Source organism: Aeromonas mytilicola subsp. aquatica (assembly GCF_044336385.1).
In the GTDB taxonomy this organism is placed as follows: domain Bacteria; phylum Pseudomonadota; class Gammaproteobacteria; order Enterobacterales; family Aeromonadaceae; genus Aeromonas; species Aeromonas rivipollensis.
Genome location: NZ_CP172298.1, coordinates 2050247 through 2107917 on the forward strand (window position 1 = coordinate 2050247; position 57671 = coordinate 2107917).

Consider the following 57671-nt stretch of genomic DNA (forward strand, 5'->3'; position numbering starts at 1 on the left):
TTCGGAACAGTACCATGGCTTCACTGCACTACAAATTTGCCACCATGAACTCGGGCAAATCGACCCAGCTCATCCAGGCGCATTTCAATTATCTGGAGCGCGGTATGAATCCGCTGGCCATGACGCCGGTCATCGACGACCGCTTCGGGGTCGGGGTGATCCGCGCCAGAGTGGGTCTGGAGCTGAAAGTGGAAGTGTTCAGTGACAGCTGCGATCTGTTCGAGATGGTCAAGGCGCGCCACGGCGAGAAGAAGATCGATGTGTTCATCGTCGACGAGGCGCAGTTCCTGACCCGTGAGCAGGTGTATCAGCTGGCCCGCATCGTCGATGAGCTCAAGATCCCGGTCATGGCCTACGGCCTCAAGACAGATTTTCGCGGCGAGCTGTTCCCCGGCTCCTACCACCTGCTCTGTCTGGCCGACAAGTTCGAGGAGCTCAAGAGCATCTGCTGGTGTGGCAACAAGGCACACATGAACTCCCGGGTGAACGAAGCCGGGTTGGTAATGCGTGACGGCGAGCAGGTGGAGATAGGGGGCAACGACCGTTATGTGTCGCTCTGCCGCAAGCACTATCTGGAAGGGCGGGCTTACAAGTAAGCCACAGCATCAAGAAGGGCGCCTCACGGGCGCCCTTTTTTGTCGAGGAAGGGCTCAGTCTATCTCTATGTCCACCGGCGCTATGATGGGGTCGGCCACCGGCAGGCGGTGGAACAGCTGGCGAAAATGCTGCTGTACCCGGCCGATGTCGATGAGCGACATGCCGGAGGCGAAGCCGAACCAGACGTAGAGGCCGGTGAGATCGCGGAACATGGGGGGCAGGTAGCGGGGCGCATCAATGAGCCCCTCCAGATAGTGCTGATAGAGCACAGGGATGTCGTCCAGGGTCACCTTGCCGACGAACAGCATGGGCAGGATCTCCGGCACCCCCTCCAGCACGGCGCTGCGGATGAAGTTGACCGTCTCCACATAGCCTCTCACGTAGGAGAGATCCTTGGTGAAGCAGGCGCCTCCCTCGACCATGCCGCCCCTAAACACCCGCTGGGTGATCTTGTAGGCATCGTGCTCGCTGGCGCCCTTCTCGACGAAGTGGCGGAACACCTCGATGAAGTCGGCGCCGCGCTCCGCCATGTCGATGGCCATCACCCGATCCGAGATGCGCTTGGCCCTGTCCGGAAAGGAGCTGAAGGTGAGGGTCTCAATGAGCACTGCCAACCCCTCCTGGCAGGCGGTGATGCGCGGCGAGCCAGCCCCCAGCCAGGTGGCATAGGATTGCTGGCGGCCGTTGAGGGTAGTGCCGACGTGCACCCAGCCCTCGTGCACCTCCAATACCTGCAAGTCCAGCTCGGAGAAGCGGGCGTGGGAGCTGAGCTTGATGTAATCCCCCCCGGCGGCGGCATCGGAGACGATGCCATCGCTCAGCTTGACCTGCACTGTGCCGTCGCTGAAGTAGTTCGACAGCTTGCCCTGCAACCTGGCCACCGCCGCTTCCCCCTCGAACTCCTTGGGGTAGGGGCGCACCAGATGGCGGGCGCCAGGCAGGGAGAAGATGTCGCACAGCCGGGCCCCCAGCTCTTTCAGGGTCTTGCGATCCCCGCGCAGGTGATCGCTCGCCGAGCCGTAGAGCAACTGGCTGTAGCGCTGAAAGTCCGGCTGCCCGCGCTGGCGCAGCATCTCGATCACCACCATGTACTGATCCACCGTCTCTTGCAGGATCCGGCCCAGATCATCCTGGGGCCCCAGTTTTCTGCGGATCCTGTCCCTCAGCTCCTTGAGCTCCAGGTATTTGTTGCGGGGATCGAAATCGAGGGGGAGGGCCTGATAGAAGTCGGCATCGATGGCGGGCAGCGCTCGTCCGCCCTTGGCGAGAAACTCGGTCTGCAGGTGGCGAGGCCATTTGATGGCATCCAGGATGCGAATGGGTTTTTGCAGGGCGAGCAGTTCATCCGAGAGGGATTTCAGGTGCAGGCGATACTTTTCTTGGATGGTCATCGGGCCTTCTGTGGAGGCGAGTGCGGTACGAGAATGGCTGAGTATATGCATAGCGCTTGCCAAAAAGAAGCGAGACCAGGAGTGATCCCGCCTGTGCGCTTTTGGTTGTCGGAAAATTGGTTTAGACTGCGCCCCTTGATCCTTATTGTGTTCGTGAAAATGATGAATATCCCCAGCTCTGAAATGATAATGCGTTGGCTGCAGCAGGCCCGGATCGAGCACTATGTGTGCGATCAGTGCCACGGCATCCACATGGTCTCCCTGCAGTCCGTCGAGGGCATCCAGGAGAGCCGGATCTTCGTGGAAGAGGAAGGGTTGCTGTTTTCATCCGAGCTGGAGGTACGCCCCTCATCGCTGCTGCCCCTGGTGGCCGAGCTGGGTCGTCTCAACATGCAATACCCGTCCCTCAAGGTGTTCCTCGACATCATAGATGACAACCTGCCGCGCCTCGTCGTGGGCCACACCGTCTTCACCAAGGCGGGTCTCTCCGTCGAGCAGTTCCTGCTGTTCGTCGAGAGCACCACGGCGGCGACCCATGAAGTGGTTTCCGAATGTGAACGCCTTGGCTTCCTCAATCTGCCGGAGATCCAGGTCGCACCGGAATCTGTGCACTGAGTTGCGCGATTAATGTGCGAACGGTTCGCGGCAGCCAAAAAGCCGTTGACGCCGGCGGGGCTTTCCCCTAAATTACGCCCCGTTCCGGCGCAATAGCTCCGCGAATGTCGTGTTGGCTGAACACGTTAAACCACAGACCAAAATTTGGTGATGTGCCCAAGTGGCTGCCAGCCGATGAAATCGGCAAGAAAGTACGCAGCGCGTGCTACGCAAGCCACAGGCAGATGACTGAAACAAATTGGTGAGGTGTCCGAGTGGCTGAAGGAGCACGCCTGGAAAGTGTGTATACGGCAACGTATCGAGGGTTCGAATCCCTCCCTCACCGCCAAATAAAGTAAAAGGGCCTGTCGCAAGACAGGCCCTTTTACTTTATCCGGTGATGGGCGGCTCGGTTCTAACCCTGGTTCGACAAGGGGGCAGGACAGCCCCCTTGGACAGCCCCCTTGGACAGCCGCAGGCTGCCCGCAGGGCGAGCGCCAGGGATGGCGCGAGTCAATCCCGACCCACCGCCAAATTGAAAAACCGACCTCAGGGTCGGTTTTTTGCATCTGGTGGCACAGCAAAATCAGATGCCCATGGAGGGAGGGTGAGAACCCTCGCCGGGTTCGAGCAGAGCAGCTTGCTGCGATGAACGGCCAACGGCCGCCCCGAAGGGGTGAGCCACGCAGTGGCGAATCATCCCTCCCTCACCGCCAAATAAAGTAAAAGGGCCTGTCGCAAGACAGGCCCTTTTACTTTATCCGGTGATGGGCGGTTCGGTTCTAACCCTGGTTCGACAAGGGGGCATGATGGTCCGGTTAAATCCAGACCCGCCGCCAACATAAAAACCCGACCTTATGGTCGGGTTTTTATGTTGTGGTGCCCGGTCATCTCTCACGCATTTCCCTTGAAGCAGGCCTGGCGGCATGCAGGGAGTGAGCGTCAGGCGAGATCGAAGCGATCCAGGTTCATCACCTTGGTCCAGGCCGCCACGAAGTCCTTCACGAACTTCTCTTTCCCGTCCGCACTGGCATACACCTCGGCCAGCGCCCGCAACTGGGAGTTAGAGCCGAACAGCAGATCGACGCGGGTGCCGGTCCACTTGACCTTGCCCGTCTTGCGATCACTCCCCTCGTAGATGCCCTTGGCTCCTGCCGCCGGTTTCCACTCAGTGCCCATGTCGAGCAGGTTGATGAAGAAGTCGTTGGAGAGGGTCCCAGGCGTTGCGGTAAACACCCCGTGGCAGTTGTCGGTGTTGGTGCCGAGCACGCGCATGCCACCGATCAGCACCGTCATCTCGGGGGCGCTGAGAGTCAGCAACTGGGCCTTGTCCACCAGCATGGCTTCCGAGAGCTCTGCGTAGTCACCGCCCAGATAGTTGCGAAAACCGTCGGCGAGGGGTTCGAGCACGGCAAAGGAGTCGACATCCGTCTGTGCCTGGGAGGCATCCATGCGGCCCGGTGCGAAGGGCACAGTCACAGTGACGCCCGCCAGTTTGGCCGCCTGCTCGACACCAATGCCGCCGGCCAGCACGATCAGATCGGCGAGGGAGACCTGCTTGCCGCCGGTGGCCGAGGCGTTGAACCCCTGCTGGATGCCTTCTAGGGTCTTGAGCACCTTGGCCAACTGTGCCGGTTGGTTGGCTGCCCACTCTTTTTGCGGGGCGAGCCGGATGCGCGCCCCGTTGGCGCCGCCCCGCTTGTCAGAGCCGCGGAAGGTGGCGGCAGAGGCCCAGGCGGTCGATGCCAGCTCGGCGACGGTCAGGGCGGAGGCGAGGATCTTCTCTTTGAGGGCGGCCAGGTCCTTGTCATCGACCAGGGGATGATTGACGGCGGGGATGGGGTCTTGCCAGATCAGCTCCTCGCTGGGCACTTCCGGCCCCAGGTAGCGTGCGATGGGGCCCATGTCCCTGTGGGTCAGCTTGTACCAGGCGCGGGCAAAGGCATCGGCGAAGGCTTGTGGATCCTCGTAGAAGTGGCGGGAGATCTTGCCGAATTCTGGATCAAAGCGCAGGGTCAGGTCGGTGGTCAGCATGGTCGGCTTGTGGAACTTGCCCGGGATATGCGCATCGGGAATGATCTCCGGTGCATCCTTGGCCACCCACTGCTTGGCGCCCGCCGGTGACTTGGTCAGCTCCCATTCGTACTTGAACAGGTTCTCGAAGAAGTTGTTGCTCCACAAGGCAGGGGTCTTGGTCCAGGTCACCTCGAGACCGCTGGAGACGGTATCCTTGCCGTGGCCGCTGCCGTAGTCGCTCATCCAGCCGAGGCCCTGGGCCTCCAGAGGCGCGGCTTCCGGCTCTGGCCCCTTGTGGGATTCGGGCGCGGCGCCGTGGGCCTTGCCGAAGGTGTGGCCGCCTGCGATGAGGGCTACCGTCTCTTCATCGTTCATGGCCATGCGACCGAAGGTGGAACGGATGTCCTTGGCCGCCTCCATGTAGTCACCGCTGGCGTTGGGCCCTTCCGGGTTGACGTAGATGAGACCCATGTGGGTGGCTCCGAAGGGGGCCGTGAGCTCGCGATCGCCCTTGACCCGATCGGGATCGACCCCGAGCCAGGCAATTTCATCCCCCCAGTTGACGTCCTGATCCGGCTCCCACACATCCGGGCGGCCACCACCAAATCCGAAGGTTCTAAAGCCCATGGACTCCAGCGCGACGTTGCCGGCGAGGATCAGCAGATCGGCCCAGGAGATCTTGTTGCCGTACTTCTGCTTGATGGGCCAGAGCAGGCGGCGGGACTTGTCGATGTTGACGTTGTCGGGCCAGCTGTTGAGGGGGGCGAAGCGTTGTTGGCCACGACCGCCACCGCCACGGCCATCCGTGATGCGATAGGTGCCTGCGGCGTGCCAGGTCATGCGGATGAACTGGGGACCGTAGTGACCGAAGTCCGCCGGCCACCACTCCTGAGAGTCTGTCATCAGCTTGACCAGGTCTTTCTTGAGTGCCTTGTAGTCGAGGCTGTTGAATGCCTCGGCATAGTTGAAATCTTTGTCCATGGGATCGGAGCTGGGGGAATGCTGGTGCAGCAGATCCAGCCGCAACTGATTCGGCCACCAATCACGATTGGTTCTGCCGACGCCGGCGGTGTGGTTGAAGGGGCATTTGCTTTCTTCACTCATCTCAGTCTCTCCTTGGAGGGCATGTACATTGCTGACAACCTAGTATGGGAAGATTTCCACTGCGCTGTGTGGGGTCATGGCAGGGGAGCCGTCTGCTGTTGATCAGGTCCTTATCAATAACTCCTTTATTTTCAATTTATTGCGTTATTGTGCAGTGAACGGATTACGAAAAGATGAATCACGACCATCTAGTTTAACAATCTATTTACGTTCTGCCCGTCTTCCCCTGGTGTCAGGCGCGGCGGCCACGCGTGATAGTGCTGCCTGAACGCAAGGGGTTGCTCGCCCTTGATGAGGGAAGCAGGCAAGGCATTTGTCTGGTTTTTATCCTTATCACGGCCATCGACATTTAAGCTTGCGCTGCATCATGGGGAGCAGGGATATAGCTGGGGGCCGTGATGGCTCCGATCATTTCTGTGATCCGGCCGGGCGATGTGGCAACGCGGCGGGCTGGCGTGACGCTGACCGACCAGCAAAGAGACAAGCGTGAGGGAGCAGGGGGAACAAAGAGAAGAAAAGAGGAAGCAGAGCGCTCGGGGCAGGCGGTGAGTCTGGGGCGCAGGCACAAAAAAACCGGCGCAGGGCCGGTTTTGATGAGGGCATCAGATGCCCGGTGTATGGCAAGTCAGGCTTGCCCCTGTCGGCTTGATCCAGCACGAACAGGCAATAATGGGGTGGCTGATGGGGCTCGAACCCACGACAACCGGAATCACAATCCGGGACTCTACCAACTGAGCTACAGCCACCACTGAAATCTGCCTTCAATGCTCCTCTTCGAGGGAAGAGTCACATTAATGGCGCGCCCTGCAGGATTCGAACCTGCGACCCACGGCTTAGAAGGCCGTTGCTCTATCCGACTGAGCTAAGGGCGCTCTGTATCGAGCCGTCACAAGACGTCTCGATGAACCTGGTCGGTGATAAAGGATTCGAACCTTTGACCCTCTGGTCCCAAACCAGATGCGCTACCGGGCTGCGCTAATCACCGAAATCTCATCGTCCAGCATACCGGGGGCGGTACGACTGGGCAACGGGCGGGCATCATACCCAAGCGTCAAAGTCAGCGTCAATGACTTTTTCCGCCAGTAAATTCAAATGCCTACTTATTGCCCGCCAGGCGAGAGCCGCTAACACCCGCGCCAAAAAAATGCGACAATGCGCGGCAGTTGAACACATGGTGAGTGAAGAACGATGTCTGCCAAAATCATTGATGGAAAACAGGTTGCGCAAACGATTCGCAATCAGGTCGCCGAACAAGTCCAACAGCGGTTGGCACTGGGCAAGCGGGCACCGGGTCTGGCGGTGATCCTGGTGGGGCTGGATCCGGCGTCCCAGGTCTATGTGGGCAGCAAGCGTCGTGCCTGTGAAGAGGTGGGGTTTGTCTCCCGCTCCTATGATCTCAGCGCCAATGCGACCCAGGAAGAGTTGCTGGCCCTGATCGACCGGCTCAATGAGGATGCGGAGGTGGACGGCATCCTGGTGCAACTGCCCCTGCCGGCTCATTGCGACACCACTCAGGTGCTGGAGCGCATTCGTCCCGACAAGGACGTGGATGGTTTCCACCCCTACAACGTGGGTCGTCTGGCCCAGCGCATCCCGGCGCTGCGTCCCTGCACCCCCAAGGGGATCATGACCCTGATCGAGGCGACCGGCGTCAAGACCCACGGTCTGCATGCTGTGGTGGTCGGTGCCTCCAACATAGTCGGGCGCCCGATGACGCTGGAGCTGCTGCTGGCGGGTTGTACGACCACGACCTGCCATCGCTTCACCCAGGATTTGGAGGCCCAGGTGCGCCGCGCCGATCTGCTGGTGGTGGCGGTGGGCAAGCCTAACTTCATCCCGGGGGAGTGGGTCAAGCCCGGCGCCCTGGTGATCGATGTGGGGATCAACCGCCTGGCCGACGGCTCCCTGGTGGGGGACGTGGAGTTTGAAACGGCGCGCAATCATGCCGCCTTCATCACCCCTGTGCCTGGTGGCGTGGGGCCCATGACGGTGGCCAGCCTGATGGAGAACACCCTGAGCGCCTGCCAGGATTATCACGACGCCTGAGCAGGGCCCCTTCCCGCACTAGGGAATGGATAAGAGAAAGGGAAGGCCTGGCCTTCCCTTTTTTATTGCTGGTCGAACGTGATGATCTGCCGAGGCGACTGATCAGGGTGGCCTTGTCAGATCAGGGCCAGCGCCGCCGCCAGATCGGCGATGAGATCATCGGCGTCTTCCACTCCGATGCTGAAGCGGATGAGATCGTCGTTGACCCCGGCCGCGAGGCGGCTCGCCTCATCCATGGCTGCGTGGGTGGTGCTGGCCGGATGGCAGGCCAGGCTCTCGAGATCCCCGAGGCTCACCGCCTGCACGAACAGCTGCAGGTTGTCGAGCAGGGTGGCGCAGCGCGCGAAGCCCCCTTCCAGCTCTATGCTCACCATGCCGCCAAAGCCGCTGGCGAAGGCGCCAAGGGCGTCGTGGCCCGGGTGGCTGGCGAGCCCCGGATAGATCACCTTCTTCACCGCCGGGTGGGCGGCGAGGAAGTCTGCCACCTTCTGGGCATTGTGCAGGTGGGCATCCATCCGCAGCGGCAGTGTCTTGACGCCGCGCTGCAGCAGGTAGGCCTCCTGTGGCCCAATGGGGGAGCCTATGTGCTTGAGGGCCACGGTGCGTACCGACTTCATCAGCGCGTGGGAGCCCGCCACCACACCGGCGATGATGTCGCCGTGGCCGCCCAGGTACTTGGTGCCGCTGTGCATCACCAGATCGATACCCAGCTCCAGCGGGCGCAGCAGATAGGGGGTGAGGAAGGTGTTGTCGCACACGCTGATGGCGCCCACCTTGCGGGCCGCTTCCACCACCACCCGGGGATCCACCACCTTGAGGGTGGGGTTGGTCAGGGTCTCGAACAGGATCACCTTGGTGGCGGGGCTGATGTTGGCCAGCAGATCCTGATCGCTGTCGTAACTTGTGATGGTGATGCCGGCCCGGCTGAAGGTCTGCTTGAGAAACGCGTCTGTGCCGCCGTAGAGGGGGCCGACATAGGCCACTTCATCTCCGCTGCTGGCCAGGGCATAGAGGATGGCGCTCACCGCCGCCATGCCGCTCGCCACCACCAGCGCCTCGTCGGCGCCCTCCAGGGCCGCCAGTTTCAGCTCCAGCTCGGCGGTGGTGGGGTTGCCGAAGCGGCTGTAGATAAAGCCCGGGGCCTGGCCTGCGAAGCGCTCCTTGCCTGCCTGGGCATTGACGTAGCTGAAGGTGCTGCTCTGGTAGAGCGGTGTGGTGAGGGCGCCGGTCTGGGGATCGATTCGTTGGCCGCTGTGCACGCTCATGGTCTTGAATTTCATCGTTTTGCTCCGTGGTCGCCAGGCTATGGCGTTGTTGTTCTGGTGTGGAAATCTGTGGAGGGGGCCGCGCCGGCGCCCCTCTCCTGTGGTCGGGATGGCAGCTTGTCGCCACCCCCTTGATGGGGTCAGGCCGGTACCGGCTCCTGCGCTACCCTGTGTTGCTGAGCATAGTGGCGCGCCGCCACATCGGGATGGGAGCGCAGCCTGCCCTTGAGCACGTTTTCCCCCACCTGATAGAAGAGGGGGTTGGCCGGGTCGCTCTCGGGCCCTTGTGCCTGCGCCGCCAGCTCGGGGGAGAGGGTGAGCAGCGGCACTGTGGCATCGAGTCTCGCCGCCATAAAGAAGGCGCAGGAAAGACGCGAGACTCCGGGGGGCGGGCTCTGCACCCGGTGCAGGGTCGCCTTGAGATAGCCGTTGGAGGCAAGCTCCAGCAGCTCGCCTATGTTGACCACCAGGGCGCCGGGCAGGGGCGGTGCGGAAATCCAGCCGTGCGCCGTCTCCACCTCTAGCCCCGAGTGATCGTCCTGCATCACCAGGGTCAGGTAGCCGGGATCCTTGTGGGCGCCGACCCCCTGGCCGCTGCCTCCCGCTTCCCGTCCCGGGTAGTGAATGAGCTTCATGTGCTGATAGGGGGCACCCTGGATGCTCTCGTCGAACACCCCGGCCGGTTGCTCCAGCACCTCGGCAAAGGCGGCGAGCAGGGTGAGGGTGATGTCGCTCAGCCGCTCCTGCCAGTCCAGCAGTTGCGTCTTCATCTCGGGCAGGGCCGTGGGCCACTGGTTGGGGCCTATGAGCCGCTGCCAGGGTTTGCCGGTCTGCGCCAGGGGGAGGGCCTGCTCCTCGTTCATGATGTCGAACTGCTCCCGCCTGTCCGGCCGCTCCCGGGTGAGCTCGGCCCCCACCAGGTTGTAGCCACGAAAGTGGGGGGAGTGCACCATCTGCACCGCCAGCTTCTCCTGCAGGGGCAGGGCGAAGAAGCGGGCCGCCAGCGCCAGGGTCTCCCGTTGCTCCGCCTCGCTCAGACCATGGCCTGTCAGATAGAAGAAGCCGATGTCGCGGGCCGCCCGGCCAAGCCTGGCCAGCATCTGGCGGCGCTCCTCGGGGGGGCCATTGATCGCGGCATAGTCGATGATGGGCAGTGATGAATGTTCCATGTGCATCTCCTCACTTGCCGGATGTCGGGTGCAGTCCCGAGGCTCCGGTACAAAGACGGCGGTGTGGCTCGTGGCAGGAGTCGGGGTCCGTGGCTCACGATGGCACCATTTGGGTTGAGGGGATGCTACTGTTCGGGGTTATAAGGTGGAAGCAACAAAATATTCTTAGTTATATACAAAAGTCGAAATAGAATTCGAACACTGTGGATCCGCCTGTCGATTGCACGGAGAAAATGCGCCCCTGCCGATCGCCTTGCCCCTGAGCCCGCCTGGGGTCGGGGGCAGGGAAGGCGCAGTGCCCGTGGGAGGCGAATGAACAAAGGGGAGGCATCAGCCTCCCCTTTGTTGGTGGGGCGCAGAGGATTGAGGGCGAGAGCCCGCTCGGTGCGCCCCGGTCAGTGTCTTCAGTAACCCAGGGTGAAGCGCTGGCGCAGGTGCGCCGGTTGTTCCGCTTCGTTGAGCACGCCATCGGCCAGATCCCCGACTGTGATCCCGGCAGGCTTATCGCCGCTAAAGAGCACCTGCTCGCCCCCGAGACGGTAGGCGCCGCGCTTCTCGCCGGGTTCGAGGAACACCGGCGGGGAGACGAAGCGCCAGTCGAGGGCGGCTTCGCGGCGCAGGGCGGTGAGACCGTCGCGGGCCGCAAGCGCCCCTTGCTTCCACTCGGCCGGGAAGTCCGGGGTATCCACCAGCTGCACGCCGGGGGCTATCTCCAGGCTGCCGGCACCGCCGACCACCAGCAACCAGCTGTGGGCGGCTTTGGCTGCCTCGACAATGGCGCTGGAGCCCTTGAGGTACTGATCATGGATATCCGGGGCACTCCAGCCCGGGTTGTAGGCGCTGATCACCCTGTCGTGCCCCTTGAGCACGTCGGCCAGCGCCTGCGGGTCCTGGGCATCTACCGCCACTGTGGTGATCTGCGGGTGGGGGGCGACTTTACTTGTGTCGCGCACTATGGCGGTGACGTGATGGCCACGGCTGACGGCCTCATCGAGGATGGCTGAACCGACAAAACCGCTGGCACCTATGAGGGCAATTTTCATGGAGACGTCTCCTTCACTGTGGGAATGAGGCTATCCTACGCCCCCGGATGTGATTTAATAATCACCTGTAAATTGCATTCACTTGTAAGCTGGATTTAATAATGGATCAGCTCAGACGTTACGCCATCTTCGCCGCCGTGGTGGAGGCGGGCACCATGACGGGGGCCGCCAAGGCCCTCGGCATGACCCCCTCCGCGGTCAGCCAGCATATAGGCCAGCTGGAGAGCCTGCTCGGCCTCACCCTGCTCCATCGCTCCACCCGCCGCCTCAGCCTGACCGAGGCGGGGGAGGTGGTGTGGCAGGGGTGCCAGTCCCTGCAACAGACCCTCAACCAGACCGAGCTGCGCCTCTCGGAAGTGCGCGACAGCCTGCTGGGGGAGGTGCGGATCACCGCGCCCGTGGGCATGGCGGGCCAGCCGCTGGCGCTGGCCTTGTCACCCCTGTTGCAGGCCCATCCGGGCCTCTGTATCCAGATCATCGCCGACGACGAGAAGCGGGATCTGATCAAAGAGCGCATCGACGTGGCGCTGCGGGTTGGCTCCCTGCCGGACTCCACCCTGGTGGCCCGCAAGCTGGGCCAGACCCGGATGCTGCTCTGCGCCGCCCCCGCCTACCTGGCGCGCAAGGGGACGCCGCGCACCCCGGCCGATCTGGCGACCCACGACTGGCTCAGTGGCGACATGCTGGGGAGCGGCTTGCTGCTCCTTGACGAGCGAGGGGGCGAGCACAGGGTGAGGTTCAAACCCAGGGTGCTCTGCAACAACGTCCTGCCCCTGCGCCAGTTTGCCCTGGCGGGGCAGGGGATCTCCCTGCAACCCGAGGGAGAGGTTGGCGAGGATCTCGCCCTGGGCCGCCTGCTGGAACTGCTGCCAGGCTTTCGGGTGCCGCCCATGGAGATCCACGCCATCACCCCCCAGCGAGAGATCCCGGAGAAGGTGCGGCGGGTGATCACCGCCCTGCGCAGCCATTTCGCCGAGCCAGGGGGGACGGTGCGTCCGCTGTAACGCTGGCCAATAAAGAGGGCAGCCCGTTGGCTGCCCCCTGTGGGTCCCGCTTGTCCTGCGCTACTTCATATAGAGGCCGCCGTTGATGGCCAGGGTCTCCCCCGTGATATAGGCCCCCGCTTCGCTGGCGAGGAAGGCCACGGCGGCGGCTATCTCCTCGGGTTTGGCGAGGCGGCGCATGGGAATGTCGGCCTTGATGCTGTCGAGGATGTCGCTGCGGATCGCCGCCACCATGGGGGTGGCGGTGTAGCCGGGGGCGATGGCGTTGACCGTGACCCCGAAGCGGGCCCCTTCCGCCGCCAGCGCCTTGGTAAAGCCCAGCATACCCGCCTTGGCCGCCGAGTAGTTGACCTGACCGAACTGCCCCTTCTGGCCGTTGACCGAGGAGATGTTGATGATGCGGGCATCGCGCTGCTCGCACATGGCGTCGAACAGCGGCTGGGTCACGTTGTAGAGGCTGCACAGGTTGGTGTGGATCACCTCGAACCACTGATCCGGCGCCATCCGCTTGAAGGCGCCATCCCGGGTGATGCCTGCGTTGTTGACCAGCACATCCACCCGGCCCTCCTCCTGCAACAGGCGGCCCAGGGTCTCGCGGCACATGGCGGTGTCGGCCACGTCCAGCGCCAGCAGCCGCACCTGATCCTGGTGATAGCCCTGCTCTGCGTACCAGTCGTGGGCCGCCGCACTGTTGACGCTGGAGTGGGTGGCGATGATGCGATACCCCTGGGCCAGCAAGGCGGTGGTGATGGCGGATCCGATGCCGCCCCGGGCTCCGGTGATCAAGGCAATCTTCTTCATCTTGGCTCTCCCTGCATATCACGAGTTGAACTGTGCCCCTGGGGGCAATTGACAACATTGTTTGCAAACAATGTGGCAGGGAAAGGCGTCACTTTTGTGACAGGGGGGCGCCTGGGGGAGGGCTCTTACGAGAGGGAGCCGGGCCGCCACCGGCCAGACTCCGGGGTTGCCTGGGCCGCACAAGGCTTGCCCCCGGCACGGCGGCCATGTTTAATGTGGCCACTTGGGCGACTGCGCCCCTTCGCCGGCACAGAGCCCGACCACAGCATGACAAGCTCCCTCGCTTTCCCAGACCCGGCGCCACGGACGCGCCCCCATTTCACCCGCATCGAGCGAGTGCTCGACTACATTCACGCCCACCTGGATCAGCCCCTGTCGCTGGAGCAGCTGGCCGAGCAGAGCTGCTGGTCGCGCTGGCAGTTGCAGCGGGTCTTCTTGCACGAGACCGGCCAGACGGTGGCCCACTATGTGCGCGAGCTGAAGCTGAGCCTGGCGGCGGAGGCGCTGCTCTCGAGCCGTCAGCGGGTGCTGGATCTGGCGCTGAACCACGGTTTTGGCTCGGAAGTCAGCTTCAGCCGGGCCTTCAAGCAGCACTTTGGCTGCTCCCCCCTGGCCTATCGCAAGCGGGGCCTGCGGCTGGGGCTACGTACCCCCCTGGTACGGGTCCCCATGCCCCTGGCCAGTCCCCCCAGACTGGTGCAGGTGCGGGTGGAGAGCCGGCCTGGGTTCACCCTGCACGGCGTCAGGGGGGAGATCCGGGGCCTCTTTGCGAAGGCGCCCGATTTTCAGCAGACGGTGCCCGCCATCTGGGGTGCCTGGCGCGAGGCGGGGGGACGCCTGTCCTCCAGCGAGCTGCTGGGGGTGGTGGACGTGTCGGGGGCGGGGGATCGGCTGCCTTACTGGGCCGGGGTGGCTGCAGAGGAGGGGAGCGAGCCCGGCCCCGGGCTGGCGCGCCTCAGGGTGCCGGCACAGGAGTACGCCGTACTCAGCCACCTGGGCCCCATCGATACGCTTGGGCAGTGCCTCAACTGGTTCATCCTGCACTGGCTGCCCTCTTCCAGCTATCGCGGGTTGGATGGCTTCGAGCTGGAGCGCTATGCCCCGGGCTTTGACGGCCAGCAGCCCGATGCCTCCATGGAGTACTGGCTGCCCATAGCGCCCCGCTAGGCTCGGCAACGAGACGCCTACATGATCTCAGGCGGCCAGCCCCGTCAGTCCGCAGGGTGAACCCGGTTCTTGCCCGCCTCCTTGGCCTGATAGAGTGCCCGATCGACCCTTGCTATCAGCTGTGCGGCCGATTCATGGCGCCACAGCCCCAGCCCCGCCGAGAAGGTCACCACCAGTCCGGCCTCTCGCCATTGACGCTGCAGGACCCGAAGGCGCCAGCGCTCCAGCAGGGCCAGTGCCTGGGCCTCGTCTTCCCCCGGGATCAGGATGGCCAGCTCCTCCCCGCCGTACCGGTAGAGCCTGGCCAGGCCGTCGGCCACCGTCCCCCCTTCCTGCGCCACGGCCTGGAGGACGCTGTCGCCCACCAGGTGCCCCAGCTGGTCGTTGATGGACTTGAAGTTGTCCAGATCTATCATGCCGAGGGAGAAGGGGCGGCCGTCAGCCAGATGGCTGGCCAGATCCTGATCGAAGCTGCGGCGATTGAAGAGGCCGGTCAGGGCATCCGTGTTGGAGGCGGCGACGGCCTCCTGCATCTGGTGATGGGCGCTTCGGATCTCCTGGCGCAGCAGCTCTCCTGGCTTGCTCATGTCGATGCGGCCGACACGCATCAGGGCGATGATCTCGACGATCATCTTGTTGATGGCATGGCGCAGTGAGCCCCAGCAGAGCAGGCAGATCAGCAGGCAGCCCGCCACGGCGATCTGCAACTGATAGGATTCGCTGTGGCTGGCCTCCTTGAACTCGGCGTCGCTGACGGTGTAGATGGCGAACCAGTCCGGGTTGGAGAAGGCGTAGTAGTAGACATGGGTCTGGTGCTCGGCGTCATAGAGATGGTCGGCCCCGTTGGTCATCTGTGCGATGAGCCGTGGCGCCAGCTGGCGGTGAAACAGGTTGCCCACATTGGCGTGCAGCAGGGTGTCGCCGGTACGGGCGATGAGATAGAACTCCCCCTTGAGGGGGCTCTTGAGCAGGCGCAGGGGATGGCTCATCTGCTCGAGATCGAGCTCCATGGCCAGGGTGCCAAGGGGAAAGCCCTCCCTGTCGACGATGGGCCGGGAGACGGAAATGGTCCGCTGCTGGTCAATCCTGCTGGCGTAGTGGTCCGTGTAGCTGACGAAGAGGGGGCGGGAGGTAGCGGATTTGAACCAGGGCCGCTCCCTGGCATCAAAGTCCGCCTCGACCGGCAGGTGGGGGACAGAGTTGAAATGCCCCTGCTGATCGGCGACCAGGATGCTTTTCACATAGGGGGTGAGGGACAACGTTTGCATCAGGGTCATGCGAAGGGGGGCGTGCCCGTTGCCGAGGAAGGCCTGCAGGGCGGGCTTGTCAATAAAGCTGCCGGTCTCGTTGAGGACGTGCTCCAGCGGCTTGAATTGCAACGCGATGAACTGGGTCGCCATGTTGTGCACGAACATGGCGGCCACCTTGTGATACTTCACCTCGGCCGCACGCTGGATGCTGCAGCTGACCCCCACCAGGGCGGTGAGCAGGGTCAGCACTATCACGGCGAAGGAGACGTGGAGCTGGGTGTGACAGTGCAGATCTTTATTGATGATGTCATTCATTGGCGTGATCGTTTGGCCTCGTATCGTCTCAAACAGGACTGATAAAAGGGGCCGCATACTATCGCCATCCCTGTCGGCAGGGCTTGACCCGGATCAAGGGTGTGGATGAAAAAAGAGCAAAAACTCTAAAACGAAGGTCGGATGCGAGGGCTGATCCGGCCCGGTTCGGCCAGCAGGGCAGGGGGCCTTGAGGCCACCCCGGCGAAAGCGCATCCAGACCAGCCCCAGGCCGCATCCTCTCCATTTGGCTTCCCCTGCACTCTATTTCACTCGTCACGAAGTCAGATGGCGCCCTTCTCTCCCCCTTTCTTTGTCACTGACCCGCCAACATGCCCCAAATTGTTAATTCCGGGGCAAATTAGAACAATAAAATGCAAATGATATTTGTTACTATTCACATGCAGTAGGCAGTCGAGGATCAGATGCAACTTGTTCACCCCCCATTGACCGTGGTCGCCGCGACCATCTCCACCCTGTTGGCAGGCTCTGTGCTGGCCGCCGCGCCCACCAGCCAGGACGCGGCGCTGGCCGACGAGACCCTGACGGTGCTGGGTCAGACCTATCGCAACACCGCGACCAAGACCCGGCTCGACCCCATAGAGACGCCCCAGGCCATCTCGGTAGTGGAGAGCGAGACCCTGGAGCAGCGTGGCGTCAGCTCGGTGAGCGAGGCGCTGCGCTACGTGCCCGGGGTCAATACCGAGCTGCGCGGCGGGGCGGTCAACCGGCTGGATCTGTTCAACATCCGTGGCTTTGACAACTACCAGAACTTCTATGACGGCCTCTTGCTGCAATACAACGAGTGGAACCTGCAACCCCAGATAGATCCCGTGGCCATAGAGCAGCTGGAGGTGTTCAAGGGGCCGACCTCGGTGCTCTATGGCAGCATGCCGCCGGGCGGCATGGTCAACCTCATTGCCAAGCGCCCCCAGCGGGAAGCCAAACACCGCGTCAGCCTGGCGACGGGGACAGGTACTCTCAAGGAGATGAGCTTCGATAGCACAGGCGCCATCAACGAGCAGCTCGCCTACCGTGTGGTGGGGCTGGCCCGCCAGAAGGAGGGTCAGGCGGTGACCTCGGAGGAGGAGCGCTATGTCTTTGCGCCCTCCCTGGATTGGCAGCTCGGCGAGCGCACCCTGCTGAACCTCAACCTCTACTACCAGAAAGATCCCGAAGCCGGCATCTACACCACTGTACCCGCCAGCGGCTCGGTCAAGTCCAACCCCCTGGGGCAGCTTGGCAGCGATAGCTTCCTCGGCGACCAGAACTGGAACGAGTACAACCGGGATGTGACCCTGCTCGGCTACAAGCTGAGCCACGACTTCAACGGGAACTGGCAGGTGCTGCAAAACGCCCGCTACATGGACGCCTCCGCCTATCAGCGCAACACCTACAACGCGGCCCTGGCGGCGGACAATCGCACCCTGGCCCGCAACGCTTATTTGACCGACGAGGCCTCAAAGGGCTTTGTCATCGACAACCAGCTGGCGGGCAAGGTGATGACGGGGCCGGCCCAGCACAACCTGCTGCTTGGGGTCGACTATCAATATCTGGACGCGCGTATCCTCTATCAGGACACCCTCGACTACTCTGCGCCTGCCATCGACATCTTCAACCCGGACCACAACCAGATCCGGCCGGATGCCCTGGCCTTCTCCTACGAGGATCGCAAGACCATCCGTCAGTCCCAGACCGGCGTCTATCTGCAGGATCAGGTGCGCCTCGACCGGCTGGTGGCCATAGGCGGCGCCCGCTATGACAGCTACCGGATGGACACCGACAGCCACAGCCTCTATATGGGATCCGCCAGCCACTCCCTGGCCCAGATCGATCAGGACAACCTCTCCTTCCGCCTCGGCGCCCTCTACGAGCTCGACTATGGCTTGTCACCCTATGTGAGCTATGCCGAGAGCTTCGAGCCGGTACCGGGGGCGGACAAGAGCGGCAAGGCGTTCGATCCTTCCACCGGCCACCAGTGGGAGGGGGGGCTCAAGTTCCTCTCCGAGGACATGAGCAAGACCTTCACCGTCGCCGCCTTCCATATCACCAAGCAAAACGCCCTGGTGACGGATCCGGACAACGTCTACGGGCCCAAGCTGCAGACCGGCGAAATCGTCTCCAAGGGGATAGAGCTGGAAGGGCGCGCCGATCTCACCAGCCGGCTGGATCTGGCGCTGAGCTATACCCGCCAGGACATGGAGATTACCCGCGATACCACAGACTTGCAGGGCAAGACCCCGGTCTGGGTGCCCAAGCAGATGGCCTCGCTCTGGAGCAACTACCAGGCGGGCGGCAGCCTGGAGGGGATGCGGGTCGGTGCCGGCCTGCGCTACGTGGGGGAGGCCCAGCTCGATGCCGCCAACACCGACACAGTGCCGGATTATCTGCTGATGGACATGTCCGCCTCCTATGATCTCGCCGCCCTCAGCGCGAGCCTGAAGGGGGTGGGGGCATCCCTTAGCGCCAGCAACCTGCTTAACAAGACCTACTACTCCTGCTACGACCAGAACAACTGCTGGTTCGGGGCTGAGCGCAATGTGGAGGCTCGACTCAAATACGTATTCTGACCTTGCGCCCCGGACCTGCGCCGGGGCATGCCCCCTCTGCGGGTCCCGATGGCCACCAGCACGCCCTGCCTCGCGGCCTCGGCACCCTGGCGGTGAACAGCCAGCATACCCTGCTGGCGGATCACGACGCCCTGTTTGCGGCGGCGGCCGGGCTCATTCCCTCCCTCAAGGGGCGGCTGGCGGGGGAGTCCCTCACGCTGCTGATGGCGCCCCCTCATGGCGCCCCGAGTGAGGTCGCGGCTGCCCTGCATGGCCACTGGCAGCAGGCGCACCCGGAGGCGGGGGCGGCCTACTGGTTGACCCGCAGCTGGGGCATGCTCTGCTGGCAGTCCATCTATCTCGCCATGGTGGCCGTCTATCGGGTGGGGGCCGTGCCCGCCCTGGATCGCATGGGACAGGGCTATCAGGAGGGGCTGGTGTCCGGCTTCAGCCTGCCGGCGGAGCCCATGATCAAGGGGGAGGTGAAGACCCTGATCAAGGTGGCGGGTGAGCGGTTGCAGGCCCACTGGCAGGAATTGTTCGCACTGCTTGGAGAGGTGCAGCGGCTACGCCCCGGCTTCGTGCGCCCGCTCCTGGCGGACGATCTGCTGGCGGCCCTGGTGCGGGTGCCGGATTTCTTCGGGGAGATAAGCCCCGAGGTGGTCCAAGCCCATGCGCCGCTCTGGCTCGCCGCCTGCGGCCTGCCCGCCGGGCATCTGGCGGGCTGGCGTCCGGCCTCGCTCCCTCGGGATGAGGCCTTCCCTGGCTATGTGCGCCAGCGCTGCTGCCTGCACTACAGGCGAGGGGATGGGGAGCTTTGTGGCAACTGCCCGAGACGGCAGGGAGCCACCAGCTGCGACTAGGGATCCTGAGGCGCCAGAGAGCAGGCGTATCGAGCAGCGTGAGCGCCGCCCCCTAGGGCGGCTTTTTCATGTCCTTTACTGCTCGGCCATCTGGGTGCGAATACGCTCGAACAGGCTCTGCAGGCAGGGCTGATCCCGATCGGCGGCCCGCACGGCCCCATACATATGGCGGCGGATCCCGCTGCCCAGGGGGCGCGCCTCGAGCAGTCCCTGACGCACAAATTCCTCGCTGGCCCAGCGCGGCAGGGCGGCGACACCGAGCCCGGCGGCGGCCATCTGCAACATGACGGAGGTGTTGTCCACCGGCTTGCAGCGGGCGGGCTCCACCCCGGCGGGTTGCAGGAAGCGGCTGAACACGTCCATGCGGGCCCGTTCCACCGGGTAGACCAGCAGCACCTCCTGCTTGAGATCCTCCGGAACTATCCGGGCCTGGTGACAGAGGGGGTGATCGGGCGCCATCACCAGGGTGAGATCGAAGGCGAACAGCGGCTCGAAGTGGAGATCCCCGCGGGCCTGCACGTCCGAGGTGAGCAGCAAGTCCAGTTGGCCGCCGAGCAGGGCGCTGATGGCATCGAAGCCGGGTACCGACTCCACCTCGAGCGCCACCCCGGGCCACTGGCGGCGAAAGCCCGGCAACAGCGGCAGCAGCCACTGGATGCAGCTGTGGCAATCCAGCGCCAGGTGCAGCCTGCCCGCGTCGCCGCTGTGCAGGGCCAGCAGCTGGCGCTCGGTCTGGGCCAGGGCGGGCAGCACCTGACGGGCCAGGGCCAGCAGATGCTGGCCGGCCGCCGTCAATACGAGGGGGCGGCTCTTGCGCAGATAAAGCTCCAGGTTGAGGCGGGTCTCCAGCTCTTTCAACTGGTGGGAGAGGGCGGACTGGGTGAGGTTGAGGCAGAGGGCAGCCCCCGCCAGGGAGCCCTGCTCGGCCAGGGCGCTGATGGTCTTCAGGTGCTTGAGATCTATGCCCGCGTTGGTGTTCTGATGGCTGGTCGACTGGTTGGGCACACCCATGGCACTGCTCCTTTGTGCGTCAGTTGAGGATTTCTTGAGAGCCAGTTGAAGAGGATTCAATAGCCAAGGCCACCTTATCTCGTCACTCTAGATGTGTAAACATCTGGATGGCTAAATCATCCAGTTTCCCATCAGATGAATGAGCATAAGGAATTGGACCTATGACACGAGCACACACTCTGGGCTTCCCCCGTATCGGCGCCAAGCGCGAGTTGAAATTTGCCCTGGAATCCTACTGGCGCGGCGAGACCACCCAGGCCGAGCTGGTCGCCGTGGGCAAGAGCCTGCGGGAACGCCACTGGCAGGCCCAGCGCACCGCCGGGGTCAACCTGCTGCCAGTGGGCGACTTCGCCTGGTACGACCAAGTGCTCGGCACCAGCCTGCTGGTGGACGCCGTGCCTGCCCGTCACCGCCATGGGGACACCGATCTCGACACCCTGTTCCGGGTAGCCCGTGGCCGTGCGCCGACCGGCCCCGCAACTGCCGCCGCCGAGATGACCAAGTGGTTCAACACCAACTATCACTACCTGGTGCCCGAGTTCAGCCGCGACCAGCGCTTCAAGCTGGGCTGGAGCCAACTCTTTGAAGAGGTCGAAGAGGCCAAGGCGCTGGGGCTGCCGGTCAAGGCGGTGCTGCTGGGCCCGGTCTCCTACCTCTGGCTCGGCAAGGAGAAAGAGAGCGGCTTCTCTCGTCTGGAATTGCTCGACCGCCTGCTGATCGTCTATCAGGAGATCCTGGCGAAACTGGCATCCCAGGGAGTGGAATGGGTACAGATCGACGAGCCGGCCCTGGCGCTGGACCTGCCGGACGAGTGGCGTCTGGCTTACCTCAACGCTTACGAGCGCCTGAGCGGTCCCTGCAAGCTGCTGCTCACCACCTATTTCGGCTCGGTTGCCCATCAGCGCGACATCATCACCAGCCTGAAGGTGGATGGCCTGCACCTGGATCTGGTGGCCGCCCCCGAGCAGCTCGAGACCCTGGTCCCGCACCTGCCGGCCCAGTGGGTGCTTTCCGCTGGCGTCATCAACGGCCGCAACGTCTGGCGTGCCAACCTGGGCAAGCTGGCGCCGACGCTAAAAGCGCTGAAGGATAAGCTCGGCGAGCAGCTCTGGGTTGCCTCTTCCTGCTCCCTGCTGCACAGCCCGGTGGACTTGACCCTGGAGCATGAACTGGATCCCCAGACCCGCAGCTGGTTCGCCTTCGCCCTGCAAAAGTGCTACGAGCTGGGGCTGCTCTCCGACTACCTGGACGGAGGGGATCTGGACAAGATCACCGCCTACAGCCAGCCCATCGTGGATCGGGAGTCCGACAGCCGGGTCCACAAGCGTGCGGTGCAGTCGCGGCTCGCCAGCCTCACCAACAGCGACTTCGATCGCTTGAGCACCTATCCGGTGCGCGCCGAGGCCCAGCGCATTGATCTCAAGCTGCCGCTCTTGCCCACCACCACTATCGGCTCCTTCCCGCAGACCTCCGACATCCGGTTGCTGCGCCAGGAGTGGCGGGCCGGTCGCATCGACGACGCTGCCTACGAGGCGGGCATTCAGGCCCAGATCAAGGATGCCATCGCGCGTCAGGAAGCAATCGGGCTGGACGTGCTGGTGCACGGCGAGGCCGAGCGCAACGACATGGTGGAGTATTTCGGCGAACTGCTGGACGGCTTTGCCATCACCCGCTTCGGCTGGGTGCAGAGCTATGGCTCCCGCTGCGTCAAGCCGCCGGTGATCACCCGGGATATTGACCGCCCGACCCCCATGACGCTGGCGTGGACCAAGTTCGCCCAGAGTCTGACCGACAAGCCGGTGAAGGGGATGCTGACCGGGCCCGTGACTATTCTCTGCTGGTCCTTCCCCCGGGAAGACGTGAGCCGCGAGCAGTCCGCCCTGCAAATTGGCCTGGCCATTCGCGACGAGGTGGCAGATCTAGAAGCCGCCGGCATCAAGATCATCCAGATCGACGAACCGGCCATCCGCGAAGGGCTGCCCCTGCGCAAGCAGGATCATCAGGCTTACCTGGATTGGGCGGTGCGCGCCTTCCGCCTGAGCGCCAGCCCAGTGGTGGACAGCACCCAGATCCACACCCACATGTGTTACAGCGACTTCAACCTCATCATAGAGGCGGTGGCGGCGCTGGACGCGGACGTCATCACCATAGAGACGAGCCGCAGCCAGATGCAGTTGCTCGAAGCGTTCGAGCGCTTCAACTACCCCAACGAGATCGGGCCGGGCGTCTACGACATCCACTCGCCGAACGTGCCGAGCCAGGGCTGGATTGAAGACCTTATCCGCAAGGCGGCCAGACAGATCCCGGCCGAGCGGCTCTGGGTCAACCCGGACTGCGGCCTCAAGACCCGCGGCTGGGAAGAGACCACGGCTGCCCTCAAGGTGATGGTCGATGCGACCCGGGCGCTGCGAGTCGAACTGGCCTGAGCAGGCTCTTACTGCTCGGCAGACAATGCAAGAGCACTGAGATAACGACAGAGGGAAGGCGCACGCCTTCCCTCTTTTTTGCATGAGGGCCTTGAGGCCCCCTCAGGGGGTAAGCAGCAGGGGGACACCGGTTTGCGGGTATGGTGCTGGGCTTTGCGGCCTGTGCCACCCCTGCGATGGCGCCTCCCGCGCCAGCGCCTCGGCCAGCCAGTACCCGTCGAGGGGGATGGCATTGCGATCCTCGATCACCAGATTGAGGTGCTGGGCGCCGAGGCAGCCGTAGCGCGCCGGGTCTGTCTGGGTGAAGAGGCCGAGGCAGGGCACGCCGCTCGCGGCAGCCAGATGCAGGGGACCTGTGTCGGCGCTGACGAAGAGGGCGAGGCCACGGGTGAAGCGGGCCAGCTCGCTCATGCTGGCCAGGGATAGGTGCAGATCCCCCAGCAGGGGTTGGGGGGAAGCCGGATCTTCGAGCTGGATCAGCAGAGCATCGGGACTGTGGCGGCGCAGATCCCCGAGCAGTCGCCGCCACTGGGTGGCGGAGAGCCCCTTGCCCTTGCGGGCGCCGGTGAAGAAGCCGATGAGGGGACGGCCCGGGTGGGCCCGCCGCAACGCGGCCAGCGGCGGGCAGGGGGCCAGGAGCACGCTGCCAAGCTCAATCTGCTCCGCCGGGTTGCCATGGCGACCGAGCAGTTGCAGGGGCTGGTGGGCGTAGTGGCAGCCACTGTCGGGGCGGAGGGGCTGATCGAACAGGGCATCCCCCCTGGCGTCGTCAAAGCCGAACTTCTCGCCGGCCCGCACCCAGGCGGCGATCAGGTGATCCGTGCTGGAGGCGAAGGGCACATAGACGCTGTCATAGTGCCGCTGGCGCAGGCGCCACAGCACCGCCAGGGCGCCGATCAGCTGCTTGCCCTGCAAGCGGACCCGATGGATGGCCCCCAGTTGCAGATCGGCGAGAAAGGGGAGCAAGGGGCCGCCGCTGCACACCAGCTCGATCTCGGCGTTGGGGTGATCCCGTCTCAGCCGCTGCAGGAAGGGCAGCAGGAAGAGGTTGTTGCCGATGCGGTTGGTGCTGCGAATGACCAGGATCCGCCGGGGCGCCTGAGGTGAGGGGGGCAGGCGGCCCCGTCTGGCCAGCCAGACGAGGGTGGCCCGCTCCAGCCCGGCGGTCCAGCTGCGGCGCTGGCCATCGAAGCGGCGCAGGGCATCTCTGAGAGTCTTCATAGCGTTTGGCTCCGTTCATGAGGATGGCAGCAAGGTGACAGCCGACCCTTAAGCCAGCGTTAAGAGGGAGGAAAAAGTGCCGTGGAGCCGGTGGCGGCAGGATCAGCGGGCGATAAGCCGGGGGGGCAACCCCTGGCGGGCTGGTATTGGACCGGGGTTACTGGCTAGAATTGCGCATTTGAAATAAATGTTATCGTCTTCGGGAGCAGGATGCAGTTCAGGGATTTTTTGCCGGTATCGACCAATACCAGCCTCAAAGAGAGTTGTTACGGTGCCCTCGGCGCCTTCGTCGGATTGCTGGGCACCGCCTGGCTCTGCCAGTGGGGGCTGGGGCTGGAGGTGCACTGGCTGATCGCCCCCATGGGGGCCTCCGCCGTGCTGCTGTTTGCCGCCCCGGCGAGCCCCCTGGCCCAGCCCTGGTCCATCCTGGTGGGCAACGGGGTCTCGGCGCTGATGGGGGTACTGAGTGCCAGCCTGGTGCCGGACATGGCCCTCGCCTCGGCCCTGGCGGTGATGCTGGCCATCGCCGCCATGTTCCTCACCCGCAGCCTGCACCCCCCCGGCGGGGCCGTGGCCCTGACCGCCGTCATCGGCGGCGAGGGGATCCGGGCGCTGGGGGTGGGCTATGTGCTGCTGCCTGTGCTGCTCAACTCCCTGCTGCTGCTGAGCCTGGGGCTGCTCTACAACCGCGCCTTGGGGCGCCGTTATCCCAATGGCGGCAAGGTGGTGCCCAATCGTCACCAGACGGCGGATCCCCAGCCGAGCGCCCGGTTGGCCACCCAGGACATCGACTTTGCCCTGGACAAGCACGGGGAGCTGCTCGACATCAGCCGCCAGGATCTGCAGGAGCTGCTGCAGGAGGCCCAGCTGCACGCCCTGCGGGGGCGAGTGGGCACGGTGCGCTGTCAGGATGTGATGTCGCGGGATCTGGTGGTCAGCTCCCCAGAGGCGTCAGCCATGGCGGCCTGGGATCTGCTCTCTCACCATCAGATCAAGGCGTTGCCGGTGGCGGACGAAGAGGGCCGATTGGCGGGCATCATCACCCTGCATGATCTGATGATCGACAGGGAGAGCCGCCAGCCCAGGGGGCGGGAGGCGCTCGAGCAATTGCGGGTGGCGGATCTGATGACCCGGGAGGTACAGACGGCGCGGCGCTACCAACCCCTCTACGATCTGGTGGAAACCTTCTCCGACGGGGGCTTGCACCATATGCCTGTGGTGGAAGGGGAGCGGCTGGTGGGCATCATCACCCAGTCCGACATGGTGGCGGCCCTCTTCACCCTGGCCCTGCAACCCGGGCAGGCGGAGGAAGCGCCCGCCTGCGAGCCATAAGAAGCGGGCCCCTTGCGGGGCCCGTTTTGTTCAGGGTTTGGGGTAGACGGTCTCCCCCATGAAGACCGTCTGCTCGACCCGAGTCTGTGCAATCTGCTCCGGCGTGCCGGCCTTGACCAGGGCGAACAAGTCCCGGTCCAGCACGATGAAGTCCGCCGACTTGCCTGCCTCGATGGAGCCGGTGATCGCCTCCTGACGTACCGCCCTGGCGCCGTTGATGGTGTAGGCGGCCAGCATCTCGGCAAGGGAGGTGCGCTGACTGGCCCTGAAGTCGTCGCCGCTGCCGGCCGCCTTCACTATGCCGGCGGCCATGTTCTCGAACGGGCGCGGGTCCCGGCTGTCCACCGGGGCGTCGCTGCCCGCCACCAGCACGGCGCCAGCCTGGCGCGAACTCTCGACCGGGTAGAGGGCGTCATGGAGATAGCCCATGGGGTCGTAGATGGCCTCGCTCAGGGACTGTCCCACCCTGGTTGGCTGGATGAAGGGGCTGACCAGCATGTCGTAGGCAAGCTGGGGCGTGGTCCAGGCATAGGTGAAGGTGAGGTAGAGGCCAAGCTCGCCGAGGCGTTTCTGATCGTCCGGGTGCACCACCTGCAGGTGGGCCAGGGTGTGGGGGATGCCGCTCTCCCCGTTGCTGGCGCGGGCCGCCTCCAGGGCATCGAGGGCTACCCGGGTGCTGCGATCGCCGATGCTGTGCATGTGGATGCCAAATCCGGCCCCATCCAGCGCAGTGACGTAGCGCGTCAGATCCGCCTCCTTGTAGTTGACGATGCCGTTGCTGCCCGCATCCTCGCTGTCCGCTGTGATGCTCACCTCGCCGCTGTCGGGATCCAGGGCCAGATGGGGACTGTGGTAGTTCTCCAGCATGCCGGCATTGGGCAGGAAGGGGGGGCTGGTGAAGGGATCCCCCTCCAGCACGCCGTCGAGGAAGATCTTGACTGCATCGGCCTTGATCAGGGGGTTGCCTTTGAAGGCGTCACGCACCTGGTTCGCCTTGGCCAGGTGCCCGTCGATGTCCAGCTTGCCGCTGTAGTCATCCTGGTTGAAGCAGGTGGCAGCGGTGACGCGCATGTGCAGCAGATCCTGGTCCTGCATCTTGAGCATCCGCTCCCGGATGAAGTCGTTGGCGCAGGCATCCTGCACCCCTGTGATGCCGCGGGACGCCATCAGCTCGGAGATGGCGGGGAGTATCTTGTCATACTGGGCCTCCGCCTGTTCCCCCTCCGCGCTCAGCACCCCGGTGTCGGGGACTGCAATGGCGCTGCGGGCCGCGTCCCGGATCACGCCGGTCGCCAGATCCACATAGGGGATGAAGGCCTCGAACACGCCGCCCGGGGCCAGGGTGGTGGCATTGAAGCCGACCACATTGCCGTCCTCGTCCTGTGCCAGCGCCAGCGCCTGGGAGTTGTAGCCGCCGGCATGGCCGTCGACCCCGGCCAGCATCACGGGGTTGTTCGGCGCCGCCGCATCCAGGGCCGCCAGCAGGGTGGCATGGGTGGCGGTGGGGGTGTTGCCGTCATAGGGCGACCACTGGTTGACCACCAGCCAGTCCCCGGGGGCCGGGGCGTAGCGGGGCAGGCACTCGCTGATCTTGGCCGCGAGCTGATCCAGGTTGACGCTCTGGCCGTCCAGATCGCACATGTCGAGCGCCACAGTGCCGAGCAGGTGGATGTGGTTGTCGTGCAGCCCTGGCAGCACCATCCTCCCTTGCAGATCCACCACCTGGGTCGCACTGTTCTTCAGGGCCTCGGCCCCCTCGCGTGAGCCCACGTAAGTGAATTTGCCCCCTTGCACCACCATGGCCTCGGCCTGGCTGCGTTGCCCATCCTGGGTGTGGATCTTGCCGTTGAGATAGAGGGTGTTGCCGGGCGGCGGCTCACTGCTGTCTTGCTGGCAGCCGAACAGGCCACTCACCAGCAGGGCGATGGCGCCCAGCCTGAGACGGGGGTGTTTGCTATCCATAGCGCGCTCTCCTTGGGTTAATTGCAGTTTTTACTGCAGATATGAGCACTTATGGTTATTGCAGCTATTCTGAAAAATGCCAGTGATTGCTGCACTTTTTTTGACTTGTGTTTACCTTGTCTCATCATGTAGTTATGACAACCAGTCGCCCCTTGGGGGCGGAGACCGCATCGGGGGAAGAGAATGTCACAACACGTGCTGCCGGCCGAACTGTGCATGCGGCGCCAACCCAGGCAACTGCGCAGCCAGGAGGTGGCGAGCCGCATCGAGCAGGCCACCCTGGCCCTGTTGCAGGAGCAGGGGTTTGCGGCCCTCAACACCAACGCCATCGCCGCCCGCGCCGGGGTGGGCATCAAGTCGCTCTACCATCTGTTCCCCAACAAGGAGGCCATCATCTGCCGGCTGGCCCTGGACTGGCTGGCGGCGGTGTGCGAGGCGCAGGAGAGCATCCGCGAGCAGGCCAACAGCTGGCCGCAGACCCTGCTGATGCTGGACGAGGCGCTGGAGGCGCTGGATGAGCGCTTCGTCGGGTACGGGGCGCTGTGGCAGGCGATGGATCTCATTCCCGCCCTGCACGGGGTCGAGCAGGAGCACGAGGGGCGACAGGTAGCCTTCTGGTCCGAGCGGCTGCGCCACTTTGGCTGCCGCTGGCCCGAGCACGAGCTCATCACCCTGGTGCGCTATTTCTACCGCACCGCGGACGTGGCCAAGCAGTGCACCAAGGGGCAGGGGGAGGCGGGGGCGCAGCTGTGGCAACTGCATAGACGCTGGAGCGAGCAGCTGATGATGGCGGCCATCGAGGAGCCGGATCCGGCCCGGGTCTGGCTGTCGATGCCGGGGCTGGCGCCGGGTTGCCAAGCCGCCGCGAAGGGGGGCGAATAGAAGAGAGGCGAATAAAGAGAGGGAGTGCCAGGCACTCCCTCTCTTGCATCTGGCATTGCGCCCTGCGGGCTAGCCGTAGCGGGCCAGGGTCAGCCCCTCGTCGCTGATGGCCGGAGCGCTGCCCGAGATGAGGTCGCTGAGTAGTTGGCCCGAGCCTGCCGCCATGGTCCAGCCCAGGGTGCCGTGACCTGTGTTGAGCCAGAGCCCCGGGATGGGGCTGGGGCCCACCAGGGGGGTGCCGTCCGGGGTCATGGGGCGCAGCCCGGTCCAGAAGCTGGCCTGCTCCAGATCCCCCCCCTCGGGGAAGAGATCTCTCACCACCATGGCCAGGGTGTCGTGGCGTCTGGGGTTGAGCGCCAGATTGAAGCCGCTGAGTTCGGCCATGCCGCCCACCCGGATCCGCTCATCGAAGCGGGTGATGGCGACCTTGTAGGTTTCATCCAGCACAGTGCTGCGCGGCGCCCCAGAGGCGTCCGTCATCGGCAGGGTGAGGGAGTAACCCTTGACCGGGTAGACGGGGAGCTCTATCCCGAGGGGGCGCAAGAAGCCGGTGCCATAGCTGCCCAGAGCGCAGACGATGGCGTCGGCCTTGAAGCGCCGCTCGCCGGCACGCACCGCCACGGCGCGCCCCTGGGCGAGTTCAACCTCGTCGATGGCGCAGTTGAAGACGAACTCCACCCCGAGCCGCCGTGCCTCGTCAGCCAGGGCCTGGGTGAAGCGGAAGCAGTCCCCCGTCTCGTCCCCCGGCAGGCGCAGGCCGCCCACTATCTTGCCGCGCACCCGCGCCAGGGCGGGCTCCACCTCTTCACAGCCGTCGGCATTCAGGGACTGGTAGGGGACGCCGTACTCTTCCAGCACTTCGATGTCGCGCTGGCTGGCATCGCACTGGGCCTGGCTTCGGAACAGTTGCAGGGTGCCAAGCTGGCGCCCTTCGTAGTCCAGCGCCAGCTCGTCGCGCAAAAGCTTCATGCAGTCGCGGCTGTATTCGGCCAGGCGCACCATGCGCCCCTTGTTGACCGCATAGGCTGCCGGGGTGCAGTTGGCGAACATCTTCAGCATCCAGCGCAGCTGGAAGGGATCCGAGGTGGGGCGCACAGTGAAGGGGGCGTGTTTTTGCAGCAGCCATTTGGCCGCCTTGAGGGGAATGCCGGGGGCCGCCCAGGGAGAGGCATAACCCGGGGAGATCTGACCCGCATTGGCATGGCTGGTTTCAAGGGCCACCCCGTCGCGCCGCTCCAGCAGGGTCACCTTGTGACCGGCTTTGGCCAGATACCAGGCGCTGGTCACACCGACCACGCCACCACCGAGTACCACTATGTCCATCTTGTCTCTCCTTGACTGGGGCCTCCACCTTAATCAGCCGCCACAGGATATTCAACTGGTGTCGTTATCATTGGTGATTATCACCATTCACATTTTGTTAACTGGCTCTCAATGTTGTCATCTGCTCACTTTCTGGCATGAAATCTGGTCGATTCAGAGTCGTTCCAGGTGGAGCAGATGGTGCTCCGCCGTCGCCAGGATTGCCTGTTGCCGGGAGGTTGGCTGACCATCCCAGTTGGCATAGGGCAGGGCGAGGCGAGGGTGGCTGCCGAGCCTCTCCCGATAGCGCCATAGAAAGTGCCAGTAGAGGCTGTTGAACGGGCAACTGTCCGGCCCGCTGCGCTCCTTCACCTCGTAGTGGCACCCCTTGCAGTAGTGGCCCATCCGCTCCAGGTAGGCGCCGCTGCTGGCGTAGGGCTTGCTGCCCATCAGGCCGCCATCGGCAAACTGGCTCATGCCGCGGGTATTGGGCAGCTCCACCCACTCGATGGCATCCACATAGATGCCGAGATACCAGGCATCCACCTCATCCGGATGGATCCCCGCCAGCAGGGCAAAGTTGCCGGTCACCATCAGCCGCTGGATATGGTGGGCATAGGCGTGATCAAGGGACTGCTGGATCGCGTGGCGCACGCAGGCCATCCGGGTCTGCCCGCTCCAGAAGAAACCGGGCAGGGGGCGCTCGGCCCCCAGGGCATTGACGCGACCATAGTCCGGCATCTTTTCCCAGTAGAGGGCGCGGACAAACTCGCGCCAGCCGAGGATCTGGCGAATGAAGCCCTCCACCTGTGCCAGGGTGATGGTGGCCTGATTGGCCTGCCAGTGGGATTGCGCGGCACGGATCACCTCGAGGGGATGGAGCATCTTGCTGTTCATCGAAAACGACAGGCGGCTGTGGAACAGGCTCAAGCCCCGCTCGCTCAGGGCGTCCTGATAGCGGCCGAAGTGGGGCAGGCAGTGCACCAGAAAGTGCTCAAGCAGCGCGCGACTCTGGCGCCGGGAGACGGGCCAGGGCAGGGCGCTGGCATCCGCAGTGCCAATGGTGGCAACGCCGTGGCGGGTCAGCATGGCATCGATGTCGCTCACCTCGTTGGCAAAGGTGAGGGTTGCCGGGATGGGCTGGCGCTCCGGCAGTCTGGCGCGGTTCTCGCTGTCAAAGTTCCAGCGCCCGCCAAGGGGCTGGCCATTTTCATCAAGCAGCACCTTGTACTGCTTTCGCAGGGCGCGGTAGAAGAACTCCATCCGGCTGTGGGGGTAGTGCCGCCAGCCATCCCGGGGGGTGAGAAAATGTTCGCTGTCCACCTCGGCGGTCGGGATGGGCAGGCCCGCTGTCCAGGTTTTCAACTGGTTGGCAAGGCGCCACTCGTCCGGGCTCTGCCAGGCAAAGCGCTCGGCTTGATGGTGGGCGATCTGGGCCGCCAGCAAGCTGGGCAAATCGGGCCAGGAGGCGCTCTCGTCCAGGGTCAGGTAGCAGATCCGGTGGCCCGCCTTGGTGAGGGCGGCGGCGAAGGCGCGCATGGCGGCAAAGAAGGCCAGCACCTTCTGGCGATGGTGGCGGCAGTAGTCCGTCTCCTGGCGCAGCTCCGCCATCAGGTAGCAGACCGCGGGATCCGGCGTGCGAAACCAGCTGTGACCGGCGTTCAGTTGATCCCCGAGGATGAGGCGCAGCTCCATCAGGCGTGCTCCTTCTGACGGCGGCAGCGTTCGCTGCAGTAGCGCACCTCCTGCCAGCAGCGGGCCCACTTGCGCCGCCAGGTGAAGGGACGCTGGCAGACGGGGCAGACTTTCTCGGGTAGATGGGGTTTGAGGTGCATGTTCCGCCTCGTTCACTGGGTTGACCGATCTCTGCCTGCATAACGAAGCGCAACCAGGATGGGATCACAGTGGGACGGGAAAGAGGTCGTTCCGGCTTGCGAGGGGAGAGGTGCAATGAGAAGGCCCCGCACCTGTCGGTGCGGGGCCTTCTGTGACCGTTACTGGTTGCTGAACAGCTTGGTGCGGGGCGTGGACTGGGCGGTCAGGGTCATGCGGCCCGAAGTTTCCAGCCAGGTTCTGATCTTCTTGGCGTCGGCCACCCGCTCATCCGTGGTATTGGCGTGAAGCAGCACCATGACCACGGGTTCATTGTTGACCCTGGTGTCCATCACCAGGCAGCGACCCGCCTCGCGGATGTAGCCGGTCTTGGAGACCATGATGGGCCAGCTCCCTTCCCGCACCAGGCGGTTGGAGTTGTGGTACTGCATCTGGCGTTTGCCGTTGCGCACCAGTCTGTGCTCTGTGGTGGAGTACTGGCGGATCAGCGGGTAGCTGGAGGCGCTGGCCACCAGCTTGGCGAGATCGTGGGCGCTGGAGACGTTGCGCGGGTTGAGGCCTGTGCTGTCGGCGAAATGGGTGCTCCACATGCCGAGCATGCGGGCCTTGGCGTTCATCGCCTCGATAAAGGCGCGGCGACCGCCGGGGTAGTGTCGCGCCAGGGCCGAGGCGGCCCGGTTTTCCGACGACATCAGGGCGATGTGCAACATGTCGGCGCGGCTGAGACGGGAGCCTATGGCCAGGCGGGAGCCGGTGCCCTTGATCCTGTCCACATCGTCCATGGTGACGGTGAGCATCTCGTTGAGGCGCTGGTTGCCATCCAGCACCACCAGTGCCGTCATCAGCTTGGTGATGGAGGCGATTGCCATCACCCGATTGGCATTGCGTTCAGCCAGGATCTCCCCGGTTCTGGGGTTGGCGACCACGAAGGCATCGGATCCCAGGGCGAGATTGGTGCGTGGTGCTATCAGGCTGTTGGTGGAGGAGGAGGTCGCAGAAAACGGGTTGGCATGGGCGCTTTCCATGCTGGCGGGAAGGAGGAAGGCGCCGAGCAGCAGGGGAAGAAAAGGACGAAGGTTCATGGTTTGGCTCTACTACGACTGACAGGGACATTTGGCTAAGTTATATGACGGTAATTGACGCTTCACAACGTCTGACGGCCCGATATTTCCATTTTATGGGATGGCTCACCTTGAAATAACCGATTTCACGGCTATAGCGCCCTCTCACGGGATTCATAATGAGCCATGTATGGCACGCACATTGGCTTGGTTCAGCCCGTCATGGGGCGCACTATATGCCCTTTCTGACCAATCATTGCTACTCTTTTTGCGCCTTCCGGGGCGGCATTGGACCGAAGGCACCATTAATCCTCTTTGTGTCTGGAAGATAGGCGCCGGCAGGGGCTGCGAGGGGGATGCCAGCCGACTCGGATCAGCGCAGCGCCACCCTCATCAGCGGCGAGGGGCTGCGCGCCACAAAATGGTGCCAGACATGGTCATAGAGCGCCTGCTGTCCGGGAAAGCTGACCAGTGCCTTGGCCTCGGCGAGCGAACACCAGCGGTACTCGGTGTGCTCGTTGTTGAGAGTCACAGCCTGATGGGGCGGGCAATAGACCACGAACACAGGCACCACCATCACGGAATTGGTGGCAGCGTCGTAAAACTGCTCCAGATATTGGCCGTTATAGAGCTCGGTCACTTTGATGCCCGTCTCCTCGCCAAATTCGCGCACTATGGTCTGCCAGCCGGTTTCCCCCGCCTCGACCGTGCCCGCCACATGGCACCAGAAGCCGCCCTTTACGCGTTTCATCACCAGCAGCTTTGTTTCGCCATCAATCGTTGAGAGGGCGACACCGGAGACGGTTTTACAGCGAATGGGGATCATGGGAGAGGCTCCAAAAACAGGTTCAATGGACGCCTATTGTTCGGCCGCCGACGGGAGGTTGGCAAGTAATATCCTTGCCGGTACCACCGGTGCGGGCCAAACGTGACAGGGGGCGGTCAGCCCCCATCATGCGTGCGGCCAGCCCCATCATGAGAGCGGTCAGCCTCCCATCATCCGCGCGGTCTGGATGGCCTCGATCAGCGCGGCCCGGTTGATGCGGGGGCGCTCGCTGTCGAGCAGCTGCTGCCACAGGGTGATGGCCTGGCGGTAGCGACCGTGCAGGAAGTGATCGGAGGCGAGCAGCATCAGGGCGCTCACTTCCCCCTTGTCCTGAGTGAGGGCGTCATCGAGCAGGCGTTGCGACTGTGGGGTGAGTCGCTGGCCCGCCTGGTAGTAGAGCACTGTTGCCTGAGCGGCCTGGGTCGCGGCGCTGGCACCCCCCTCCAGCAGGGCGAGGCGCTGGTAGGCGAGCAGGGCGTTGTCGTACTCGTCCCGATACAGATACAACTGGCCGAGCTCGGCCCAGGCCTCGAGGTCGGCGGGGTTGCGCTGCAGCCGCTGGTGCAGGGCGCCGAGCGCCTTGTCCTGCAGATCCCGCGGGCTCAATCCCGCCAGGGGATCGGGGCGGGACTGATAGGCCTGCCAGGCCTGATAGCGGCCGCTGGCGGCATAACCGGCGGCAACGGCGCCTATCGCCACTATCCCGAGCAGCAGCAGGGGGCGCGCGTGCCGCCCGCTGCGGCCGGGGGCCTGGGTCAGTCGCTCGCGCAGGGCCAGCTCGGCGGCAGGCGTGGCACTGGCAAGGTGGGCGGCGGTCAGCTCCCGATAGAGGGGATCATGGGGGGAGAGGCCTGCCTGCTCCCTTGCCATGATGCGCCGGTTCAGCTCGGCCCTGGGATCCTGGGCCAGGTTCCCTTGCTCCTTATCGCCAATCAGCGGCATGCGAATCTGCTGTTTGCGCTGCAGGCTGGCGCGCAGGCGAGCAAGCGCCAGCCCCAGCAGCAGGATGGGCCCTCCCCACAGCAGCGCTGTGCTGCCCTTGAAGGGGGGATCGTAGCGCACGAAATCACCAAAGCGCTCCGTCATGCGGGCGATCACCTGTTCATCGCTCTGCCCCTCGTCTACCCAGCGGTAGACCTCGAGGCGCAGATCCCGGGCTATGGTGGAGTTGGACTCCACCAGGTTCTGGTTCTGGCACTGGGGGCAACGCAGGGCACGGGCCAGATCCTGGGCCCGGGCTTGCAACTCGGGGTGCTGGAACTGATAGGTATCGACCCCGCTTGCCGTGGCCGCCGGGCTCAGTGCGATGATCAGCGTGATGGCCATCAGCAACGGGTTGATGAGGGGGCGGATCTTCATGGCTGCCCCTCCGCCTGTGGGGTGGGCAGGGCACGGGCCCTGGCAAGCAGGGGCACAAACTGGCGCTGCCAGACCTCCTTGGTGAGCTCCCCCGTGTGGCGGCTGAGCAGGGTGCCATCGGCGGCAAAGAGATAGGTCTCCGGCGTACCGTAGACGCCGAGCTCCAGCGCCAGCTTGCCGTTCGGGTCTGCCAGCACGGCTTTATAGGGGTTGCCCGCCTGGATAAGCCAGGCGCGGGCCGCGTCCCCCTTGTCCCGATAGTTGAGACCGTAGAGGGGCACTGTGCCCGCCAGCTCGCTGAGCAGTTGATGCTCGGCGCGGCAGCTCGGGCACCAGCTGGCCCAGACGTTGAGCACGAAGGGCTCACCTTTTAGCGCAGCGGTATCAATAATCCCCCCATCCAGCAGGTTTTCGCTCTGCCAGGTCGGCAGGGTGCGCCCCAGGGTCGCCTCGTCCTGGCGGTAAGGGTCGTTGCCAAGGCCGAGCCAGAGCAGGGCGCCGAGCCCCAGGGTGAGCACGAGCGGCATGAAGAGGCGCAGGCGGGCTCTCATGGCGCCTCCTTGGGGAGCAAGCCCGCGACTTGATGTGCAGAGGTATGCGGTTGGGCTGCCAGCAACGGCTTGCGCCCCAGCAGACGCAGGGCGCCGCCCGTCATCATCAGCAGGCCACCCAGCCAGATCCAGCGCACCAGCGGCTTGTGGTGCAGGCGCATGGCGTACGCATCGGGCCCCATCTTCTCGCCGAGCACCACGTAGAGATCGCCAAACAGGCCCCCCTGGATGCCGGGTTCGTTCATGTTCATGGTGCGCACACTGTAGTGGCGCCGCTCCGGGGCCAGCCTAGTCACCTCCCGGCCATCCTTGTGCACGCTGACAGTGATGCGCTCGGCCGTGTAGTTGGGGCCGATCAGCGGCTCGCTCCCCTCGTAACGAAATTCATGGGCGCCGAGGCGATAGGGGCGCTCTGCAGAGAGCACTGTGCCCCCCTCCTGGCTGTGGTGGCTCACCTGAGCGATGCCGAGGGCGCACACCGCCACCCCGAGGTGGGCCAGCAGGCTGCCGAGCCGGTTGGCACTCAGGCCATGGGTCTTGAATGAGACATTGAGCAGCAGGCTCGCGATGAGCCAGAGGCTTATCATATTGGCGAGGATGCCGCTCCAGCCCAGGGTTCCCTGCTCGCGATAAGCGAGGCTGAGCAGGCCGCCCCCCAGCAGGCCTAGCAGGGGCGGCAGCAGCATCTTGAGGCGGGAGGATGCCATCAGCCCCTGCCAGCGCAGGCGCGGGATCTGGGTCATCAGTGCCATCAGCGCCAGCGCCAGCGGCACGAAAACAGCGTTGAAATAGGGGGCGCCCACCGAGAGCGACCCCAGATGCAGGGACTGGAACACCATGGGGTAGAAGGTGCCGAGCAGCACGCAGGCGCAGGCCACCGACAGCAGCAGTATGGCGGCGCCCAGCAGCCCCTCCTTTGACCAGAAGCCGAAGTGGGCGTAGGGGGCGCGGGTATCGGCCCGCAGGGCAAACAGGGTGAGTGCCGTGGTCAATAACAGGCCGAGCAGCAGCAAGAGGGTGAGGCCGCGATTGGGGTCCACCGCGAAGGCGTGCACCGAGGTGAGCACCCCGGAGCGCACCACGAAGGTGCCGAGCAGGCTCAGGGCGAAGGTGAAGATGGAGAGCAGCAGCACACCGTGGCCGTAAGCGCCGCGCTTCTCGCAGACAATGAGGGCATGCAAGAGGGCTGTGCCCAGCAGCCAGGGCAGCAGGGAGGCATTCTCCACCGGATCCCAGAACCACCAGCCGCCCCAGCCCAGTTCGTAATAGGCCCACCAGGAGCCGAGCAGGATACCGGCGGTGAGAAACACCCAGGAGCCGAGCGCCCAGGGGCGGCTCCAGTGAGCCAGGGCGCCGTCCAGTCGGCCCGAGTGCAGCGCCGCCATGGCGAAGGCGAAGTTGACCGCAAAGCCGACGTAGCCGAGATAGAGCAAGGGGGGGTGAATGATAAGGCCGATATCCTGCAGCATGGGGTTGAGATCGCGCCCCTCAAGCGGCCCGGGGAACTGGCGGTCAAAGGGGCTGGAGAAGATCAGGGTATAGAGGGCAAATAGCCCTACGATCAGCCCCATGATGGCCAGCACTCGAGTGGTGATCAATGGATCGACCCGTTTCGAGCAGAGTCCGACCAGCGCCCCCCAGAGCGCCAGCGCAAAGACGAAGAACAGCATGGAGCCCTCGTGGCCTCCCCACACGGCCGCCAGCTTGAAGCCCATGGGCAGGGCGCTGTTGGCGTGCTGGGCCACATAGCTGATGGTGAAGTCATCCCGGGCAAAGCAGCTGGCGAGCAGCCCCAGCGCCGCCCCGAGCAGGGCGGCATTGAGCAGCGCCAGCGGCTTGGCGCAGCGCAGCAGGGTCGGGGAGGCGAGGCGCAAGCCCAGCCAGGGCAGGGTGCCCTGCAGCAGGGAGAGTGCCGCCGCCAGCAGCAGTGAGAGATAGCCGAACTCCGCCAGCACACAACCTCCAGTTTCATTCGTTTATGTTATGCCGCAGCGTCTGCACAGCACCGGCGCTGGGGGATAACATCCACACTCTTGGAAACAAACCAGCGCCAGTCCCCCGAGGGTGGCTGGCGCTGGTGATCATACTTTTAAACAACCGTCATCTGGCCGGCATACGAGGATGACGCAGCATCAGACAGCAGCATGCCCATCAGGGTCATGCTGCAAGCCGACGTCGTATGGTCGCTTTTGCTACAAATCATGCATTTCCCCTTATACAACCGTCATCTGACCGGCATAGAGCACGAAGTAGCGCAGCAGCAGTATTCCCACCAGGGTCAGGCTGCAGACCAGCACCAGGTGGCCGTTTCGCTCCCGCAGCGCGGCCGGAGCCAGCAGGGAGAGCAGCTGGGGCAACAGCATGCCGATCCCCACCACCCCGACCCAGAACACCTGAGCCCAGAAGCCGCTGCCGATGGCGGCCCACATGGCCACCTCCTTCTGACCGCCACCGAAGTAGAGACCGGTAAAGAAGCAGACCAGCAGCAGCACCTCTACCGCCAACACGGGGCGCTCGAAGCTATGCACAAAGCTCACGCCCGGGCTGTGGTGGTGCTCCTTGAACAGGGTCACCGCCAGCAAGATGGTGGAGGCGATCCCTGAGCTGATGCCGGAGACCAGGAAGAGCACCGGCAGCACAGGGTTGTTCAAGAGCGGATAGGTCTTGAGCGCCGAGAGCAGAAAGCCGGTGTAGGCCCCCAGCAGCACCGCCAGCAGCAACAAGAGCGGCGCCAACAGCCGCTCGACGCGGGCCAACAGGGCGATCAGCCCATCCACAAAGGCGAACTTCTCTTTCAGCAGGTGACGGCGCAGGGTCTCAATTTCGGCCCGAAACACCACCGCCAGCCAGGCGAACAGCACCGCCATATAGAGCTGGAACAGCATGACCCCCATCGACATCACAGAATCGAACTGGTAGTGGAACATCAGCTTCCAGAAGGTCCAGGGGCGGGCCAGGTGGAAGATGAGGATCAAGAGCCCCAGGATCACCGAGAGTGGCGCCAGCAGGGCGGTCGCCTTGATGATGCCGCTCTCGCTGCCAGCACCCTTGCGGCGCAATAGCACCGAGAGGCTAGTAGCCCCGGCGGAGATGCCGAGCAGAAACAGATAGATAGCGATCGGCCAGTCCCAGACAAGGGAAGGGAAGTGAAATGCGTCATACCACATGGTCATTCCCTCCATGGGTTATTGCCGGGGTAGACGGCGATGGGGCAAATCCCCACACCAGCGAGGGGAAGTGAAATGCCGCTTGCATGGTCATGACGTTATCTCCCCTTTGGGCACGCGGTACATCTTGGGCGAGGTGCCGAGCGCCTGCTTGTAGCGATAAGTGGTCTCCTTCACCAGCCGTTTGGCTATGGGGCTATCGGGATCATCCAGATTGCCGAACACCAGCGCCTTGGTGGGGCAGGAGGCCACGCAGGCCGGCTCCTTGCCCGCCGCCAGGTTGGTCTTGCGGCAAAAATCGCACTTGTCCGCTACCCGGGTGACCGGGTTGATGAAGCGCACCTGATAGGGGCAGGCGGCCAGACAGTACATGCAGCCGACGCACAAGTCCGGGTCCACGTCGACGATGCCATCCTCCTTGCGGATATGGGAGGCACCGGTCGGGCAGACGTGGACGCAGGGGGCGTTGTCGCAGTGCTGGCAGGACTTGCGAAAGAAGTGGTAGTCGGCATCGGGGAAGGTGCCGACGGGGCCGGTGCGGAGGATCTCGAGCCGCGAGACCCCCTGTGGCACCTGGTTCACCTCCCGGCAGGCATCCATGCAGGCGGTACAGCCGATGCAGGCCGTCTCGTCGTGCAGCATGCCGTAACGCACCCCGTCTATGGCCTGGCTGTGGGCGAGGGCCGTCGCGCGAACAGGCCCCGTCATCATGATCAGCGCACCCGCTCCCATGCCAGCCATAAAGTCACGACGAGAGCAGCTCATGGTGCCTCCTTGCCCGCATTGACCTGCAGGCCGGCCGCCTTGGCTTGATGCTGCTTGCTGTGGCAATCGACGCAGATCTTGATGCGGGATTTTTCGGCTATCCCCACCATGGGTTCCTTGGCCGGGTGCAGCGCGTGACAGCTGGTGCAGCTGAGCTTGGTGGCGTGCACGTCGTGGGCCCAGAGCGCCTCGCGCAGGGGTTTGGGCTCGTGGCAGCTCATGCAGACCCCGTTCTGCTCGGCGATGGGGTAGCCATCGTCACCTTGCTTCTCATTGAAGCTGTCGCTAAAGCGCATCACGTCCTTGACCCCTTCCCTGTGCTGGGGGGAGGGCTGGCCGTGGCAGTTGGTGCAGGTGACAGGTGCCAGGTTGTTGGGATTGGTCGCCTGACCATGCTTGCCATGCATCCCCTCGGTCTGCTCCTTGTGGCAGTCGGTGCAGGCCTTGTCGGGGCTGCGCAAGAACGCCACGTCATGCGTTTGGGGCAGGGCCGCAGGCGCGATCGTCGCCTCGGCAGCCTGGCCCTGCAGGCTGGTCAGCAGCATGGCCGCCATCAGCATCAGTCGTAAGAAATCCATCGTTAAATCACCCATAGGAAGCCTCCATCCGATTGCGGGCCCGACTCGGCGGGCCCGCAAATCTCGTTACTGTGCGAGCCGTCCGGCCGCTTTGGCCTCGGCATCCCAGGCGGGGACTGTGGTCTTGAGGAACTGGGCCTTGTCGCCGTTCATCTGCTTCATGTCCATGCCAAGGGCGGCCTGGGCCTTCTCCTTGCTGGAGATGTCAGGAATGGCGATCTCGTGGCTGATCCCCTTGGCCGCCAGCAGGCGAGCCAGCTTGGTGCGGGCGTCGGCGGCCTTGTCCAGGGCGGTACCCAGCATGCGCAGCGCCACTTCAGGGGCGTGCATCTGCACCCCGTGGGAGGCGATGGAGAAGTCCCAGCGCCATTGGGCGTGACGGATGTCTTGCAAAATGTCCTTCATCTCGGCATCGGTGGCGCCGGCATCCCAGGCCGCCTTGGCCTCGAAGTGGGCGTGCACCAGCTGCTTCTCGACCTTCAATTTGATCTCGGTCACCGCATCCTTGCGCTGCTTGACCACCCCCTGCAGCATCTCCTTGCTCTGGGTGTGGCAGTTGCGGCAGGTCTGCTCGAAGCGATCGAAGGGGTTACCCACCTTGTGATCCGTGTAGACCTTGCCCTGCTCGTTCTGCACCTTGGGCATGTGGCAGTCGACGCAGGCGACGTTGTTCTGGCCGTGAATGCCGGCGCGCCAGGTCTCGTACTCGGGGTGCTGGGCTTTGAGCATGGGGGTCTTGGAGAGGGCATGGGTCCAGTCGGCGAAGCCGATTTCGTCGTAGTACTCTTCCATCTGCTCGACAGTGGTGCCCTTGTCCCAGGGGAATTTCACCGCCTTGGTGGGGCCATTGAAGTAGTACTCCACGTGGCACTGGCCGCACACCTGGGACTGTTGATCGAAGCGGCCCTGCTCCTTAAACGGTTTGCCGATGGCGGTCATGGCGCGGTCTGCATAGGGGCGGGAGAGGTGCAGGGCAGGTTTCCCTTCCTTGAACTCTTTCGAGGCGGTGTCGTGGCAGTCGGCGCAGCCTATGGTATTGACGATTTCCGGCCCGCCCTTGGCCCACATCCCCTTGAAGTAGCCATCTTCGCCTTTCTCGTCGATGACGCGGGCCACATCCGGGCCCTTGCAGCTCCAGCAGGCCATGGGCAGGGGACCGTCTTCGGCGGTTTTCGGTGCCCCGGTGCGCAGTGTCTCGCGCACGTCCGTCAGGGCATAGAAGTGACCGCGGGGCTTGTTGTAATCCTTGGAGAAGGGGTAGCCGGCCCAGAGCACCACCATCTGCGGATCTTCCGCCAGGGCGTCGGTGCGCTCCCGGCTCTCGCTGGTGTTTTTCCAACTGCTGAACTGATCGGCGTGATCCTTGGCGAACAGCTCGCTGCGCGCCTCTATCTTGCCCTCGGGGGTGGCCTCGTCTGCCTGTGCCAGCATGCTGGTGCCCAGCAGGGCAGTCAGCAGCAGGGCGGCCAGACCCGGCCGAAATGGCTTGTTATGTGAACCCACGGTCATCACTCCCAGATAAAATGTCCATGCCGAGCCTGACCGTTCCATCTTGGTGCGTGGACATCTGTGCCCATGGTCGATGGGCATGGCAGGCCGATTAATTGTTATGACTGCATAGAAAATGATTTTTATGCATTTGCTCGTGGAGATAATACCAAATGGGTAAAATGGATAATCATTTATCCCTGTGGGAGTTGCGCTAGATCAATTGGCATGGGGGGTTAATGCAAAAAGTGAGATCCAGGTTGAATTATTGAGCCCAGTCGGGTGGTTACCCCCATCATCTCTCCATGGTGATGCGCTGCGGCTGGCCATCGCCTCGGGGATGCGGGAGCGTGCCAAAGGGCGGGAGAGCAGGGGAATGGCCTCTGTGACCTGGGGTGCCGCCAAGCGAAAATGAATACTTATTCTTTATTTCTGCTGGGGAGGGGTGCCTTGCCTTCCCCTGGTGAAATAGTGGGAAAGCCTGTCGGGCGCGTTCAGGTCAGAAGCTGTCGCATGAATGGGTGCCAATAGGGTTATATTCTTAATTTCAGGCAGAAAATCGGACTTATATCCTGAGCTATTCCATGAATTGCAGCTCTTTTTTGAATTTAATAGGAAGGTTTGCGGCATTTACTTTCGATATTTTCGAAAATGACGAAGGGATCTGTGTCCGTAGAGGCGGTAAAATAGCCGCCTGTCACGGTGACGTCCTGTACCCTTGTGGGTCTGGACTGTCTGTGTTTACCCGTTGGAGGATGTATGGCTGAGCTGCGAATAGAGAAACCGACTCTTGTTACCCAGGTGGAGGGTGCCGTGTTTGTAATGGATGCCAATGGCTCCTTGCACCCTGCTACTCTGGGGATGCAGCTGCTGCCGGGAATGCGCCTGCTCACCGAAGGGGACGGGCGTTTCGAGCTGGCCGATCCCGCGAAGACCCCAAACGCCGACCAGCCCGAGCTGGCGCAGACAGAACCGAACCTGGCCATGGATCCCGAGCTGGCCAGCTTGCAGGAGGCCATCCGTCAGGGGGCCGACCCGACCGAGCTGTTTGAGGAGACCGCGGCCGGTAACGCGGCAGCCGCCACGGGTGGCGGTGTGGTCGGCTCCAGCGCTGGCGGCTTTGTGGTGGTGGATCTCAACAGCGAATATACCCTGGCGGAGTCTGGCTTTGACACCGATCATCAGGGTGCCCAGCCAGGGGACGAGCTGCTCTATTCGGAAGATCAGGATCTCCTGGCGGGCATCACCATCACCGAGCCCCAGACCACCGACAACATCATCAACGCCGACGAGGCGACCGGCGTCATCATTCGCGGCTTTGTCGAGGATGTGGAGGTCGGCCAGACCGTCACCGTTACCCTGATAGACCAGGATGGTAACCGACTCACCACCACCACAGTGGTGCTGCCGGGCTTCGTCTGGGAGGCCAACTTCGGTGACGTCACCGGCAAGCTGGTGGACGGTCCGCTCACCATAGTGGCCGATACCCAGGATGCCGCCGGCAACCGGGCCAGCGACACCGGTCAGACCCTGCTCGACACCATCACCACCATCACGCTGGATCTCAGTGACGAGAGCGACACCGGCGCCAGCCAGGTGGACGATCTGACCCGCGACACCACGCCGCTGCTGCAAGGCAAGGGAGAGCCCGGTGCCACCGTCACCCTGAGCCTCGGCGGAAACGTTCTGACCGTGCTCACAGTGGATGGCAACGGCAACTGGCAATACCAGATCCCCAGTGACATGGCCGACGGCGCCTATGATTTTCGCGTCGATTCGGTGGACATCGCCGGCAACAGAGCCAGCGACACCCTGACCGTCACCGTCGATACCCGGGCCGGCATCGACATCGACGATCTCGACACCCAGAACATCCTGGGCCACGACAATGTCACCCTGAGCGGCAGCACCACAGAGGTGGAAGCGGGCCAGCGCGTCACCATCAGCCTCATCGGCCAGAACGGCCAGACCCTCTACAGCGGCGCCGCCCTGGTGGGGAGCGACGGTCGCTGGCAGCTCAATGGCCTGGATCTCTCCGGCATTCAAGGCCCCTTCGAGGTGCGCGCCGAGGTGACGGATCTGGCGGGGAACCGGGTGATCGATGGCGCCCCCCTCATCGGCCAGAGCGATACCCTGACCCTGTCCGAGGCGGATCTGGCCAAGGGCCCGGTGAGCGCCACCGGCTCCCTGCACACGGGGGCGGGCATGGATGGCAACCTGCAGGTGAGCTTCGGCGCCGATCAGAGCGCCCTCGAGCAGCTCGGCCTGACCAGCCAGGGCGCTGCCCTCAGCTACCAGATAAACGGCCAGACCCTGACCGCGAGCGCGGGGGGCGTCACCGTCTTCACCCTGACCCTGGCCAATGACGGCAGCTATCGCATCCTCTGGCAGCAGAGCCTGGATCACGGCCAGGACAGCCAGAGCCTGCCGTTCTCCCTCGAATATCGCGACAGCGACGGGGATCTGGTGAGCGCCAATCTCACCGTCAAACTGGTGGACAGCACGCCGCCGGACTTCACCATAGCCCCCATCTCGCTCACGGAAGACGGCTTCACCCAGCAGGGCGCCGTGGTGGGTCAGAGCGAGTTCGTGGTCGGCCACCAGGCCGATCCCCTGCTGGCGGACTCTCTTGCCTTTGCCGATCAGGCCGCGACGCTCACTCGCCTGAGCGGCAGCGGGCTCAGCAGCGACGGCCATGTGCTCAGCTTCGAATTCACCGGCGATCGCCTGCTGACCGGCTATTACCAGGATGCCAACGGCAACCGGGTCGAGGTGCTGAAAGCCGAGCTGACAGCCAGCCAAAATGGCAGCGATATCGATGGCAAGGTCACCGTCTCCCTCAATGGCCCCCTGGATCATCAGGGCAGCGACCAGCTCTCCCTCGGCCTCTCCATCTCTGCCAAGGAGATAGACGGTGACGAGACCCGCGCCGATCTCCAGGTCGCCATCAATGACGGCATGGATCCCAGCCTCGGCATCGACACTGGCATCAGCCTGCAGGAAGGGGCCATCGGTCAGAGCCTGGATGGCCAACTGCCGGTCAATGTGGGCAGTGACCGCCTGGTGTCCCTGAACTTCGAGGCAAGCCAGCCCGCCCTGGATGGTCTCACCAGCGGCGGCAAGCCGACCAGCTATCAGGTCAACGGCAATGTCATTACCCTGCTGGATGCGGGGGGCAAGACGGTGTTGACCGTGACCCTGGATCTGGACGGCAAGTACCATGTGACGCTCGATGGCGTGCTGGATCAACCTGTGGGCACCAACAGCGTCAACCTAGGGCTGCAGGTGCAGGGCACCGACTTTGACGGTGACCAGAGCAACCTCGGCACCCTCAACATCCAGATCACCGATGGTGTCTTGCCCCAGGTCGACCCCGTCTCCCTGACTCTGACCGAAGACAGCAACTGGAGCGCGGCCCAGACCCTCTCCGGGGATCTCAACATCACCGCCGGCAGCGATCCCCTTGCCAACATCAGTTTCGATCCCAGCCAGCCGGGCCTGCAGGGGCTCACCAGCGGCGGTCAGCCCGTTGTCATCAGCATCAGCGGCAACAGCATCACCGGCGCCGTCAACGGCCAGAATGTGTTCACCCTCACGCTTGATCAGAAAGGTCACTACGTCTTCACCCTGAACCAGCCGCTGGATCAGGGCAGTGCGGACAGCCTGATCAAGGCGGGCTTCACCCTCACAGACAGTGATGGGGACAAAGTCTCCTCTTCTTTAAGCGTCGCCATCGGCGATGGGGCCAACCCGGTGATCAGCGCCGTGACCGGCTCCAGCCTGACCGAGGCCAACCAGGGCGACGCCGCCGTGGTGGGCAATATGAGCTTCACCGTGAGCCACGGCTCGGATGCCCTCGATCAGAGCAGCCTCAGGTTCGATATCGCGGCGATCCAGAGCAGTCTGGACGGCAAATACAGCAGCCACGGCAGCCCGGTTACCTTTACCCTGGATGCCAATGGGGATCTGGTGGGCACCAGCGCGGATGGCCGCGAGGTGCTGCGCGCCGAGCTGGATCTCGTGGACAACAACGGCAACTGGAGCGTCACCACCAAGGTGACCCTGAGTGGTGAGCTGGATCACCAGGGCAGCGAGTCCCTCGACCTGCCTCTGGCCATCACGCTCACGGACAAGGATGGAGACAGGGTCTCCACCCAGTTGCCGCTGACCATCAAGGACGGCAATGCCCCCGGCTTCGTGGCAGGCAGCGGGGTGAGCCTGGACGAGGGCAACCTCGATGGCAGCAACCCCCTGACTGGCACGGGCCACTTCACCGTGGACGCAGGCTCGGATCGGGTGAGCGAGGTGTCGTTCGCCGATCCTGCCGAGCAGCCGGCCCTGACCGCCCTGGGCCAGAGCGTGAAATACGAACTGGTGGACGGCGATGCCGGCATCCCAGGCAACCAGATCCTCAAGGGCTATGTGGAAGTGAACGGGGTGCGGGTCGAGGTGTTGCAGGTCGAAATCAGCGGCAAGCTCGATAACGCCGCCAGCAACGGTTTTGACTACAAGGTGACCCTGTTCGAGGGGGTACACCAGACCAATGGCGGCAGCACCGAGCTGCCGTTCAAGGTCAACGTCGTCGACAGCGACAAGGGCGCAGGCAACAACGATACCACCTCGGGCACCCTCAACATCAGCGTTGCGGAAGGGGACAAGCCGACCCTCAGCCTCACTGGGGTGACCCTGACCGAGGGGCGCTTCGATGGGGCCGGCAGCAACCAGACGGCGGACGACCAGCAGGCCAGCGGCACCCTGACCATCACCGCCGACTCGGATCCCGTGGTGGACGTGCGTCTGACCCTCTCCGGTCAGGTCGTGGACGCCAGCGGCAAGGCCATCACCCACAACGGGGAGACCCTGACCTGGCAGGAGGTGCCGGGCAGTAACGGTCACAGCTTCCAGGGGGTGACAGCGAGCGGCACCCTGGTGCTGAGCGTGACCCTGCCGAGCGTGCCGGGCAGTATAGCGGCCCACAGCTCGGCGACCCTGGATTACCAGGTCACTGTGCACACCAACCTGGATCACGGCGCCGATGACAAGCTGAACCTGACCCTGCCGGTCCAGGTGACCGACAGCGATGGCTCTGTGATCAACGGCAACACCACGGCAGTGATCACAGATGCTGCCGACCCGAGTCTTGGCATCGACACCGGCATCAGCCTGCAGGAAGGGGCCGCCGGTCAGAGCCTGGATGGTCAGCTGCCGGTCAATGTGGGCAGCGATCGCCTGGTGTCCCTGAACTTCGAGGGGAACCAACCCGCCCTGGATGGTCTCACCAGCGGCGGCAAGCCGACCAGCTATCAGGTCAATGGCAACCAGATCACCCTGCTGGATGCGGGCGGCAAGACGGTGCTGACCGTGACCCTGGATCTGGATGGCAAGTACCATGTGAAGCTCGATGGCGTGCTGGATCAACCTGTGGGTACCAACAGCGTCAACCTGGGGCTGCAGGTGCAGGGCACCGACTTTGACGGTGACCAGAGCAACCTCGGCACCCTCAATATCCAGATCACCGATGGTGTCTTGCCCCAGGTCGACCCCGTCTCCCTGACTCTGACCGAAGACAGCAACTGGAGCGCGGCCCAGACCCTCTCCGGGGATCTCAACATCACCGCCGGCAGCGATCCCCTTGCCAACATCAGTTTCGATCCCAGCCAGCCGGGCCTGCAGGGGCTCACCAGCGGCGGTCAGCCCGTTGTCATCAGCATCAGCGGCAACAGCATCAGCGGCGCCGTCAACGGCCAGAATGTGTTCACCCTCACGCTTGATCAGAAAGGTCACTACGTCTTCACCCTGAACCAGCCGCTGGATCAGGGCAGTGCGGACAGTCGGATTTTGGCGGGCTTCACCCTCACAGACAGTGATGGGGACAAAGTCTCCTCTTCTTTAAGCGTCGCCATCGGCGATGGGGCAAATCCGGTGATCAGCGCCGTGACCGGCACCAGCCTGACCGAGGCCAACCAGGGCGACGCCGCCGTGGTGGGCAATATGAGCTTCACCGTGAGCCACGGCTCGGATGCCCTCGATCAGAGCAGCCTCAGGTTCGATATTGCGGCGATCCAGAGCAGTCTGGATGGCAAGTACAGCAGCCACGGCAGCCCGGTGACCTTTACCCTGGATGCCAACGGGGATCTGGTGGGCACCAGCGCGGATGGCCGCGAGGTGCTGCGCGCCGAGCTGGATCTCCTGGATAGCAACGGCAACTGGAGCGTCACCACCAAGGTGACCCTGAGTGGTGAGCTGGATCACCAGGGCAGCGAGTCCCTCGACCTGCCTCTTTCCATCACCCTCACGGACAAGGATGGGGACAGGGTCTCCACCCAGTTGCCGCTGACCATCAAGGACGGCAATGCCCCCGGCTTCGTGGCAGGCAGCGGGGTGAGCCTGGACGAGGGCAACCTCGATGGCAGCAACCCCCTGACCGGCACGGGCCACTTCACCGTGGACGCAGGCTCGGATCGGGTGAGCGAGGTGTCTTTCGCCGATCCCGCCGAGCAGCCGGCCCTGACCGCCCTGGGCCAGAGCGTGAAATACGAACTGGTGGACGGCGATGCCGGCATCCCGGGCAACCAGATCCTCAAGGGCTATGTGGAAGTGAACGGGGTGCGGGTCGAGGTGCTGCAGGTCGAAATCAGCGGCAAGCTCGACAACGCCGCCAGCAACGGTTTCGACTACAAGGTGACCCTGTTCGAGGGGGTACACCAGAGCAATGGCAACAGCTCCGAGCTGCCGTTCAAGGTCAACGTCGTCGACAGCGACAAGGGATCAGGCAACAACGACACCACCTCAGGCACCCTCAACATCAGCGTTGCGGAAGGGGACAAACCGACCCTCAGCCTCACCGGGGTGACCCTGAATGAAGGGCGCTTCGATGGGGCCGGCAGCAACCAGACGGCGGACGACCAGCAGGCCACCGGCACCCTCACCATCAAGGCGGATTCGGATCCCGTGGTGGACGTGCGCCTGACTCTCTCCGGTCAGGTCGTGGATGCCAGCGGCAAGGCAATCACCCACAACGGCGAGACCCTGACCTGGCAGGAGGTGCCGGGCAGCAATGGTCACAGCTTCAAGGGGGTCACAGCGAGCGGCACCCTGGTGCTGAGCGTGACCCTGCCGAGCGTGCCGGGCAGCATAGCGGCCCACAGCTCGGCGACCCTGGATTACAAGGTGACTGTCCACACCAATCTGGATCACGGCGCCGACGACAAGCTCACCCTGACCCTGCCGGTCCAGGTGACCGACAGCGATGGCTCTGTGATCAACGGCAATACAACAGCTGTGATCACCGATGCTGCCGACCCCAGCCTTGGCATCGACACCGGCATCAGCCTGCAGGAAGGGGCCTCTGGTCAGAGCCTGGATGGTCAGTTGCCGGTCAATGTGGGCAGTGACCGCCTGGTGTCCCTGAACTTCGAGGGGAACCAGCCCGCCCTGGATGGTCTCACCAGCGGCGGCAAGCCGACCAGCTATCAGGTCAATGGCAACCAGATCACCCTGCTGGATGCGGGCGGCAAGACGGTGCTGACCGTGACCCTGGATCTGGATGGCAAGTATCATGTGACGCTCGATGGCGTGCTGGATCAACCTGTGGGTACCAACAGCGTCAATCTGGGGCTGCAGGTGCAGGGCACCGACTTTGACGGCGACCAGAGCAACCTCGGCACCCTCAACATCCAGATCACCGACGGCGTCTTGCCCCAGGTCGACCCCGTCTCCCTGACTCTGACCGAAGACAGCAACTGGAGCGCGGCCCAGACCCTCTCCGGTGATCTCAATATCACCGCCGGCAGCGATCCCCTTGCCAGCATCAGCTTCGATGCCAGCCAGCCGGGCCTGCAGGGGCTCACCAGCGGCGGCCAGCCCGTTGTCATCAGCATCAGCGGCAACAGCATCAGTGGCGCCGTCAACGGCCAGAATGTCTTTACCCTCACGCTTGATCAGCAGGGTCACTACGTCTTCACCCTGAACCAGCCGCTGGATCAGGGCAGTGCGGATAGCCTGATCAAGGCGGGCTTCACCCTCACAGACAGTGATGGGGACAAAGTCTCCTCTTCTTTAAGCGTCGCCATCGGCGATGGAGCCAACCCGGTGATCAGCGCCGTGACCGGCACCAGCCTGACCGAGGCCAACCAGGGCGACGCCGCCGTGGTGGGCAATATGAGCTTCACCGTGAGCCACGGCTCGGATGCCCTCGATCAGAGCAGCCTCAAGTTCGATATTGCGGCGATCCAGAGCAGTCTGGATGGCAAGTACAGCAGCCACGGCAGCCCGGTGACCTTTACCCTGGATGCCAACGGGGATCTGGTGGGCACCAGCGCGGATGGCCGCGAGGTGCTGCGCGCCGAGCTGGATCTCCTGGATAGCAACGGCAACTGGAGCGTCACCACCAAGGTGACCCTGAGTGGTGAGCTGGATCACCAGGGCAGCGAGTCCCTCGACCTGCCTCTTGCCATCACCCTCACGGACAAGGATGGGGACAGGGTCTCCACCCAGTTGCCGTTGACCATCAAGGACGGCAATGCGCCCGGCTTCGTGGCGGGCAGCGGGGTGAGCCTGGACGAGGGCAACCTCGATGGCAGTACACCCCTGACCGGCACGGGCCACTTCACCGTGGACGCAGGCTCGGATCGGGTGAGCGAGGTGTCGTTCGCCGATCCTGCCGAGCAGCCGGCCCTGACCGCCCTGGGCCAGAGCGTGAAATACGAACTGGTGGACGGCGATGCCGGCATCCCGGGCAACCAGATCCTCAAGGGCTATGTGGAAGTGAACGGGGTGCGGGTCGAGGTGCTGCAGGTCGAAATCAGCGGCAAGCTCGATAACGCCGCCAGCAACGGTTTTGACTACAAGGTGACCCTGTTCGAGGGGGTACACCAGACCAATGGCGGCAGCACCGAGCTGCCGTTCAAGGTCAACGTCGTCGACAGCGACAAGGGATCAGGCAACAACGACACCACCTCGGGCACCCTCAACATCAGCGTTGCGGAAGGGGACAAGCCGACCCTCAGCCTCACCGGGGTGACCCTGACCGAGGGGCGCTTCGATGGGGCCGGCAGCAACCAGACGGCGGACGACCAGCAGGCCACCGGCACCCTGACCATCAAGGCGGATTCTGATCCCGTGGTGGACGTGCGCCTGACTCTCTCCGGTCAGGTCGTGGACGCCAGCGGCAAGGCCATCACCCACAACGGTGAGACGCTCACCTGGCAGGAGGTGCCGGGCAGCAATGGCCACAGCTTCCAGGGGGTGACCGCGAGCGGCACCCTGGTGCTGAGCGTGACCCTGCCGAGCGTGCCGGGCAGCATAGCGGCCCACAGCACGGCGACCCTGGATTACCAGGTGACTGTCCACACCAACCTGGATCACGGCGCCGACGACAAGCTCACCCTGACCCTGCCGGTACAAGTGACCGACAGCGATGGCTCTGTGATCAACGGCAATACAACGGCAGTGATCAAAGATGCCGCCAACCCCGTGATCAGCTCCATCGGGAGTGTCACCGTCAATGAGTCGGATCTCAATGGCGGCACTGGTCAGCACGGGGGCACCAACCCTGCGGGTACAGGGGAGAAAGCCACCGGGCAGGTGGTCATCGATGCGGGTAGCGACAAGGTGGTGGCCCTGCAACTGGATGTGGCCCGCTTCAACGCCCTCAACCAGCTCAGCTCCGGGGGCAAGGCCGTCAGCATCAGCGCCGACAGCCAGCCGGGTGTCTATCTGGGCAAGGACAGCGGCGGCAAGCTCATCTTCAAGCTGACCCTGGATGTCTCCGGCCGTTATACCTTCGAGCTGACCGGCAATCTGGATCACAGTGCTCAGGGCAATGATCTGCTCGATATTCAGCTACCGTTGCAGGCCCTGGACAGCGATGGGGATCTCAGCGGCGAGGTGATAGGTCACGTCAGCGTGCGGGACGATGTGCCTGTCGCGGACGATTACAGCAAGACCCTGAACCAGGGGGCGAAAGTGAGCGGCGATCTGCTGGCTACCGCCAGCGAGGGGGCCGACGATGCCGTGGTGAGGTCGGTCACCATCAATGGGGTCGAACACTCCATTTCCGCCAGCGGCAACACCACCATTGCGGTCACAGACAGCACAGGGCAGACCATAGGCACCCTGGTGATCAACGCCGAGGGGAATTACAGCTTCACCGCCCGGCCGGATATAGATCACAGCAACAACACCCTGGTGCAGAAGGTCGACTTCCACCTGGTGGATGGTGATGGGGATACCGATGATGGAGTGCTGACCCTGACCATCAGGGATGAGGCTGGTCTCCTTAACGTGACTGCTGCGACCGGGCAGGAAGATGAGGGGGCGCTGGATCCAAGCCAGGGCATTCCCATCGCCATGAACCTGGACATAGGCGACTTCGATCGGGGCGAGTTCGTTGAGAAATTGCTGATCCAGGCACCGGCCAATGCCCATGGCACCTTCTACTTCAACGGTGTTGCGCTCACCACCATCACCCAGGGTGGCAAGACCTGGTATCAGGTGCCGCCAGCGGCCATGGTGGCGGTGGCCAATACCGATGACAAGTTCCAGTTGACTGGTGTGACCTTCGTACCCGCTCACGACTATTCGAGCCAGAGCGATGGCGGCAACCCGCTTCGCTTCCCGGTGCAGTTGCAGGTCGGCGTCACCGAGGGGAACAAGCCCCCCGTGCTGACCGGCAACCTGGATATTACTGTACAGGGCATTGCCGACAAGCCAGTCTGGGTCTCTGGCAGTACCGATCAGCATTACAGCATCAACGAAGACGGCTCCGGCATAGCCCTCAACGTGCAGGCCAAGCTCACCGACACCGACGGCTCCGAGACCCTGAGCTACCAGATCAAGTGGGCGTCCGACGAGGGCAGCCTGACCCTGAACGGCAAGGTGCTCACGCCCGACGCGAACGGCCTCTATACCGTCTCTGCGGGGGACATCAACAAGATCACAGTCGTGCCCGGCAAGGACTACAGCGGTGACATCAAGCTGGTCGTGACCCCGGTCAGTACCGAGAAAACCCCCGTAGTCACCGGGAAGGAGACAGCCCTTGGGGATCCCATCGATCTCATCATCAACGTCAACCCGCTGGCGGATGACGCCAAGCTGACGGTGCGCGACATCCAGGGCAAGGAAGACAGCCTGCTGGATCTGGGCAGCAAGATAGCGCTCGCCCATCTGGGGGATACTGCTGATGGCTCCGAGCAGATGTTCGTGCGCATCAGCGGCCTGCCCGCCGGCGCCACCCTCTGGCTCGGCGGCGTGGCGGTCACCCTGGATGCAAACGGTTATTACGAGGTGCCCTATGATCGCATCGGCGAGCTCAAGCTGGAGCCGCCGAAGGACAGCAACGTCGACTTCGATCTCAACATCCAGGGGGTGGTAAAGGATACCGCCACCTTGACCGATGCCAATGGTCAGACCCAGACAGTGGTCAACGAGAAGGTGACCGGCAGCCAGGGCCTGCATGTGGATCTGGTGGGGGTGGTGGATGAGCCTCATTTTAATCTGGACAGCACCGGCTGGAGCCAGGATGGCAAGGGCTACACCACCACCATAGGGGAAGATGGCAAGGCGCCGCTGGACTTCAAACTGACGTCGGGGGAGACGACGAGGGATGGTTCCGAAACCCTCAACCTGGTGCTGGAAGGCTTGCCGGAAGGGGCCAAGGTATTCGATGGCAACGGCAAGGAGCTCACCCTCACCTTCGCCGGGCTCGACGCCCAGGGCAAGCCGACCTATCAGGTCGACGTCTCGAGTCTGGGCAACCTGCAGATCCAGCCGCCCCCCAACAGCACCGCCGATATCCACCTCATCGGCCACGTGGTGGTGACCGAGAACGACGGGGATCACCAGAGTTTCGACGTGCCGCTCACCATCAAGGTGGAGCCCGCGATCGATGCCGGTGACTATGCCAAGACCAGCCATGGTCTGGAGGATCAGTTCGCCGTGCTCGACTGGCAGCCGGACCTGACCGACAGCGCCGAAAAGGTGACTCACCTCAGCCTCTCCGGCATAGAGCCGGGTTACGAGATCTGGATCCGGGTGGGCGGGGCCGAGACCCAGCTTAACGTGACGGGCGGCAAGGTGGAGTTGAGTGACGCGGATCTGAAGAGCCTGCTCGGCGGCGGTCAGCTGCTGGTGAAGGCGCCACAAGACAGCGACAGGGACACCACCATCAAAAGCCATGTCACCGTGACTCAGAAAGATGTGGATTCCAATGTTGTAGTCAGCAAAGAGGTCAATGGTCAGCTGCACGTGGATATCCAGGCCGTGGTCGAACCGGATGGCAACCTGGTGCAGCAGGGTGGGGATCTGGTCAGCCCGGATGGTCATGACATCCCGCTCAAAGATGTCTTCGTGTTCGATGACAGGGATCCGACCAGCGATGAGGTCATCGACTACCTGGTCATCAGCGATCTGCCCCCCGGCTTCGTGGTGGTGGGCGGGATCAACGACGGCCAGGGCAACTGGACAGTGCCTAACAGCGCCCTCGGGAGCTTCTCCCTGCGTTCACCGGATGGTTTCACCGGCACTGCCACCTTCAAGGTCAGCGCCAAGGTGATCGATCTTGGCGACAACAACGAAGGGGATGTCAGCGCACCGGCTTATCGGGAGATCACCACCAGCGCCGAGTTCAAAGGTGCAACCAACTCTGGCCAGCTTGCGGCCGGCGTCGATCTCGACAACAGCCAGCCCATCACAGGGGTAGAGGATCACGGCGTCAACTTCGGCACCCAGCTCAAGAGCATGGTGACCCTGGGGACGGCAAACATCGGTGATGACGAGCTCAGCATAGTCCTCACCGGTCTGCCCCCCGGCGTGAGCGTGCAGGGGCTCACCTTCGACTTCGTCAACGGCGAGTACCTCATCAAGCTGCCGGGTGGCCTCAGTGACCTCGACAAGCTGACCCTGACCCTGCCGGAGGATTACGCCGGCAGCGGCCTGAGCTTCAACGTGCGTCTGGTCAATACCGACACAGTGAGTGGCAACACCAATACGGTGGAGAAGGTCGTTTCCCTCTCCATCACCCCCGAGGTGGACATCAAGGGCGGCGTGGATGGCCAGCCCGAGCTGCACCTGCAGGTGAAGGAGGTGAACGGTCAGCCGAGCAACCTGGAAGACACCGAGATCCACCTCGATCTCTCGGTCAAACTCGCGGACATCAGCCCCTCGGTGGCCAACGGCGGCCTGGAGACGGTGGAGCGGGTAACCCTGACAGTGGATGCCCAGTATGGCCATTTCCTCGATGCTAATAGGAATCCCGTCCAGTCCCTGGTGGTGGATGCCAATGGCCTCAAGGATCTGGTGTTCGTACCCAGGGAGCACTTCAGCGGTCAGGTACCCCTGGGCATCAAGGTCGACATTCTGGACAGTGCCACCACGGGGACGGACAGGGGCAGCTGGAGTGGCAATGCGAGCTTCGAGGTGCTGCCGGTCAATGATCCGGCCCAGCTCACGGTGAAGGATGTGAGCGGCAACGAGGATGGCAGCGTCAGCCTCGGCGGGCTAGGCGCGACCCTGGTCGACAATGATGGCTCCGAGCAGATAGTGGCGCTGCAGATCAAGGGGGTGCCGGACGGCTTCACCCTGTCGGCACCGGCGGTCAACAACGGCGGTGGCGTATGGCAGGTGCCTGTGGGCACAGACTTCTCCAAGCTGACCCTGATCCCGCCCGCCAACTTCAGCGGCAACGTGGAGCTCACCCTGAGCGCCTTCACCCAGGACTTGGGGCTCACCATGCCCCTCGAGACCAGCGACAGCTTCACCGTCACCGTCAAGCCGGTGGGGGATGCCATCATCGCCGACATTCAGGACAAGGCGAGCGGCACCGAGGGGGACGTGGTCACCCTCAACCTGGGGCTGGAGACCAAGGACACCCAGGCCACCGGCGGCAGCGCCACCAACGTTCACGAGAACGGCCCGGAGCAGGTGCGGGTCACCATAGAAGGGGTTCCCGATGGGGCAGAGATCCGTCTGCCGAGCGGGGTGACCGGCACTGTGGTGGATCTGGGCGGCGGCGTCTGGCAAGTGACCACGACGGGCGGCAAGCTGGCGGCCGTGGAGCTGGTGACCAACGACGCCAATGGCACCCTGGATCTCAAGGTGACGGCCCAGAGCCTGGACAACGGCGCCCTCGGCCCCGAGGTCAGTGGCACCATCCAGGTGGAGGTGAGCCCGGTCAACGACGCCCCCATCAACGTGTTGCCAACGGATCCCCAGGTGGCCCAGGAGGACAAGCCCTTCGTCATCCAGGGACTGCAGGTGAAGGATGTGGACGCGGGCAGCGGCACCATGGAGGTGCGCCTGTCGGTGGAGCACGGCACCCTCAACCTGCCGGCAGGGAGCGGCGTGACCCTGACCGGCAACGGCACCGGCTCTCTGGTGCTGACTGGCACCCTGGCGGATCTCAACGCCTTGCTCTCCGGTGGCGTGACTTATCAGGGCAACGGCGACTTCCACGGTAATGACGCCCTGACCATGGTCACCAATGATCTGGGCAACACCGGCAGCGGCGGGGCGCTCGGCGACACAGACGTGCTGCCCATCGAGGTGCAAGCGGTCAATGATGCCCCCGTCAACCTGCTGCCGGGCACCCCTCAGGTGGCACAGGAGGATACCCCCTTCGTCATCAAGGGCCTGCAGGTACAGGACGTGGATGCGGGCAGCAGCCCCATGGAGGTGCGTCTGTCCGTCCTGCACGGTACCCTGGTGCTGGCGGACGGCAGCGGGGTGACGGTGACTGGCAGCGGCAGCGATACCCTGGTGCTGAGCGGATCGCAAGATGCCATCAATGCCCTGCTGGCTGGCGGCGTGACCTATCAGGGCGAGCAGGACTTCAATGGCCAGGATGCCCTGACCATGGTGACCAACGACAAGGGCAACACCGGCAGCGGGGGAGCCCTGGTCGACACAGACGTGCTGCCCATCGAGGTGCAGGCGGTCAACGATGCCCCTGTGACCCAGGTGCCGGCCGCCATGCAGGTGAAGGAAGATGGTTCACTGTCCCTCTCCGGGATCAGCGTGAAGGACGTGGATGCGGGCACTGCCCCCATCTCCATGGTGCTGAGGGTCGAGCACGGCGTGCTGACCCTGCTCGGGGCGGCGGGCGCCGTCTCGGTGCAGGGGGCTGGCACCAGCGAGATCACCCTGGTGGGCTCCCTTGATGATCTTAACAACCTCATCAATGGCAACCTGCATTACGAGCCGGCCAAGGACTTCTGGGGACAGGACAACCTGACCATTACCACTTCGGATCAGGGCAATACCGGGTCGGGCGGCGTCCTGACCGACAGTGCCCAGATTGGCATCCAGGTGACCGCAGAGGCAGACGATCCCCAGCTCAGTCTGGGCACCCACGACATCCATGCCCTGCAAGGGGCCTGGGTGCCGCTCAACCTGAGTGCCAGCGTGGTCAACCCGGCAACCGGCGAACTCTCCATCCGCATCCAGAATCTGGGGAGCGCCCAGGTGGTGGATGAGCACGGCCAGAGCGTAGGTCATGCGGACAGCAACGGCGACTGGCTGCTGCCGGGGGATCAGTCCGTGCCCCTCTACCTCAGCGGTCTGACGGCGGGGGATCATGCCCTGACCCTGAGTGCGGAATCCAGCGCGGGTAGCAGCACCCTGAGATCGGCCGAGGAGACCCTCAACATCCACAGCCAGAGCGGCCATGACCTGCTGGGCTCGGATCAGAGTGACTGGCTGTTCGGCTCCACCGGCGACGATCGCATACTGGGCGGCCTGGGGGATGACGTGCTCCGGGGTGGTCAGGGCAACGACATCCTGACCGGTGGCGCGGGCAGCGATCTCTTCGTGTGGGGCAGTGGCGATGAAGGAACGGCGGCCTTGCCGGCCATCGACACCGTCACCGACTTCCACCCGGAGGAGGGGGACAAGATAGATCTGGCGGACCTGCTCAAGGGGGTGACCGACAACAGCGTGGATGGCTTGCTGGGCCACCTCTCTGCGTCTGTGACCACGGGCAGCGCGGGCCTGAGCGATGTGAATCTCTCGGTCTCTCCGGCGGGGGATGGTCAGGTAACCCAGCAGATCACCCTGAAGGACGTAGATCTGAGCGGCTGGAACCTGAGCGGCTCCTCCTCCCACGACATACTGCAGTCCATGCTGGATCAGCACAGCCTGATCATCCAGCACCCCTGAAACTAAGGGAGACAGCACCATGGAAAAGAGCCGGCAATTGCCGGCTCTTTTTTTATCACTGCCTGTTTGTTACTGCGGGTTGATCACAGCGTAACCGGATCTCTGCGTGGATTGTTTTTTGTTATCAGTCGGGCACCCGGGTCGGTCAGGCCTGAATCCAGGCCGCTGAAACCTGAGTGCCGGTCGGTCAGGCCAGCGCCTGGGCCAGCAGGTGGATCGGATGCTCGCAGCGGAACGCCGTGCTCATCTCGATCTGCCACTTGCAGGTCTCGCAGTCGGTGATCACCAGATCAGGCTTGAGGCGGTTTATCTGATCGAACAGCCCCTCACCTATGGTCTGGCTGGTCTCGTAGTTCTCCGACTTGAAGCCGTAGGTACCGGCGATGCCGCAGCACTGGGAGTCGAGCACGGTCACCTTGACCCCGGGAATGGCGCGCAGCAATTCGAGGGTGTAGATGACGCCCCCCATCTTCTCCATGTGGCAGGGGGTGTGGTAGGCGATGTGCAGGTTGAGCGGCTTCATGGCTGGCTTGTTGCCCCGGTAGAACTCGTTCCACAGGAAGCGGGTCACCAGCGAGATGCGA

Annotated in this window: 34 protein-coding genes, 4 tRNA genes and 1 other RNA gene (1 of these 39 cut by a window edge); 13 read left to right on the forward strand and 26 right to left on the reverse strand. The window is 63.8% G+C overall.

From position 1 onward, the window contains the following. Positions 1-14 precede the first annotated feature (14 nt). Positions 15-596, forward strand: a complete 582-nt coding sequence (locus tag ACFWHB_RS09530; RefSeq protein WP_106886613.1) for a thymidine kinase — start codon at positions 15-17, stop codon at positions 594-596. A 54-nt stretch (positions 597-650) separates the two neighbouring features. Here the strand turns inward: ACFWHB_RS09530 and ACFWHB_RS09535 are convergent, their stop codons facing one another. Further along, the gene (locus ACFWHB_RS09535; protein WP_106886614.1) at positions 651-1988 is read right to left on the reverse strand and encodes a flavohemoglobin expression-modulating QEGLA motif protein; all 1338 of its coding nucleotides are present in this window, start codon (positions 1986-1988) and stop codon (positions 651-653) included. Between the two features lie 159 nt (positions 1989-2147). Here ACFWHB_RS09535 and ACFWHB_RS09540 point away from each other — a divergent pair, with 159 nt between their 5' ends. The 3 genes from ACFWHB_RS09540 (at position 2148) to ACFWHB_RS09550 (ending at position 3298) form a co-directional block, all read left to right on the forward strand. After that, a complete protein-coding gene (locus tag ACFWHB_RS09540; protein ID WP_161507131.1) occupies positions 2148-2603 on the forward strand; it encodes a YbjN domain-containing protein in 456 nt (151 codons plus the stop codon). Between the two features lie 240 nt (positions 2604-2843). After that, a tRNA-Ser gene (locus tag ACFWHB_RS09545) sits at positions 2844-2931 on the forward strand. 238 nt (positions 2932-3169) lie between these two features. Further along, positions 3170-3298: non-coding RNA, RtT sRNA (locus tag ACFWHB_RS09550), on the forward strand. A 226-nt stretch (positions 3299-3524) separates the two neighbouring features. On the opposite strand, the gene katG is transcribed toward ACFWHB_RS09550, so the two are convergent. From katG to ACFWHB_RS09570, 4 genes are all read right to left on the reverse strand, one after another. Continuing rightward, the gene (katG, locus tag ACFWHB_RS09555; RefSeq protein WP_395950044.1) at positions 3525-5702 is read right to left on the reverse strand and encodes a catalase/peroxidase HPI; all 2178 of its coding nucleotides are present in this window, start codon (positions 5700-5702) and stop codon (positions 3525-3527) included. A 670-nt stretch (positions 5703-6372) separates the two neighbouring features. Then, positions 6373-6448 (reverse strand) — tRNA-His (locus tag ACFWHB_RS09560). 49 nt (positions 6449-6497) lie between these two features. Continuing rightward, positions 6498-6574: transfer RNA gene (locus tag ACFWHB_RS09565), tRNA-Arg, on the reverse strand. 36 nt (positions 6575-6610) lie between these two features. Then, a tRNA-Pro gene (locus tag ACFWHB_RS09570) sits at positions 6611-6687 on the reverse strand. Positions 6688-6890: 203 nt separating this feature from the next. Between ACFWHB_RS09570 and folD the strand changes: the two genes are divergently transcribed. After that, positions 6891-7748, forward strand: a complete 858-nt coding sequence (gene folD / locus ACFWHB_RS09575) for a bifunctional methylenetetrahydrofolate dehydrogenase/methenyltetrahydrofolate cyclohydrolase FolD (RefSeq protein ID WP_005326697.1) — start codon at positions 6891-6893, stop codon at positions 7746-7748. A gap of 116 nt (positions 7749-7864) precedes the next feature. On the opposite strand, the gene ACFWHB_RS09580 is transcribed toward folD, so the two are convergent. The 3 genes from ACFWHB_RS09580 to ACFWHB_RS09590 form a co-directional block, all read right to left on the reverse strand. After that, positions 7865-9028, reverse strand: coding sequence for a trans-sulfuration enzyme family protein (locus tag ACFWHB_RS09580; protein ID WP_106886616.1), 1164 nt, complete (start codon positions 9026-9028; stop codon positions 7865-7867). A gap of 125 nt (positions 9029-9153) precedes the next feature. Further along, a complete protein-coding gene (locus tag ACFWHB_RS09585; protein WP_395950045.1) occupies positions 9154-10182 on the reverse strand; it encodes an isopenicillin N synthase family dioxygenase in 1029 nt (342 codons plus the stop codon). A gap of 404 nt (positions 10183-10586) precedes the next feature. Further along, positions 10587-11225 (reverse strand): NAD(P)-dependent oxidoreductase, encoded by a 639-nt coding sequence (locus tag ACFWHB_RS09590; RefSeq protein ID WP_395950046.1) that lies wholly within the window; start codon positions 11223-11225, stop codon positions 10587-10589. Between the two features lie 101 nt (positions 11226-11326). On the opposite strand from ACFWHB_RS09590, the gene ACFWHB_RS09595 reads away from it, so the two are divergent. Then, positions 11327-12229 carry a LysR family transcriptional regulator gene (locus tag ACFWHB_RS09595; protein ID WP_163157281.1) on the forward strand — a complete coding sequence of 301 codons (903 nt, stop codon included), beginning with the start codon at positions 11327-11329 and terminating at the stop codon, positions 12227-12229. A 60-nt stretch (positions 12230-12289) separates the two neighbouring features. On the opposite strand, the gene ACFWHB_RS09600 is transcribed toward ACFWHB_RS09595, so the two are convergent. Further along, positions 12290-13030, reverse strand: a complete 741-nt coding sequence (locus ACFWHB_RS09600; RefSeq protein WP_111912918.1) for an SDR family oxidoreductase — start codon at positions 13028-13030, stop codon at positions 12290-12292. A 186-nt stretch (positions 13031-13216) separates the two neighbouring features. On the opposite strand from ACFWHB_RS09600, the gene ACFWHB_RS09605 reads away from it, so the two are divergent. Then, positions 13217-14197 carry a helix-turn-helix domain-containing protein gene (locus tag ACFWHB_RS09605; RefSeq protein WP_395950190.1) on the forward strand — a complete coding sequence of 327 codons (981 nt, stop codon included), beginning with the start codon at positions 13217-13219 and terminating at the stop codon, positions 14195-14197. Between the two features lie 44 nt (positions 14198-14241). Here the strand turns inward: ACFWHB_RS09605 and ACFWHB_RS09610 are convergent, their stop codons facing one another. Further along, on the reverse strand, positions 14242-15762 hold the full coding sequence (locus tag ACFWHB_RS09610; protein ID WP_395950047.1) for a sensor domain-containing diguanylate cyclase: 1521 nt from the start codon (positions 15760-15762) through the stop codon (positions 14242-14244). Between the two features lie 422 nt (positions 15763-16184). Here ACFWHB_RS09610 and ACFWHB_RS09615 point away from each other — a divergent pair, with 422 nt between their 5' ends. Both ACFWHB_RS09615 and ACFWHB_RS09620 read left to right on the forward strand, forming a co-directional pair. After that, positions 16185-18329, forward strand: coding sequence for a TonB-dependent siderophore receptor (locus ACFWHB_RS09615; RefSeq protein WP_395950048.1), 2145 nt, complete (start codon positions 16185-16187; stop codon positions 18327-18329). A 65-nt stretch (positions 18330-18394) separates the two neighbouring features. Then, on the forward strand, positions 18395-19171 hold the full coding sequence (locus tag ACFWHB_RS09620; protein WP_395950191.1) for a siderophore ferric iron reductase: 777 nt from the start codon (positions 18395-18397) through the stop codon (positions 19169-19171). 75 nt (positions 19172-19246) lie between these two features. Here the strand turns inward: ACFWHB_RS09620 and ACFWHB_RS09625 are convergent, their stop codons facing one another. Continuing rightward, on the reverse strand, positions 19247-20182 hold the full coding sequence (locus tag ACFWHB_RS09625; protein ID WP_234690918.1) for a LysR substrate-binding domain-containing protein: 936 nt from the start codon (positions 20180-20182) through the stop codon (positions 19247-19249). A gap of 161 nt (positions 20183-20343) precedes the next feature. Between ACFWHB_RS09625 and metE the strand changes: the two genes are divergently transcribed. Beyond that, positions 20344-22608: a 5-methyltetrahydropteroyltriglutamate--homocysteine S-methyltransferase gene (gene metE, locus ACFWHB_RS09630; protein WP_395950049.1), complete on the forward strand. Its 2265-nt coding sequence runs from the start codon at positions 20344-20346 to the stop codon at positions 22606-22608. A 102-nt stretch (positions 22609-22710) separates the two neighbouring features. On the opposite strand, the gene ACFWHB_RS09635 is transcribed toward metE, so the two are convergent. Continuing rightward, complete coding sequence (locus tag ACFWHB_RS09635) at positions 22711-23829, reverse strand: glycosyltransferase family 9 protein (protein WP_395950050.1); 1119 nt, start codon at positions 23827-23829, stop codon at positions 22711-22713. Positions 23830-24039: 210 nt separating this feature from the next. On the opposite strand from ACFWHB_RS09635, the gene ACFWHB_RS09640 reads away from it, so the two are divergent. After that, on the forward strand, positions 24040-25161 hold the full coding sequence (locus ACFWHB_RS09640) for an HPP family protein (protein WP_395950051.1): 1122 nt from the start codon (positions 24040-24042) through the stop codon (positions 25159-25161). A 30-nt stretch (positions 25162-25191) separates the two neighbouring features. On the opposite strand, the gene ACFWHB_RS09645 is transcribed toward ACFWHB_RS09640, so the two are convergent. Continuing rightward, the gene (locus ACFWHB_RS09645) at positions 25192-27123 is read right to left on the reverse strand and encodes an amidohydrolase (protein WP_395950052.1); all 1932 of its coding nucleotides are present in this window, start codon (positions 27121-27123) and stop codon (positions 25192-25194) included. 183 nt (positions 27124-27306) lie between these two features. Between ACFWHB_RS09645 and ACFWHB_RS09650 the strand changes: the two genes are divergently transcribed. Beyond that, the gene (locus tag ACFWHB_RS09650) at positions 27307-28005 is read left to right on the forward strand and encodes a TetR/AcrR family transcriptional regulator (protein ID WP_395950053.1); all 699 of its coding nucleotides are present in this window, start codon (positions 27307-27309) and stop codon (positions 28003-28005) included. Between the two features lie 69 nt (positions 28006-28074). On the opposite strand, the gene ACFWHB_RS09655 is transcribed toward ACFWHB_RS09650, so the two are convergent. The 12 genes from ACFWHB_RS09655 to nrfA all read right to left on the reverse strand — a co-directional run bounded on the left by ACFWHB_RS09655 (position 28075) and on the right by nrfA (position 40956). Beyond that, entirely contained in the window at positions 28075-29328 is a 1254-nt protein-coding gene (locus ACFWHB_RS09655; protein WP_395950054.1) for a D-amino acid dehydrogenase, read from the reverse strand. 153 nt (positions 29329-29481) lie between these two features. Next, positions 29482-31002 (reverse strand): cryptochrome/photolyase family protein, encoded by a 1521-nt coding sequence (locus ACFWHB_RS09660; protein WP_395950055.1) that lies wholly within the window; start codon positions 31000-31002, stop codon positions 29482-29484. Beyond that, the gene (locus ACFWHB_RS09665) at positions 31002-31142 is read right to left on the reverse strand and encodes a DUF2256 domain-containing protein (protein ID WP_163137860.1); all 141 of its coding nucleotides are present in this window, start codon (positions 31140-31142) and stop codon (positions 31002-31004) included. The genes ACFWHB_RS09660 and ACFWHB_RS09665 overlap by 1 nt, the downstream gene beginning before the upstream one ends. 159 nt (positions 31143-31301) lie before the next feature. Then, on the reverse strand, positions 31302-32222 hold the full coding sequence (pbpG, locus tag ACFWHB_RS09670; RefSeq protein ID WP_139744283.1) for a D-alanyl-D-alanine endopeptidase: 921 nt from the start codon (positions 32220-32222) through the stop codon (positions 31302-31304). Between the two features lie 352 nt (positions 32223-32574). Beyond that, positions 32575-33027 (reverse strand): NUDIX hydrolase, encoded by a 453-nt coding sequence (locus ACFWHB_RS09675; RefSeq protein ID WP_395950056.1) that lies wholly within the window; start codon positions 33025-33027, stop codon positions 32575-32577. Between the two features lie 159 nt (positions 33028-33186). Continuing rightward, a complete protein-coding gene (gene nrfF, locus ACFWHB_RS09680; protein WP_395950057.1) occupies positions 33187-34386 on the reverse strand; it encodes a heme lyase NrfEFG subunit NrfF in 1200 nt (399 codons plus the stop codon). Then, a complete protein-coding gene (locus tag ACFWHB_RS09685; RefSeq protein WP_395950058.1) occupies positions 34383-34937 on the reverse strand; it encodes a DsbE family thiol:disulfide interchange protein in 555 nt (184 codons plus the stop codon). Before ACFWHB_RS09685 ends, nrfF begins: the two co-directional genes overlap by 4 nt. Continuing rightward, complete coding sequence (nrfE, locus tag ACFWHB_RS09690) at positions 34934-36892, reverse strand: heme lyase NrfEFG subunit NrfE (protein ID WP_395950060.1); 1959 nt, start codon at positions 36890-36892, stop codon at positions 34934-34936. Before nrfE ends, ACFWHB_RS09685 begins: the two co-directional genes overlap by 4 nt. 258 nt (positions 36893-37150) lie before the next feature. After that, positions 37151-38104 carry a cytochrome c nitrite reductase subunit NrfD gene (gene nrfD / locus ACFWHB_RS09695; protein WP_234689858.1) on the reverse strand — a complete coding sequence of 318 codons (954 nt, stop codon included), beginning with the start codon at positions 38102-38104 and terminating at the stop codon, positions 37151-37153. 90 nt (positions 38105-38194) lie between these two features. After that, complete coding sequence (locus ACFWHB_RS09700; RefSeq protein ID WP_395950061.1) at positions 38195-38869, reverse strand: 4Fe-4S dicluster domain-containing protein; 675 nt, start codon at positions 38867-38869, stop codon at positions 38195-38197. Beyond that, positions 38866-39462: a cytochrome c nitrite reductase pentaheme subunit gene (gene nrfB, locus ACFWHB_RS09705; protein ID WP_395950062.1), complete on the reverse strand. Its 597-nt coding sequence runs from the start codon at positions 39460-39462 to the stop codon at positions 38866-38868. The genes ACFWHB_RS09700 and nrfB overlap by 4 nt, the downstream gene beginning before the upstream one ends. Positions 39463-39513: 51 nt before the next feature. Beyond that, a complete protein-coding gene (gene nrfA / locus ACFWHB_RS09710) occupies positions 39514-40956 on the reverse strand; it encodes an ammonia-forming nitrite reductase cytochrome c552 subunit (RefSeq protein ID WP_163137867.1) in 1443 nt (480 codons plus the stop codon). Positions 40957-41694: 738 nt separating this feature from the next. Here nrfA and ACFWHB_RS09715 point away from each other — a divergent pair. Further along, positions 41695-57087: a retention module-containing protein gene (locus ACFWHB_RS09715; RefSeq protein WP_395950063.1), complete on the forward strand. Its 15393-nt coding sequence runs from the start codon at positions 41695-41697 to the stop codon at positions 57085-57087. A 187-nt stretch (positions 57088-57274) separates the two neighbouring features. On the opposite strand, the gene glpC is transcribed toward ACFWHB_RS09715, so the two are convergent. Continuing rightward, positions 57275-57671, reverse strand: partial view of an anaerobic glycerol-3-phosphate dehydrogenase subunit GlpC gene (gene glpC / locus ACFWHB_RS09720; protein WP_395950064.1) — the final stretch only. 806 nt of this gene lie beyond the right edge of the window; only the last 397 of its 1203 coding nucleotides appear in the window; its start codon lies beyond the right edge, outside the window — the gene reads right to left on this strand; the stop codon is at positions 57275-57277.

Bases quoted from the DNA above. Each gene is read 5' to 3' on its own strand.
- ACFWHB_RS09535 (WP_106886614.1), bottom strand. From the start codon at position 1,988: ATGACCATCCAAGAAAAGTATCGCCTGCACCTGAAATCCCTCTCGGAT.
- ACFWHB_RS09645 (WP_395950052.1), bottom strand. From the start codon at position 27,123: ATGGATAGCAAACACCCCCGTCTCAGGCTGGGCGCCATCGCCCTGCTG.
- metE (WP_395950049.1), top strand. From the start codon at position 20,344: ATGACACGAGCACACACTCTGGGCTTCCCCCGTATCGGCGCCAAGCGC.
- ACFWHB_RS09530 (WP_106886613.1), top strand. From the start codon at position 15: ATGGCTTCACTGCACTACAAATTTGCCACCATGAACTCGGGCAAATCG.
- ACFWHB_RS09585 (WP_395950045.1), bottom strand. From the start codon at position 10,182: ATGGAACATTCATCACTGCCCATCATCGACTATGCCGCGATCAATGGC.
- ACFWHB_RS09590 (WP_395950046.1), bottom strand. From the start codon at position 11,225: ATGAAAATTGCCCTCATAGGTGCCAGCGGTTTTGTCGGTTCAGCCATC.
- katG (WP_395950044.1), bottom strand. From the start codon at position 5,702: ATGAGTGAAGAAAGCAAATGCCCCTTCAACCACACCGCCGGCGTCGGC.
- ACFWHB_RS09580 (WP_106886616.1), bottom strand. From the start codon at position 9,028: ATGAAATTCAAGACCATGAGCGTGCACAGCGGCCAACGAATCGATCCC.
- ACFWHB_RS09715 (WP_395950063.1), top strand. From the start codon at position 41,695: ATGGCTGAGCTGCGAATAGAGAAACCGACTCTTGTTACCCAGGTGGAG.
- ACFWHB_RS09640 (WP_395950051.1), top strand. From the start codon at position 24,040: ATGCAGTTCAGGGATTTTTTGCCGGTATCGACCAATACCAGCCTCAAA.
- ACFWHB_RS09625 (WP_234690918.1), bottom strand. From the start codon at position 20,182: ATGGGTGTGCCCAACCAGTCGACCAGCCATCAGAACACCAACGCGGGC.
- nrfA (WP_163137867.1), bottom strand. From the start codon at position 40,956: ATGACCGTGGGTTCACATAACAAGCCATTTCGGCCGGGTCTGGCCGCC.
- ACFWHB_RS09675 (WP_395950056.1), bottom strand. From the start codon at position 33,027: ATGATCCCCATTCGCTGTAAAACCGTCTCCGGTGTCGCCCTCTCAACG.
- ACFWHB_RS09700 (WP_395950061.1), bottom strand. From the start codon at position 38,869: ATGAGCTGCTCTCGTCGTGACTTTATGGCTGGCATGGGAGCGGGTGCG.
- ACFWHB_RS09665 (WP_163137860.1), bottom strand. From the start codon at position 31,142: ATGCACCTCAAACCCCATCTACCCGAGAAAGTCTGCCCCGTCTGCCAG.
- ACFWHB_RS09635 (WP_395950050.1), bottom strand. From the start codon at position 23,829: ATGAAGACTCTCAGAGATGCCCTGCGCCGCTTCGATGGCCAGCGCCGC.
- pbpG (WP_139744283.1), bottom strand. From the start codon at position 32,222: ATGAACCTTCGTCCTTTTCTTCCCCTGCTGCTCGGCGCCTTCCTCCTT.
- ACFWHB_RS09655 (WP_395950054.1), bottom strand. From the start codon at position 29,328: ATGGACATAGTGGTACTCGGTGGTGGCGTGGTCGGTGTGACCAGCGCC.
- ACFWHB_RS09660 (WP_395950055.1), bottom strand. From the start codon at position 31,002: ATGGAGCTGCGCCTCATCCTCGGGGATCAACTGAACGCCGGTCACAGC.
- ACFWHB_RS09540 (WP_161507131.1), top strand. From the start codon at position 2,148: ATGATGAATATCCCCAGCTCTGAAATGATAATGCGTTGGCTGCAGCAG.
- ACFWHB_RS09595 (WP_163157281.1), top strand. From the start codon at position 11,327: ATGGATCAGCTCAGACGTTACGCCATCTTCGCCGCCGTGGTGGAGGCG.
- ACFWHB_RS09615 (WP_395950048.1), top strand. From the start codon at position 16,185: ATGCAACTTGTTCACCCCCCATTGACCGTGGTCGCCGCGACCATCTCC.
- nrfF (WP_395950057.1), bottom strand. From the start codon at position 34,386: ATGAAGATCCGCCCCCTCATCAACCCGTTGCTGATGGCCATCACGCTG.
- ACFWHB_RS09610 (WP_395950047.1), bottom strand. From the start codon at position 15,762: ATGAATGACATCATCAATAAAGATCTGCACTGTCACACCCAGCTCCAC.
- nrfD (WP_234689858.1), bottom strand. From the start codon at position 38,104: ATGTGGTATGACGCATTTCACTTCCCTTCCCTTGTCTGGGACTGGCCG.
- nrfB (WP_395950062.1), bottom strand. From the start codon at position 39,462: ATGGGTGATTTAACGATGGATTTCTTACGACTGATGCTGATGGCGGCC.
- ACFWHB_RS09685 (WP_395950058.1), bottom strand. From the start codon at position 34,937: ATGAGAGCCCGCCTGCGCCTCTTCATGCCGCTCGTGCTCACCCTGGGG.
- ACFWHB_RS09650 (WP_395950053.1), top strand. From the start codon at position 27,307: ATGTCACAACACGTGCTGCCGGCCGAACTGTGCATGCGGCGCCAACCC.
- ACFWHB_RS09600 (WP_111912918.1), bottom strand. From the start codon at position 13,030: ATGAAGAAGATTGCCTTGATCACCGGAGCCCGGGGCGGCATCGGATCC.
- folD (WP_005326697.1), top strand. From the start codon at position 6,891: ATGTCTGCCAAAATCATTGATGGAAAACAGGTTGCGCAAACGATTCGC.